Source organism: Mycolicibacter icosiumassiliensis, assembly GCF_900078685.2.
In the GTDB taxonomy this organism is placed as follows: Bacteria; Actinomycetota; Actinomycetes; order Mycobacteriales; family Mycobacteriaceae; genus Mycobacterium; species Mycobacterium icosiumassiliensis.
The window spans coordinates 1,078,910-1,134,842 of sequence record NZ_LT546166.1; the positions used below are offsets into that span (position 1 = coordinate 1,078,910).

The 55,933-nt window shown below is 67.7% G+C and carries 56 protein-coding genes, 4 pseudogenes and 1 other annotated feature (2 of these 61 cut by a window edge); of the genes and pseudogenes, 30 read left to right on the forward strand and 30 right to left on the reverse strand.

Features of this window, described 5'->3' with window-relative positions:
• The 6 genes and pseudogenes from modA to BN4346_RS28835 all read left to right on the forward strand — a co-directional run.
• Positions 1-660, forward strand: the 3' portion of a protein-coding gene (modA, locus tag BN4346_RS28810) for a molybdate ABC transporter substrate-binding protein (protein WP_067969328.1). 96 nt of this gene lie to the left of the window's left edge; 660 of the gene's 756 nt are visible here — the last part of the coding sequence; the start codon falls outside the window, past its left edge; the stop codon is at positions 658-660.
• Between the two features lie 6 nt (positions 661-666).
• A complete protein-coding gene (locus tag BN4346_RS28815) occupies positions 667-1,458 on the forward strand; it encodes an ABC transporter permease (RefSeq protein WP_067969331.1) in 792 nt (263 codons plus the stop codon).
• A pseudogene (locus BN4346_RS28820) lies at positions 1,455-2,551 on the forward strand (sulfate/molybdate ABC transporter ATP-binding protein). Before BN4346_RS28815 ends, BN4346_RS28820 begins: the two are co-directional and overlap by 4 nt.
• 37 nt (positions 2,552-2,588) lie before the next feature.
• On the forward strand, positions 2,589-3,449 hold the full coding sequence (locus BN4346_RS28825) for an APA family fibronectin-binding glycoprotein (protein ID WP_067969334.1): 861 nt from the start codon (positions 2,589-2,591) through the stop codon (positions 3,447-3,449).
• 9 nt (positions 3,450-3,458) lie between these two features.
• Positions 3,459-3,752 (forward strand): GlsB/YeaQ/YmgE family stress response membrane protein, encoded by a 294-nt coding sequence (locus BN4346_RS28830; protein WP_067969336.1) that lies wholly within the window; start codon positions 3,459-3,461, stop codon positions 3,750-3,752.
• A 33-nt stretch (positions 3,753-3,785) separates the two neighbouring features.
• Positions 3,786-4,811, forward strand: a complete 1,026-nt coding sequence (locus BN4346_RS28835) for a zinc-binding alcohol dehydrogenase family protein (RefSeq protein ID WP_067969340.1) — start codon at positions 3,786-3,788, stop codon at positions 4,809-4,811.
• A gap of 69 nt (positions 4,812-4,880) precedes the next feature.
• Here BN4346_RS28835 and BN4346_RS28840 read toward each other — a convergent pair whose 3' ends face one another.
• From BN4346_RS28840 to BN4346_RS28850, 3 genes are read right to left on the reverse strand one after another with little or no spacing between them, the layout of a single operon-like run.
• Complete coding sequence (locus BN4346_RS28840; RefSeq protein ID WP_067969343.1) at positions 4,881-5,648, reverse strand: CPBP family intramembrane glutamic endopeptidase; 768 nt, start codon at positions 5,646-5,648, stop codon at positions 4,881-4,883.
• A gap of 56 nt (positions 5,649-5,704) precedes the next feature.
• Positions 5,705-6,115: an MmpS family transport accessory protein gene (locus BN4346_RS28845; protein WP_235653552.1), complete on the reverse strand. Its 411-nt coding sequence runs from the start codon at positions 6,113-6,115 to the stop codon at positions 5,705-5,707.
• A 5-nt stretch (positions 6,116-6,120) separates the two neighbouring features.
• Positions 6,121-8,526: a phosphoketolase family protein gene (locus tag BN4346_RS28850; RefSeq protein ID WP_067969942.1), complete on the reverse strand. Its 2,406-nt coding sequence runs from the start codon at positions 8,524-8,526 to the stop codon at positions 6,121-6,123.
• Between the two features lie 39 nt (positions 8,527-8,565).
• On the opposite strand from BN4346_RS28850, the gene BN4346_RS28855 reads away from it, so the two are divergent.
• Entirely contained in the window at positions 8,566-10,944 is a 2,379-nt protein-coding gene (locus BN4346_RS28855; protein ID WP_067969350.1) for a CoA transferase, read from the forward strand.
• A gap of 23 nt (positions 10,945-10,967) precedes the next feature.
• Positions 10,968-12,443 (forward strand): acetyl-CoA acetyltransferase, encoded by a 1,476-nt coding sequence (locus tag BN4346_RS28860; RefSeq protein WP_067969353.1) that lies wholly within the window; start codon positions 10,968-10,970, stop codon positions 12,441-12,443.
• On the opposite strand, the gene BN4346_RS28865 is transcribed toward BN4346_RS28860, so the two are convergent.
• Genes BN4346_RS28865 through BN4346_RS28875 form a run of 3 tightly spaced genes read right to left on the reverse strand, consistent with a single transcriptional unit; the run spans position 12,440 to position 15,577 of the window.
• Complete coding sequence (locus BN4346_RS28865) at positions 12,440-13,642, reverse strand: NAD(P)/FAD-dependent oxidoreductase (protein WP_067969356.1); 1,203 nt, start codon at positions 13,640-13,642, stop codon at positions 12,440-12,442. The genes BN4346_RS28860 and BN4346_RS28865 overlap by 4 nt on opposite strands.
• A gap of 17 nt (positions 13,643-13,659) precedes the next feature.
• Positions 13,660-14,295 (reverse strand): HhH-GDP family DNA glycosylase, encoded by a 636-nt coding sequence (locus BN4346_RS28870; protein ID WP_067969360.1) that lies wholly within the window; start codon positions 14,293-14,295, stop codon positions 13,660-13,662.
• A gap of 43 nt (positions 14,296-14,338) precedes the next feature.
• A complete protein-coding gene (locus tag BN4346_RS28875) occupies positions 14,339-15,577 on the reverse strand; it encodes an alpha-hydroxy acid oxidase (protein ID WP_067969367.1) in 1,239 nt (412 codons plus the stop codon).
• Between the two features lie 47 nt (positions 15,578-15,624).
• On the opposite strand from BN4346_RS28875, the gene BN4346_RS28880 reads away from it, so the two are divergent.
• Positions 15,625-16,095 carry a DUF1810 domain-containing protein gene (locus tag BN4346_RS28880; protein ID WP_067969370.1) on the forward strand — a complete coding sequence of 157 codons (471 nt, stop codon included), beginning with the start codon at positions 15,625-15,627 and terminating at the stop codon, positions 16,093-16,095.
• 3 nt (positions 16,096-16,098) lie between these two features.
• On the opposite strand, the gene BN4346_RS28885 is transcribed toward BN4346_RS28880, so the two are convergent.
• The 3 genes from BN4346_RS28885 to BN4346_RS28895 form a co-directional block, all read right to left on the reverse strand.
• A complete protein-coding gene (locus BN4346_RS28885) occupies positions 16,099-16,551 on the reverse strand; it encodes a deaminase (RefSeq protein WP_067969373.1) in 453 nt (150 codons plus the stop codon).
• A gap of 84 nt (positions 16,552-16,635) precedes the next feature.
• The gene (locus tag BN4346_RS28890; protein ID WP_067969375.1) at positions 16,636-17,172 is read right to left on the reverse strand and encodes a carboxymuconolactone decarboxylase family protein; all 537 of its coding nucleotides are present in this window, start codon (positions 17,170-17,172) and stop codon (positions 16,636-16,638) included.
• A gap of 10 nt (positions 17,173-17,182) precedes the next feature.
• Positions 17,183-17,770: a peroxiredoxin gene (locus tag BN4346_RS28895; RefSeq protein ID WP_067969377.1), complete on the reverse strand. Its 588-nt coding sequence runs from the start codon at positions 17,768-17,770 to the stop codon at positions 17,183-17,185.
• A gap of 116 nt (positions 17,771-17,886) precedes the next feature.
• Here BN4346_RS28895 and BN4346_RS28900 point away from each other — a divergent pair, with 116 nt between their 5' ends.
• Both BN4346_RS28900 and BN4346_RS28905 read left to right on the forward strand, forming a co-directional pair.
• Positions 17,887-18,834 carry a hydrogen peroxide-inducible genes activator gene (locus BN4346_RS28900; protein WP_067969380.1) on the forward strand — a complete coding sequence of 316 codons (948 nt, stop codon included), beginning with the start codon at positions 17,887-17,889 and terminating at the stop codon, positions 18,832-18,834.
• 9 nt (positions 18,835-18,843) lie between these two features.
• Positions 18,844-19,611, forward strand: coding sequence for an enoyl-CoA hydratase/isomerase family protein (locus tag BN4346_RS28905; RefSeq protein WP_067969383.1), 768 nt, complete (start codon positions 18,844-18,846; stop codon positions 19,609-19,611).
• On the opposite strand, the gene BN4346_RS28910 is transcribed toward BN4346_RS28905, so the two are convergent.
• Positions 19,603-19,839 (reverse strand): (2Fe-2S)-binding protein, encoded by a 237-nt coding sequence (locus BN4346_RS28910; RefSeq protein ID WP_067969385.1) that lies wholly within the window; start codon positions 19,837-19,839, stop codon positions 19,603-19,605. The genes BN4346_RS28905 and BN4346_RS28910 overlap by 9 nt on opposite strands.
• Before the next feature lie 9 nt (positions 19,840-19,848).
• Positions 19,849-20,601 carry a fatty-acid--CoA ligase gene (locus tag BN4346_RS28915; RefSeq protein ID WP_078058476.1) on the reverse strand — a complete coding sequence of 251 codons (753 nt, stop codon included), beginning with the start codon at positions 20,599-20,601 and terminating at the stop codon, positions 19,849-19,851.
• A 237-nt stretch (positions 20,602-20,838) separates the two neighbouring features.
• On the opposite strand from BN4346_RS28915, the gene bfr reads away from it, so the two are divergent.
• The 3 genes from bfr to BN4346_RS28930 are packed head-to-tail and all read left to right on the forward strand — an operon-like array spanning position 20,839 to position 23,904.
• On the forward strand, positions 20,839-21,318 hold the full coding sequence (bfr, locus tag BN4346_RS28920; protein WP_046285450.1) for a bacterioferritin: 480 nt from the start codon (positions 20,839-20,841) through the stop codon (positions 21,316-21,318).
• A 16-nt stretch (positions 21,319-21,334) separates the two neighbouring features.
• Entirely contained in the window at positions 21,335-23,383 is a 2,049-nt protein-coding gene (locus tag BN4346_RS28925) for an MDR family MFS transporter (protein WP_067969387.1), read from the forward strand.
• Between the two features lie 26 nt (positions 23,384-23,409).
• Positions 23,410-23,904, forward strand: coding sequence for a carboxymuconolactone decarboxylase family protein (locus tag BN4346_RS28930; protein ID WP_067969390.1), 495 nt, complete (start codon positions 23,410-23,412; stop codon positions 23,902-23,904).
• A 49-nt stretch (positions 23,905-23,953) separates the two neighbouring features.
• On the opposite strand, the pseudogene BN4346_RS47200 reads toward BN4346_RS28930, so the two are convergent.
• Positions 23,954-24,040 (reverse strand): annotated as a pseudogene (locus tag BN4346_RS47200) (nuclear transport factor 2 family protein); the annotation flags it as partial.
• 270 nt (positions 24,041-24,310) lie between these two features.
• On the opposite strand from BN4346_RS47200, the gene BN4346_RS28935 reads away from it, so the two are divergent.
• Entirely contained in the window at positions 24,311-26,104 is a 1,794-nt protein-coding gene (locus BN4346_RS28935; RefSeq protein ID WP_067969946.1) for a CocE/NonD family hydrolase, read from the forward strand.
• On the opposite strand, the gene BN4346_RS28940 is transcribed toward BN4346_RS28935, so the two are convergent.
• Entirely contained in the window at positions 26,101-26,577 is a 477-nt protein-coding gene (locus tag BN4346_RS28940; RefSeq protein ID WP_078058477.1) for an SRPBCC family protein, read from the reverse strand. The genes BN4346_RS28935 and BN4346_RS28940 overlap by 4 nt on opposite strands.
• 105 nt (positions 26,578-26,682) lie before the next feature.
• On the reverse strand, positions 26,683-27,666 hold the full coding sequence (locus BN4346_RS28945) for an esterase family protein (protein ID WP_067969397.1): 984 nt from the start codon (positions 27,664-27,666) through the stop codon (positions 26,683-26,685).
• A gap of 334 nt (positions 27,667-28,000) precedes the next feature.
• Here BN4346_RS28945 and BN4346_RS28950 point away from each other — a divergent pair, with 334 nt between their 5' ends.
• The gene (locus tag BN4346_RS28950; protein WP_067969400.1) at positions 28,001-29,128 is read left to right on the forward strand and encodes a hypothetical protein; all 1,128 of its coding nucleotides are present in this window, start codon (positions 28,001-28,003) and stop codon (positions 29,126-29,128) included.
• A gap of 1 nt (position 29,129) precedes the next feature.
• Here BN4346_RS28950 and BN4346_RS28955 read toward each other — a convergent pair whose 3' ends face one another.
• Entirely contained in the window at positions 29,130-29,687 is a 558-nt protein-coding gene (locus BN4346_RS28955) for a YceI family protein (protein ID WP_067969950.1), read from the reverse strand.
• A gap of 83 nt (positions 29,688-29,770) precedes the next feature.
• Here BN4346_RS28955 and BN4346_RS28960 point away from each other — a divergent pair, with 83 nt between their 5' ends.
• The 6 genes and pseudogenes from BN4346_RS28960 to BN4346_RS28985 all read left to right on the forward strand — a co-directional run.
• Positions 29,771-30,193 carry a hypothetical protein gene (locus BN4346_RS28960; RefSeq protein WP_067969402.1) on the forward strand — a complete coding sequence of 141 codons (423 nt, stop codon included), beginning with the start codon at positions 29,771-29,773 and terminating at the stop codon, positions 30,191-30,193.
• 66 nt (positions 30,194-30,259) lie between these two features.
• Positions 30,260-31,306, forward strand: a pseudogene (gene gnd / locus BN4346_RS28965) (phosphogluconate dehydrogenase (NAD(+)-dependent, decarboxylating)); the annotation flags it as partial.
• A gap of 117 nt (positions 31,307-31,423) precedes the next feature.
• Complete coding sequence (locus BN4346_RS28970) at positions 31,424-32,368, forward strand: DUF4129 domain-containing protein (protein ID WP_235653553.1); 945 nt, start codon at positions 31,424-31,426, stop codon at positions 32,366-32,368.
• The gene (locus tag BN4346_RS28975; RefSeq protein WP_067969411.1) at positions 32,365-32,841 is read left to right on the forward strand and encodes a hypothetical protein; all 477 of its coding nucleotides are present in this window, start codon (positions 32,365-32,367) and stop codon (positions 32,839-32,841) included. Before BN4346_RS28970 ends, BN4346_RS28975 begins: the two co-directional genes overlap by 4 nt.
• Positions 32,838-33,821, forward strand: a complete 984-nt coding sequence (locus BN4346_RS28980; RefSeq protein WP_096867470.1) for an AAA family ATPase — start codon at positions 32,838-32,840, stop codon at positions 33,819-33,821. Before BN4346_RS28975 ends, BN4346_RS28980 begins: the two co-directional genes overlap by 4 nt.
• Positions 33,822-33,844: 23 nt before the next feature.
• Positions 33,845-34,996 (forward strand): annotated as a pseudogene (locus BN4346_RS28985) (DUF58 domain-containing protein); the annotation flags it as partial.
• Between the two features lie 521 nt (positions 34,997-35,517).
• Here BN4346_RS28985 and BN4346_RS28995 read toward each other — a convergent pair.
• Together BN4346_RS28995 and BN4346_RS29000 are read right to left on the reverse strand one after the other, a co-directional pair.
• The gene (locus tag BN4346_RS28995; protein WP_067969955.1) at positions 35,518-36,648 is read right to left on the reverse strand and encodes a nitronate monooxygenase; all 1,131 of its coding nucleotides are present in this window, start codon (positions 36,646-36,648) and stop codon (positions 35,518-35,520) included.
• Between the two features lie 143 nt (positions 36,649-36,791).
• A complete protein-coding gene (locus BN4346_RS29000; protein WP_067969420.1) occupies positions 36,792-37,583 on the reverse strand; it encodes an HAD family hydrolase in 792 nt (263 codons plus the stop codon).
• Between the two features lie 117 nt (positions 37,584-37,700).
• Here BN4346_RS29000 and BN4346_RS29005 point away from each other — a divergent pair, with 117 nt between their 5' ends.
• The 4 genes from BN4346_RS29005 (at position 37,701) to BN4346_RS29020 (ending at position 41,352) form a co-directional block, all read left to right on the forward strand.
• Positions 37,701-37,937: a hypothetical protein gene (locus BN4346_RS29005; protein WP_067969422.1), complete on the forward strand. Its 237-nt coding sequence runs from the start codon at positions 37,701-37,703 to the stop codon at positions 37,935-37,937.
• Between the two features lie 127 nt (positions 37,938-38,064).
• Complete coding sequence (locus tag BN4346_RS29010) at positions 38,065-38,565, forward strand: hypothetical protein (RefSeq protein ID WP_067969430.1); 501 nt, start codon at positions 38,065-38,067, stop codon at positions 38,563-38,565.
• A 24-nt stretch (positions 38,566-38,589) separates the two neighbouring features.
• On the forward strand, positions 38,590-39,864 hold the full coding sequence (locus tag BN4346_RS29015) for a competence/damage-inducible protein A (protein WP_067969433.1): 1,275 nt from the start codon (positions 38,590-38,592) through the stop codon (positions 39,862-39,864).
• Positions 39,865-39,912: 48 nt separating this feature from the next.
• On the forward strand, positions 39,913-41,352 hold the full coding sequence (locus BN4346_RS29020) for a lipase maturation factor family protein (RefSeq protein ID WP_067969436.1): 1,440 nt from the start codon (positions 39,913-39,915) through the stop codon (positions 41,350-41,352).
• Between the two features lie 35 nt (positions 41,353-41,387).
• Here the strand turns inward: BN4346_RS29020 and BN4346_RS29025 are convergent, their stop codons facing one another.
• The 7 genes from BN4346_RS29025 to dtd all read right to left on the reverse strand — a co-directional run bounded on the left by BN4346_RS29025 (position 41,388) and on the right by dtd (position 47,750).
• The gene (locus tag BN4346_RS29025) at positions 41,388-42,872 is read right to left on the reverse strand and encodes an HNH endonuclease signature motif containing protein (protein ID WP_067969439.1); all 1,485 of its coding nucleotides are present in this window, start codon (positions 42,870-42,872) and stop codon (positions 41,388-41,390) included.
• Positions 42,873-43,112: 240 nt separating this feature from the next.
• The gene (locus tag BN4346_RS29030; RefSeq protein ID WP_067969448.1) at positions 43,113-43,871 is read right to left on the reverse strand and encodes a hypothetical protein; all 759 of its coding nucleotides are present in this window, start codon (positions 43,869-43,871) and stop codon (positions 43,113-43,115) included.
• Positions 43,871-44,326, reverse strand: coding sequence for a phage gene 29 protein family protein (locus BN4346_RS29035; RefSeq protein ID WP_067969450.1), 456 nt, complete (start codon positions 44,324-44,326; stop codon positions 43,871-43,873). The genes BN4346_RS29030 and BN4346_RS29035 overlap by 1 nt, the downstream gene beginning before the upstream one ends.
• 145 nt (positions 44,327-44,471) lie before the next feature.
• A protein-coding gene (locus BN4346_RS29040; protein ID WP_096867471.1) for an IS3 family transposase occupies positions 44,472-45,733 on the reverse strand; the annotation gives its coding sequence in 2 pieces (ribosomal slippage) (positions 44,472-45,430 and positions 45,430-45,733; 1,263 coding nt in all).
• Positions 45,303-45,434: a sequence feature (AL1L pseudoknot), on the reverse strand. Its footprint overlaps the gene before it by 132 nt.
• A gap of 666 nt (positions 45,734-46,399) precedes the next feature.
• On the reverse strand, positions 46,400-46,759 hold the full coding sequence (locus BN4346_RS29045; protein ID WP_067969456.1) for a Gp37-like protein: 360 nt from the start codon (positions 46,757-46,759) through the stop codon (positions 46,400-46,402).
• Positions 46,760-46,846: 87 nt separating this feature from the next.
• The gene (locus BN4346_RS29050; protein WP_067969458.1) at positions 46,847-47,272 is read right to left on the reverse strand and encodes a DUF2834 domain-containing protein; all 426 of its coding nucleotides are present in this window, start codon (positions 47,270-47,272) and stop codon (positions 46,847-46,849) included.
• A gap of 46 nt (positions 47,273-47,318) precedes the next feature.
• Positions 47,319-47,750, reverse strand: coding sequence for a D-aminoacyl-tRNA deacylase (dtd, locus tag BN4346_RS29055; protein ID WP_067969459.1), 432 nt, complete (start codon positions 47,748-47,750; stop codon positions 47,319-47,321).
• A gap of 53 nt (positions 47,751-47,803) precedes the next feature.
• Here dtd and BN4346_RS29060 point away from each other — a divergent pair, with 53 nt between their 5' ends.
• Positions 47,804-48,121 carry an MTH1187 family thiamine-binding protein gene (locus BN4346_RS29060; RefSeq protein WP_067969461.1) on the forward strand — a complete coding sequence of 106 codons (318 nt, stop codon included), beginning with the start codon at positions 47,804-47,806 and terminating at the stop codon, positions 48,119-48,121.
• Here the strand turns inward: BN4346_RS29060 and BN4346_RS29065 are convergent.
• The 5 genes from BN4346_RS29065 to BN4346_RS29085 form a co-directional block, all read right to left on the reverse strand.
• Positions 48,114-48,773 (reverse strand): M15 family metallopeptidase, encoded by a 660-nt coding sequence (locus tag BN4346_RS29065; RefSeq protein ID WP_067969464.1) that lies wholly within the window; start codon positions 48,771-48,773, stop codon positions 48,114-48,116. The two genes, BN4346_RS29060 and BN4346_RS29065, sit on opposite strands and share 8 nt — an antisense overlap.
• Positions 48,774-48,790: 17 nt before the next feature.
• Positions 48,791-49,537 carry a peroxide stress protein YaaA gene (gene yaaA / locus BN4346_RS29070; protein ID WP_067969466.1) on the reverse strand — a complete coding sequence of 249 codons (747 nt, stop codon included), beginning with the start codon at positions 49,535-49,537 and terminating at the stop codon, positions 48,791-48,793.
• Positions 49,534-50,043: a phosphatase PAP2 family protein gene (locus BN4346_RS29075; protein ID WP_067969468.1), complete on the reverse strand. Its 510-nt coding sequence runs from the start codon at positions 50,041-50,043 to the stop codon at positions 49,534-49,536. Before BN4346_RS29075 ends, yaaA begins: the two co-directional genes overlap by 4 nt.
• A 49-nt stretch (positions 50,044-50,092) precedes the next feature.
• Entirely contained in the window at positions 50,093-50,539 is a 447-nt protein-coding gene (locus tag BN4346_RS29080; RefSeq protein WP_067969470.1) for an STAS domain-containing protein, read from the reverse strand.
• 98 nt (positions 50,540-50,637) lie between these two features.
• The gene (locus BN4346_RS29085) at positions 50,638-52,590 is read right to left on the reverse strand and encodes a neutral/alkaline non-lysosomal ceramidase N-terminal domain-containing protein (RefSeq protein WP_067969472.1); all 1,953 of its coding nucleotides are present in this window, start codon (positions 52,588-52,590) and stop codon (positions 50,638-50,640) included.
• Between the two features lie 137 nt (positions 52,591-52,727).
• On the opposite strand from BN4346_RS29085, the gene BN4346_RS29090 reads away from it, so the two are divergent.
• Genes BN4346_RS29090 through BN4346_RS29100 form a run of 3 tightly spaced genes read left to right on the forward strand, consistent with a single transcriptional unit; the run spans position 52,728 to position 55,831 of the window.
• On the forward strand, positions 52,728-54,065 hold the full coding sequence (locus BN4346_RS29090) for an acyltransferase family protein (protein ID WP_067969475.1): 1,338 nt from the start codon (positions 52,728-52,730) through the stop codon (positions 54,063-54,065).
• A gap of 33 nt (positions 54,066-54,098) precedes the next feature.
• Positions 54,099-54,800, forward strand: coding sequence for an Rv0518 family GDSL lipase (locus BN4346_RS29095; protein WP_096867472.1), 702 nt, complete (start codon positions 54,099-54,101; stop codon positions 54,798-54,800).
• Between the two features lie 53 nt (positions 54,801-54,853).
• Positions 54,854-55,831, forward strand: coding sequence for an NAD-dependent epimerase/dehydratase family protein (locus BN4346_RS29100; RefSeq protein ID WP_067969962.1), 978 nt, complete (start codon positions 54,854-54,856; stop codon positions 55,829-55,831).
• Positions 55,832-55,859: 28 nt separating this feature from the next.
• Here the strand turns inward: BN4346_RS29100 and aceA are convergent, their stop codons facing one another.
• Positions 55,860-55,933, reverse strand: partial view of an isocitrate lyase ICL2 gene (gene aceA, locus BN4346_RS29105; protein ID WP_067969480.1) — the 3' portion only. Its footprint extends 2,227 nt past the window's final position; 74 of the gene's 2,301 nt are visible here — the last part of the coding sequence; the start codon falls outside the window, past its right edge; it ends in the stop codon at positions 55,860-55,862.

The following is a 55,933-nucleotide window of genomic DNA, read 5'->3' on the forward strand; positions in this document are numbered from 1 at the left end:
GTGTTCGCGGCGGCATCGCTGCAGCCGGCGTTCACCGAGATCGCCGAGCAGTTCAAGACCGACAACCCCGGCGTGGCGGTGACCTTCAACTTCGCCGGATCGTCGGACCTGGCCACCCAACTGACACAGGGGGCCCGCGCCGACGTCTTCGCGTCGGCCAACACCGCCCAGATGGACAAGGTCGCGCAGGCCGGCCTGCTCGATGGCGCGGCGGTGCCGTTCGCCACCAACACGCTGGTGATCGTGACCGCACCCGGCAACCCGCACCGGGTGCGATCCTTCGCCGATCTGGCCGCACCCGGGCTCGCCGTGGTGGTGTGTCAAACGCCGGTCCCGTGCGGCGCGGCGACCCACAAAGTCGAAGAGGCCACCGGGGCCGCGGTCACACCGGTCAGCGAGGAGCCTGACGTCACCGACGTCCTCAACAAGGTCATCACCGGCCAGGCCGATGCTGGTGTGGTTTACCGCACCGATGCGCAACACGCCGGAGACAAAGTGGCCACCATCGAGTTTCCCGAGGCTGCTGACGCGGTCAACATCTACCCGATTGTGCTGCTACGGGAAGCGCCTTCGCCCGGGCCGGCCCGGGCGTTCGTCGATCTGGTCACCGGCGAGGCAGGGCAGAAGGTGCTGCACGCGGCCGGTTTCGGTAAGCCCTGACCGGCCGTGGTCGGCCGGCCTGATGACCTGCCGGGCTGGGTCTATGTGCCCGCCGCGATCGGCGCGGCGTTCGTGGTGCTGCCGCTGGTGGGGATCGCGGCCAAAGTCGATTGGCCACATTTCTGGTCGCTGATCAGCAGTCCCTCGGCCACCACCGCGCTGCAACTGAGCGTGCGAACCGCCGCGGCCAGCACGGTGCTGTGCGTGCTGCTCGGCGTGCCGATGGCGCTGGTCTTGGCGCGCAGCCAGGCGCGGGTGGTGCGCCTGCTCCGGCCGCTGGTGCTGTTGCCGCTGGTGCTGCCACCGGTAGTGGGCGGAATAGCGCTGCTGTATGCGTTTGGCCGACTCGGATTGCTGGGACGTTATCTGGAGGCGGCCGGAATCCATATCGCGTTCACCACCACTGCGGTGGTGCTGGCGCAGACGTTCGTGTCGTTGCCGTTTCTGGTGATCGCCCTGGAGGGCGCGGCGCGGACCGCCGGTGCCGATTACGAGAGGGTGGCGGCCACGCTGGGTGCCCGGCCCAGCACGGTGTGGTGGCGGGTCACGCTGCCGCTGTTGACGCCGGGCCTGATCTCCGGCGCGGTGCTGGCATTCGCGCGCTCTCTCGGGGAATTCGGCGCCACCTTGACCTTTGCCGGCTCCCTGGAGGGCGTCACCCGGACGTTGCCGCTGGCGATCTATCTGCAGCGAGTGTCGGATGCCGACGCCGCGGCGGCGATGTCGCTGTTGCTGGTGGCTGTTGCCGCAGTGGTGGTACTCGTCGTGGGCGCCCGACGACTGGGCAGCATCGGGTGAGCGTCGAGGCCGGTGGGCTCACCTTGCAGGCGGTGGTCGCTGAGCGTGGCCTGGACGTGCGTCTGAACGTCGCGCCGGGCGAGGTGCTGGCGGTCTTGGGGCCCAACGGCGCCGGAAAGTCGACCCTGCTGCACGTGATCGCGGGGCTGCTGCGGCCCGATCAGGGCGTGGTCCGCGCCGGTGATCGGGTGCTGACCGATACCCGGGCCGGGGTGCAGGTGGCCACCTGCGATCGCCGGGTGGGCCTGCTGCTGCAGGATCCGCTGCTGTTTCCGCATCTGAGTGTGGCGGCCAACGTCGCGTTCGGGTCGCGTCGCCGGCGTCGCTTCGACCTGCGCCGGGTGCATGCTCGAGCCCTCGCGGCGCCGTGGCTGCGTGCGGTCGATGCCGAAGGGTTGGCCGAGCCGGCGGGCAGGCGCGGCGGGTCGCGATCGCGCGTGCGCTGGCCGCCGAACCGGAGGTGCTGTTGCTCGACGAGCCGTTGGCCGGGCTCGACGTGGGCGCGGCGTCTGTCGTGCGCACGGTGCTGCGTGACGTGCTCAGCGCGGCCGGGCGTACCACCGTGCTGGTTACCCACGACCTGCTCGACGTGTTTGCGTTGGCTGACCGGGTGATGGTCCTGGAATCCGGTCGGATCGTCGAGATCGGCCGCACCGCAGAGGTATTGGCCGCACCACGCAGTCGGTTCGGGGCGCAGATCGCCGGGTTCAACCTGGTCGCCGGGGTGCTCGACTCCGCCGGCGTATTGCGCACGGCGTGGGGAGACCAGTGGCACGGCACCAGCTACGACGGCGTGGAATCGGACCGGCCGGCGGTGGCGGTCAGCACACCGGCGGCGGTGGCGGTCTATCGGGAGCCGCCGCACCACGGCAGTCCCCGCAACCTGATCGAGGTGACCGTGGCCGAGCTCGAGGTACGCGGCAGCACGGTTTCGGTGCGCGGTGTGGACCAGCCGGACGGCGCGCCCGGACTGGCCGCCGACATCACCGCGGACGCGGCGGCGGACCTGCGCCTGGCGCCGGGGGAGACGGTCTGGTTCGGCGTCAAAGCCCAGGAAGTGACGCTGCGTGCGACACACCCCAGCACGGCGTAACTTGCGTACCGATGGCAACGCGGTAGGTTTTTCTGCCATGAAGCAGGTGGACCTGACCTCCAGGGGAATTCGGGCGATGGCCGCGACCGCGGTCGCCGGTGCGTTGGCATTCGCCATTGCGGCGCCGGTGTACGCGGACCCGGTGCCGCCTCCTCCTCCCGCGCCGCCGGCCACCGCGGATGCCCCGCCGGCCGACCCGAACGCTCCGGCTCCGGCTCCGGCCCCGGTCGCAGAGCCCGCCGCTCCCGAGGTGGGCCGCGTCGACGACGTCGCGGGCGGGTTCAGCTACGTGCTGCCGGGCGGCTGGGTGCAGTCCGACACCAGTCATCTTGAGTACGGTTCGTCGCTGCTGAGCAAAAAGACCGGTGAGCCGATGCTGCCGGGGCAGCCGGCGCCGGTAGCCAACGACACCAGGATTGTGCTCGGCAAGCTCGACCAGCGGCTCTATGCCAGCGCTGAGGCCGACAACGCCAAGGCCGCCGCTCGCCTCGGATCGGACATGGGTGAGTTCTTCATGCCCTACCCCGGCACCCGCGCCAACCAGGTGAATGCTCCGCTCAACGGGGGCGGTCTGACCGGTAGCGCGTCGTACTACGAGGTCAAGTTCACCGACCCGGCCAAGCCTGTCGGCCAGATCTGGAGCGGCGTGATCGGTGTGCCGCCGGCCAGCGGCACCGGTCCGCAGAGCGAGCGGTGGTTCGTGGTGTGGCTGGGCACGGCCAACAACCCGGTGGACACCAACGCGGCCATCGCGCTGGCCGAGTCCATCCGGCCGCTGGGCGCACCCCCCGCCGAAGCGGCGCCTGCCCCGGTGCCGGGCATTCCGGGAATCCCGGCTCCTGCGCCGGCACCTGCACCTGCACCCGCGCCTGCCCCGGCCCCGGCACCCGCCGCGTAGTTCCCGCTGATGGCCGGAAGTTATCTCGCTGCTGCACTGTCCACGCCGACGTCGGTCAGCTGGCTGGCCTATGTCCTGATCGGCGGTATCGCCGGCTGGTTGGCGAACCGCATCATGAAGCGCGGTGGTTCGGGCATCCTGCTCAACGTCCTGATCGGTGTGATCGGCGGATTCATCGGCGGCATGCTGCTCGGCTGGCTGGGCGTCGACGTTGAGCATGGCCGCAGGTGGTTCACCTTCTTCGTCTCGCTGGGCGGAGCCATCATCTTGCTGTGGGTCGTGGGGTTGGCTCGCCGCAGGTAGCCGTCCCGCCTGTCGAACGCGCACCATAGGTCTATGGCGTCGCAGTTGGGTGCATCAATGTCGGGGTGGCGCGTCCAACGGCCCGGCCCGATAGCCAGCCGACCACTTGAGCGGGTCCGCACCGCGGCGCCGCGACCGCAGCCGTCGGAGCTGCTGGTGGCCGTGCGGGCCTGCGGCGTGTGCCGGACCGACCTGCACGTCGCCGAGGGTGATCTTCCGGTGCACCGGCCCGGGGTGATTACCGGTCACGAGGTGGTCGGGGAAGTCGTCGAGGTCGGCGCCGACGCCGGTGACGACTTCGCGGTGGGGGACCGGGTCGGAATCGCCTGGCTACGGCAGACCTGCGGCACGTGTCGCTACTGCCGTCGAGGTGACGAGAACCTATGCCCGCAGTCGCGCTACACCGGCTGGGATGACGACGGCGGCTATGCCGAATTCGCCACCGTGCCAGCAGCTTTCGCGCTGCGCCTGCCTGGCGGCTACAGTGACACCGAGTTGGCGCCGCTGCTGTGCGCGGGCATCATCGGCTACCGGTCCTTGCTTCGCGCGGAGCTGCCGCCGGGCGGGCGGCTGGGGATCTACGGGTTCGGGGGCAGTGCGCACATCACCGCGCAGGTCGCACTCGCCAGTGGTGCCGAGGTACACGTGATGACCCGCGGTGAACGAGCACGGGAACTGGCACGGGAGCTGGGCGCCGCTTCGGCCCAGGGCGCCGCCGATCCGCCACCGGTGCCGCTGGACTCCGCGATCCTGTTCGCCCCGGTCGGTGAGCTGGTGCTGCCCGCTTGCCAGGCATTGGACGCCGGCGGCACCCTGGCCATCGCCGGAATCCATCTCAGCGACATCCCAGCGCTGAACTACCAGCGCCATCTGTTCCGTGAGCGCCAGATCCGGTCGGTCACGTCCAACACACGCGCGGATGCCCACGCCTTTCTCGACTTCGCGGCAGCGCACCACATCGACGTGACAACCCCGGTGTACTCGCTGGGTGAGGCCGACCGGGCCTTGGCCGACCTGGCTGCGGGCCGGATCGCAGGTGCGGCGGTGTTGGTGGTCTGAGCGCGGGGTTCATGCGGCGGTCCCAGCTTCGCCTCTCCTGCGTCGAGCCTCGCTGAACCGCCGGGCGGCTCAGGAGGACACGTGCCACACCAGCGCGGCGGCCAGCGCACCGACCCCGTTGAGCGACCAGTGCAGGGCGATGGGCGCGATCAGGCTGCCGCTGCGCCGCCGCAACCAGCTGAACACGAAGCCGGCGGCGCCGGTGGCCAGCACCGCGAGCGTTACGCCGGCCAGCATGCCGAAGAACCCACCCCCGAGCACGCGGGTGAAACCGACGTTACTGCTGGTCAGACCGAGGGATGTTGCGACATGCCAGAGTCCGAACAACAGCGAGCCGGCCGCGGCCACCCCGCGAAAACCCCACGCCCGGTGCAGGGCACCGTGCAGTGCGCCACGGAACGCCAACTCCTCGGGAATCACAGTCTGCAGCGGGATGACGACCATCGACGCCACCAGCGCACCGGAAATCGTGGCGTAGTGGTTGTTCAAGAACATCGGCCGGGTCGCGGGCAACATCACGCCGATCGCGATGACCGACACCACCACCAGTACCGCGGCCAGCGCATAGCCGAACCCGGATTTCCAATGTGCGCGGCCCAGGCCGAGCTCGCTCCAGCTCAGGCCGTTATAGCGGACCAGGGCGATCAAGCCGAGGGCGGTGGCCGGAACGGTGGCGACCGCGGCCCAGGGGGTGGTGAAGTGTGCGATCAAATTGGCGAGCGCCAGCACCACCACGACGACGGCAACGTCGACGAAGGCGCGGAAGTGGTTCAGCGCCGAGAGTTGCGACACCAAGGGGTGCCGCCCCCAGGGCACCGCGAACTCGTGGCCAGACATTGGAGAGAAGTCTACGCGCGACGGCGCTCAGGAGGCCGCGCGTCGGTACCGTCGGCCTACTTGGGGCCGTGGGTCTCGCAGAGCACTCGCGCCGGGGCGCCGGTGGCGGTGTTCTGACTGACCACCTTGCCGTTGATGGTGACCGTGCAGGTCAGGGTGCCGGGACCGGCGCTCTGGGCGCTCAGTGAGTACGAGGCCGGACTGGCCGCGTTCGTCATCGAGCCGGTCAGCTGAATGGACCACGGCAGCGGGGCATTGGTGGCATGCGACTGACCGTTTTGGCCTTGGTAGGTGATGTAACTGGCGACCCCGGTACCGGTGAGGTCGTAGCGGACCGGCACTTTGGTGTGGTCCGGCGTAGCGCCGGCCGACCCGGCGCCGGCGATGGTGGCCGACGCGACGAGGGCGCCGAGCAGCAACGACATCGCCCTGCGGGGCATCCGGACCGGCAAGGGGTGAGCAGTCATGGCCGTCACCTTATCTCGCCGCCGTTGGCGTCTGCGCCGGATCGCCAGGTCCAGTTGGTGATCCGCGGATCGTCCTCCCCGTTCTCCCGGGTATAGAGCCGCGCGGCCAGCCGCGCATCGACCATCTGCTGGCGCAGCACCGCGTGGCTGGCACCCAAGCCCGGTACCCGGTCGAGCACGTCCATCACCAGGTGGAAACGATCCAGATCGTTGAGCATCACCATGTCGAACGGTGTTGTCGTGGTGCCCCGTTCGCGGTAACCGCGCACATGCATCTGGTCGTGGTTCGCGCGCGAGTAGGTGAGTCGGTGGATTAGCCAGGGGTAGCCGTGATAGGCGAAGATCACCGGCTTGTCGCGGGTGAACAGCGCATCGAATTCGTTGTCCGGCAATCCGTGCGGATGTTCAGTGGCCGGCTGCAGGCGCATGATGTCCACGACGTTCACCACCCGCACGGCGAGGTCGGGCAGTGCGTCGCGCAGGATGTCGGCGGCAGCCAGGGTTTCCAACGTCGGAACATCCCCGGCGCAGGCCAGCACTACGTCCGGCTCACCGGTGCTGGTGCCGGCCCACTCCCAGATTCCCAGTCCGCGAGTGCAGTGCGCCACCGCCGTCGGCATATCCAGGTAGGCCAGAGCCGGCTGCTTCCCGGCGACGATCACGTTGACGTAATTGCGGCTGCGCAAGCAGTGATCGGCCACCGACAGCAACGTGTTGCCGTCCGGCGGCAGGTAGACCCGGACCACTTCAGGCCGTTTGTTGGCCACCAGATCGATGAACCCAGGGTCCTGGTGTGACGCCCCGTTGTGGTCCTGACGCCAGACGTGCGAGGTCAGCAGATAGTTCAGCGAGGCGATCGGCGCTCGCCACGGGAGTTCGCGGCTCACAGCCAGCCATTTGGCGTGCTGGTTGAACATCGAGTCGACGATGTGTACGAACGCCTCGTAGCAGTTGAACAGCCCGTGCCGGCCGGTCAGCAGATAGCCCTCCAGCCAGCCCTGGCACAGGTGCTCCGAGAGCACCTCCAAGACCCGCCCGTCCGGGGCCAGGTGATCGTCACCGGGGACGGTCTGCGACAGCCAGACCCGATCGGTCGTGTCGAACACCGCCGAGAGCCGATTGGAGGCCGTCTCGTCGGGACCCATCAACCGGAACCGGTCGCGGTTGCGGTCGATGACGTCGCGCAGGAACGTGCCAAGCACCCGAGTGGCCTCATGCAGCTCGGTCGCGGGGTGGGGCACCGGTACCGCGTAGTCGCGGAAATCGGGCAGGTCCAAATCGCGCAGCAGCAGCCCTCCGTTGGCATGCGGATTGGCGCTCATCCGGCGATCACCGCGCGGCGCCAGCGCCGACAGTTCCGGCAGCAGGCGTCCGGAGGAGTCGAACAGTTCCGCCGGGCGATAACTGCGTAACCATTCCTCCAGTTGGCGGCGGTGTTCGGGGTCGGTACGGGTCTGTGCGAGCGGCACCTGATGTGCCCGCCAGGTCCCCTCCACCTGTTGTCCGTCGACCACCTTCGGCCCGGTCCAGCCCTTCGGAGTGCGCAGCACGATCATCGGCCACACCGGCCGCATCGACGAGCCGTCGGCGCGTGCGGCTCGCCGGATCGCCGCGATGTCGTCGAACGCATCATCAAGGGCGGCCGCGAGCAACTGGTGAACGATGGCGGGATCGTCGCCGGCGACGGTGATCGGGCGGTACCCGTAACCGCGTAGCAGCGACTCCAATTCCGCCTGCGGAATACGCGCCAACACAGTGGGATTGGCGATCTTGTAGCCGTTGAGATGCAGGATCGGCAGCACCGCGCCGTCCACGGCGGGGTTGAGAAACTTGTTCGAGTGCCAGCTGGCCGCCAGCGGTCCGGTCTCGGCCTCGCCGTCGCCGATCACGCAGGCGACCACGAGTTCCGGGTTGTCGAAGGCCGCACCGAAGGCATGCACCAGTGCGTAGCCGAGCTCACCGCCCTCATGGATGGAGCCCGGTGTTTGGGCTGCCACGTGACTGGGGATGCCGCCGGGAAAAGAGAACTGCCGGAACAACTTCCGCATTCCGTCGGTATTTTCGCCGATGCCCGTGTACACCTCGCTGTAGGTGCCCTCGAGATAGGCGTTGGCGACCAGCGCCGGGCCGCCGTGGCCGGGGCCGGTGACGAAGATGACGTCGGCGTCGCGGTCGCGGATTATCCGATTGAGGTGAAGGTAGAGCAGGTTGAGCCCTGGCGTGGTGCCCCAGTGTCCGAGCAGGCGGGGTTTGACGTGCTCGGCCTGCAGCGGTTCGGCCAGCAGGGGATTGTCCAGCAGATAGATCTGGCCTACCGAAAGGTAATTGGCGGCCCGCCAGTAGGCATGGAGGCGGGCCAGTTCATCGTCGGAGAGGGTGGGCGTTGACGGAGTCGCGTTGGCTGCACTCACCTTTTCGATTGTTGCGCCCAACCCCGCCCGCGGCAACCGATTCATTACCCTGACTGCGTGCTGCTGAAATCGGTTCGTGTGCTCGATCTGGCCGGCGGCGACGCCGACGCGGTCACCCGGTTGCTTGCCGACCTGGGAGCCGACGTGCTCAAGGTGGAACCCCCCGGGGGCAGTCCGGCGCGCGCCGCGGCTCCGCTGCTGGGCGGTGTGAGCATCTCGTTCGCGCTGCACAACGCGAACAAGCGCAGCATCACCCTGGATCCCGCCGATGAGCGGGATCGCCGCCGCTTCGACGAGCTGGCCGGTACCGCCGACATCGTGGTGGACAGCGGCCTGCCGGGATGCGCTGCGGACTTCGGGACCTCCTGCGGTGAGCTGGCCGACCGGTTCGCTCACCTGGTGACGATGTCGGTCACCGATTTTGGGACGAGCGGTCCGCGCTCGGCGTGGCAGGCCACCGACGCGGTGCTCTACGCGCTCTCCGGCGCCCTGTCCCGGTCGGGCCCCACCACCGGGACCCCGGTACTGCCGCCGGACGGGATTGGCTCGGCGACCGCGGCGGTACAGGCCGCCTGGGCGGTGCTGGTCGCCTACTACAACCGGTTGCGCTGCGGATCCGGGGATTACATCGACTTCTCCCGGTTCGATGCGGTAGTCACTGTGCTCGACCCAATATTCGGCGCGCATGGCCAGGTCGCCGCGGCCCAACGTGCATCGAGCCGGTGGCGCGGGCGGCCCCGCAACCAGGACGCCTACCCGATCTACGCGTGCCGTGACGGTTACGTCCGGCTGTGTGTCATGTCGCCGCGCCAATGGCGCGCACTGTGGAGCTGGCTGGGGGAGCCGGCCGAATACGCCGACCCCAAGTTCGGCGTGATCGGCGAGCGGTTCGCGGTCTGGCCGCAGATCAGTGCGCTGATCCGTGCACTGTTCGCCGGCCAGGACATGGCCGATCTGGTGACGGCCGGTCAGTCCCGCGGTGTCCCCATCGCCGCGGTCGGCGATCCGGCGCAGGTGCTGGCCGAGGAGCATTTCGCGGTCGCGGAGGCGGTCACCCGGACCGACCTGGCCCCGGGGCTGCCCGCCGTGATCCCGACCGGCTATTACGTGGTCGACGACCAGCGAGCCGGCTTTCGGACACCTGCCCCGGCCGTCGGCGAGGTGGAAGCCGGATGGCTGGCCGAACCGTTGACGGAGCAGACCTTCGGTGGCGCGGTTGGCGCCCGGCCGTTCGAGGGCATCCGGATCGTCGACCTGGGCGTGATCGTTGCCGGCGGGGAGGCCAGCCGGCTCTTCGGCGATCTGGGCGCCGAGATTATCAAAGTGGAGAGCGCGGCCTACCCGGATGGGCTGCGGCAGGCCCGTCCCGGGGCGGCGATGAGCGAGTCGTTCGCCTGGACGCACCGCAATAACTCCGGACTCGGCCTGGATCTGCGCAGCCCGGCCGGCAAAGAGATCTTCACGCGCCTGGTCGGCGCGGCGGACGCCGTGTTTGCCAACTTCAAGCCGGGAACGCTTGCTGCCCTAGGATTTTCCTATGATGCTCTGCGGGAGATCAACCCGCGGATCGTGCTGGCCGAGAGCAGCGCCTTCGGCGAGTCCGGGCCGTGGAGCGACCGGATGGGCTATGGCCCACTGGTGCGTGCCACCACCGGGGTGACCGCGCTGTGGACGGCCCCCCAGGGGCCCAGCGACACCGAACGCCACCCGTTCTACGACGCGACGACGGTCTTTCCTGATCATGTGGTTGCGCGGGTCGCCGCGATCGGGGCGCTGGCCGCGCTGATCGGGAGCCGGCGCACCGCCGCCGGAAGTCACGTCCACGTGTCGCAGGCCGAGACCGCCGTCAACCAACTCGACACCAGCTATGTGGCCCGCGCCGCGGGCTCATCGGTACAGCAGGACACTGCGGTGGATCTGGTCTGTCCCTGCGCCGGCGACGACGAATGGTGTGTGATCTCGATCCGGACCGACGCCGATATGCGTGCTGTCGCTGCGGCTTTCGGCGATGACGGATTGGCGGCCGATCCGCGCTTGCGCACCGGACCCGGTCGCGCCGCTCACCGTGCGGAGCTGGCCGCGGCGTTGGGCCGCCACACCATGGCGCATGGCCCAGCCGGGGTGGCCGAACTGCTGCAGGGGCGCGGTGTGGCCGCCGCGCCGATGAACCGGCCACCCGACGTCGCCGACGACCCCCAGCTGGCCCATCGAGCGGTGTTCGCGGCTATGACCCACCCGCTGATCGAGCATCCGTTGCCGGCTGAAACCGGCCCCGCCCCCTTCCGCAACATCCCGGTGGCGCCCCAGCGGCCCGCACCGCTGCCCGGTCAGGACACTCGAGAGATCTGCCGGGCACTGCTCGGACTCGACGACGGCGAGATCGACAGGTTGATCGCCGACGGCGTGCTGTTTGGGTGAACCCGCGGATTAGTCTTACGGCCATGCCTGTCGACCCCCGGACACCGGTGCTGATCGGCTATGGCCAGGTCAACCACCGCGACGACACCGACCCCGTCGAACCCGTCGATCTGATGGTGGCGGCGGCCCGCCACGCCGCTCACGACCGGGTGCTGCGCGCGGTCGACTCGATTCGGGTGGTGAACCTGCTGTCGGCGCGCTACCGCGATCCGGGAGCGCTGCTTGGACAGCGGATCGGTGCGCAGCGCCCCGCCACCCGGTACAGCCCGGTGGGCGGCAACGTGCCGCAGTCCCTGGTGAATCAAGCCTGCCTGGATATCCGCGATGGCCGAGCCGGCCTGGTGCTGGTGGCCGGCGGCGAGACGTGGCGCACCCGGACCAGGCTGCGGCGTGCCGGCGGCAAACTGGTCTGGACACAGCAGGACGAGTCGGTCCCGATGGCCGAGTGCGAGGGCGAAGATGTGCCGATGGTCGGCCCGGCCGAAGAGCGCATCGGATTGGACCGACCCGCCTACGTCTACCCGCTGTTCGAACAGGCACTGCGGATCGCCGCGGGGGAGGAGGTCGAAGACCACCGCCGGCGTATCGGTGAACTGTGGTCCCGGTTCAATGCGGTCGCCGTCGACAATCCGCACGCGTGGATCCGGAACCCCGTTTCCGCCGAGGAGATCTGGCAGCCGGGCCCGAAGAACCGGATGATCAGCTGGCCCTACACCAAGTTGATGAACTCCAACAACATGGTCGATCAGGCAGCGGCGCTGGTGCTGACCTCGGTTCAGACCGCCACCGAGTTGCGGATCCCCACCGAGAACTGGGTTTTTCCGCAGGCCGGTGCCGACGCCCACGACACCTACGCCATTGCCAACCGCGCCGAACTGCACCGATCGCCGGCGATCCGGATCGCCGGGGCCCGGGCCTTGGAGTTGGCCGGCGCCGGGATCGGCGAGATCGATCACGTCGATCTGTACTCGTGCTTCCCGTCTGCGGTGCAGGTTGCGGCCGCTGAACTCGGGCTTGCCATCGATGACCCCGGCCGGCCGCTGACCGTGACCGGTGGGCTCACCTTCGCCGGCGGCCCGTGGAACAACTACGTCATGCATTCGATCGCCACCCTGGCTGAACTGCTGGTGGCCAATCCCGGGCGGCTCGGCCTGATCACCGCCAACGGCGGCTACCTGACCAAACACAGTTTCGGCGTGTACGGAACACAGCCGCCACCGGCCGGATTCCGTTGGGAGGACGTGCAACCCGAGGTTGATGCGCAGGCCATCCGGCCGTCGGCGGTGCAATGGCAGGGGACCGGTGAGGTGGAGTCCTGGACCACTCCGTTCGACCGTGACGGACGCCCGCTACAAGCGTTCTTGGCGGTCCGCACGCCCGAGGGGTCACGGACGCTGGCGGTGATACGGAACCCGGATGCCGCCGAAGCGACCGTGCGCGAGGACATCGCCGGTGCCGCGGTCGACGTGCACGAAGACGGCACCGCGACGCTGCGCTAAGTGGTCAGCCGATCCGGACTTACGGGCGCCTGGGCGTTGATGAGCGCCTTGATGTCGTCGAGGCCCTCCCAGATGTTGACGTTCATCCCGGCCAGCACCCGGTTGTCGTCATCGAGCCAGAAGCTGGTGTATTGGCGGCCGGCGGGTTCACCGCGAAACACCACGCGGGCGTAGTGCGGCGCGTAGCCGACATACTCCATCCCGAGGTCGTACTGGTCGGTGAAAAAATAGGGCAGCTCGGCGTATTCGGCGGCGTCGCCGAGCATGCCGGCCGCGGCGAACGCCGGTTGCTTGAGGGCATTGGCCCAGTGTTCGGTGCGGATCCGGGTGCGCAGCAACCGATGCTGCGCGGCCGCGATGTCGCCGACGGCGTAGATGTCTGGGTCGCTGCTGCGCAACCCGGCGTCCACGAGCACGCCGCCGTCACCGGTGGCAAGACCGGCCTGTTGAGCCAATTCGATGTTGGGCTGGGCGCCGATCGCGACGAGCACCGCGTCCGCACGGATCTGCGAGCCGTCGCCCAACCGCAGGCCGGTGGCGGCGCCGCCGGCGGTGGTGACCTCGGCGACCGTCGACCCGGTACGCAGGTCGACACCATGCTCGCGGTGCAGGTCGGCGAAGACCGCGGCGTTCTCCGCGCCGAGGCTGGCCAGCAGCGGCAGTGCGGCGCTTTCCACCACGGTGACGTCGACGCCGCGCTGGCGTGCGGCGGCGGCCACCTCCATGCCGATCCAGCCCGCACCCACCACCGCCAGCGAATCACCGCTCGCCAGCGCCGAATCCAGCGCCGACGCGTCTTCGACGGTCCGCAGATAGTGCACACCGGGCGCGTCGGCACCGGGGATCGGTATCCGTCGCGACCGCGAGCCCGTCGCAAGCAGTAGTTTGTCGTAGCCCAGGCTGGTGCCGTCGGCCAGCGTGACGCTATGGCCGGACGGATCCATGTCCGCGACGCGGGTACCCAGCCTTAGGTCGATGTCGTGTTCGCGGTACCAGGCCCGGGGTTTCACCGTGAAGTCGTCGAGGGACTTCTTGCCCGCGAGGAACTCTTTCGAGAGCGGGGGCCGCTCGTAGGGCAGCTGTTGCTCCTCACCGACCAGCACAATCGTTCCGTCGAAGCTCTTGTCGCGCAAGGCCTCGGCGGCCTTGGCCCCGGCCAGGCCGGCGCCGACGATCACGAAGGTGGCCGATGTAGACACGTGTTGTCCTCTGCTCGTCATTCCGTCAGTCGTTCGCGGACACCGGCGTCGGCCGAGTAGCGCACCAGAGCCGCCGCGAGCTCGGCATTGCGCCCCCGCGACAGTGCACCGAGTTGGTCTGCGTCACTGGGCAACCCGAGATCGCGCGCAGCATCCAACGCGCGGTCGTCGAACGTGGAGCGCGCCCAGGGCCAGACATCTTGGACCTCGCGCAAAAAGATGCTCGCGCCGACCTCGCCGATTCCCGTGAAGGACTTCAGTGCCTCGGCGGCCGCCGCGACATCGCGGCCGCTGCGTTCGGCCAGCAGCCGCAGGTCACCGCCGTAGTCCGTCTGCACCGCCTCGGCCAGTTCGACCAGCATGGTGGCTGAGCTCTCGTCGTAGCGCCGGTAGTGGGCCCGACCCATGGCATCGATCAGCGTCTGTCGATCCGCTTCGAGGACCTTGTGCGGTGTGCGCAACCCGCACTTGAACAGCTCGCGGGCCGCGCGGGCCGCCACGCTGGCGTCGATGGGCTTGCTGGCCAGCATGCACAGCATCAGCAGTTGGAACAGCGGCATAGGTTGGTTGCGCAACCGAATGCCGGCCTCCTGGGCATAGGTGGTGCCGGCACGCCGCAGTAGCCGGCGTACCAGTTCCTTGTGGGCAGTCACAGCAGCGCCTATACCCGGATTCGCCGCAGCGAAAACGCATAGGCTAGCGGCGCGGCACCAGTCGCTGTAGCTGGGTGACGTGCTGCGGCGTCAGTTCGGCCAGTTCGCTGACCCCGAGCAACCGCATGGTGCGCCGGATCTGTTCGGCGAGGATGTCGATCACGCGGTGCACGCCGGCCTGCCCGCCGGCCATCAGGCCATACAGGTAGGCCCGCCCGATCAGGGTGCAACGGGCGCCCAACGCGACCGCCGCGACAATGTCGGCACCGGACATGATGCCGGTGTCCAGCAGGATCTCGGTGTCGGCCCCGAGCTCGCGAGCCACCTCCGGCAGCAGCCGGAACGGCACCGGAGCCCGGTCGAGCTGGCGGCCGCCGTGGTTGGACAGCACGATGCCGTCCACCCCGCGATCGACCACGGCGCGGGCGTCGGCGAGGCTCTGGATGCCTTTGACGACGAATCGGCCCGGCCATTGGGACTTGACCCAGGCCAGGTCGTCGAAGGTCAGGCTCGGGTCGAACATGGTGTCCATGTACTGCGCGACCGTCCCCGACCAGCGGTCCAGCGAGGCAAAGGACAACGGTTCGGTGGTGAGCAGGTCGAACCACCAGGCCGGATGCACCGCGGCATCGGCGACCGTGCGCAGGGTCAGCGCCGGTGGGATGGACATGCCGTTGCGGGAGTCGCGCCGACGCGACCCGGCGACCGGACAGTCGACGGTCGCCAACAGGGTGTCGTAGCCGGCTTCGGCGGCGCGGCGCAGCAGCGCCATCGACCGGTCGCGGTCATGCCACATGTACAGCTGAAACCAGCGGCGGCCCCCGGGGGCGGCCGCCGCGACGTCTTCGATCGAGGCGGTGCCCAAGGTCGACAGCGAGAACGGGATGCCGGCGGCTTGCGCGGCGCGGGCGCCGGCCAACTCGCCCGCGGTGTGCATCAGCCGGGTGAAACCGGTCGGTGCGATCGCGAACGGCAACGCCACCGGCGCGCCGAGCACGTCGCGGCTGGTATCGACCGATGAGACGTCGCGCAGGATAGCGGGATGAAACTCGATGTCCCGGAAGGCCTGGCGGGCTCGTTCCAACGAGATCTCGTCCTCGGCGGCACCATCGGTGTAGTCGAACGCGGCTCGGGGGGTGCGTCGTTTGGCGAGCAGGCGTAGGTCTTCGACGGTCAGCGCGGCGTCCAGACGCTGCGCGGTGCGGTTCAACCGGGGCTTGCGGAAGCCGATCAGTGGCGCAAGATCACCGATCCTGGGAAACCGCCTCTTGATCACCGACATCGCTGACTCCTTCACTGCCGCACGTCGACTGTGCCACGGTTGAGGGCATGGCCGGAACCTCCGACCCGTTCGGGCTCCAGCGTTTCGTCGACGCACAGCAAGGTGTGTACGACACGGTGGTCGCCGAACTGCGCGCCGGCCGCAAGCGCAGCCACTGGATGTGGTTCGTGTTTCCGCAGCTCTCTGGCTTGGGTGCCAGCGTGATGGCCCAGCGTTATGGCATCGCGTCGCCCGCCGAGGCACGTGCCTACCTGGCTCACGTGGTGCTGGGGCCGCGACTGCAGGAGTGCGTGGGCTTGATCAATGCGGTGCGCGGCCGGTCCATCGAGGAGATCTTGGGCTGGCCCGACGAGATGAAGCTGCGCTCCTCGATGACGTTGTTCGGGCGGGCTTGCGAGGGTGGCGGCCACGCCGGCCGGTGCTGCTGCGGCGACTTTCGTGCGGTGCTGGACCGCTATTACGACGGGCAGGAGGATCCGGTGACCCTGGACCGACTGGCGTGGCTCTCCCGTGGGTGAGCGTTAGCGGTCTTGGTATCGCGTCCGGAACAGCGCCTTCAGGTCTCCTTCGAATTCCGGCGCCGGCCCGTCGACCACCGTGTGCGGAGCGACCGCGGTGATCGGCAGCGGGGCCACCGGGGACGGCGGCACCTGCAGCTCGCGCAACCATTCGGTCAGTTGCGTCGCCGACGACGCGTAGACGATCCGGCCCAATCCGACCCAGGCGTGGGCCGCCGCGCACATCGCGCAGTGTTCGCCGGAGGTGTAGACGGTGGCCTGGACACGTTGGGCCGGGCTGAGATTGGCTACCGCCCACTGGGCGATGGCCAACTCGGGGTGGCGGGTCGCATCGCCGTGGCCGGTCCGGTTGCGGTCCTCGAAGAGCACCGTGCCGTCGGCGTCGACCAGCAGCGAACCGAACGGATCGTCGCCGTGCGTCAAGGCTTCGCCGGCCAATTCGACGCAGCGGGCCAGATAACCACGGTCGGATCAAAGTCTACGGCGCGCGCCGGGCAGCACCCGGCGCGCGCCGATAGGGACTTGACGGCCTTGGAACGCCTAAGTAGCGGTTGGGTCGGCGCCGGCGGTGAAGACCGCCTGCGCTGCCCCAGCCACGATCGAGGCGACCTTGAGCGCTTCCAACACCGCTTCGCGCCCGACGCCCGCCTCCCGGACGACCTGCTCGTGGGAGGCAACGCACGCTTGGCAGCCGTTGATCGCCGAGACTGCGAAGCTCCACAGCTCGAAGTTGGCCTTGTCGACCCCCGGGTTGCCGATGATGTTCATCCGCAACCCGGGCCGCAGGTCGTCGTAGCTGCCGTCCAGGAAGTGCCGACCACGGTAGAACACGTTGTTCATGCCCATGATCGACGCGGCGCCCAGGGCGGCCTGATAGGCCTCCGCCGACAGGTTGTCGGCGGCCTCGGCCCCGATCTCGGCCAGCACCGTGGCATTGCGAGTGGCCGCGGCGCTGGCCAGCAGGGCGCCCCAGAGCTGCTCCTCGTTCAGGACGGTGGTGCGGGCGATCGAACCCAGGTTGAGCTTGAGGTCCTTGGCGTACTCCGGGATGGCGTTCTTGAGGTTCTCGATACTCATATGCCTCCGATCAGAGCGATTCTTTGAGCAACTCGCCGGCGTTCAGGGTCGCCTCGCCCTTCTTCCAGTTGCAGGCGCACAGCTCGTCGGACTGCAGTGCGTCGAGCACCCGCAGCACCTCGTCGACGTTGCGGCCCACCGAGCCCGCCGTCACCGAGACGAACTGAATCTCGTTGTTGGGGTCGATGATGAAGGTGGCCCGGTCGGCGACGCCGTCAGAGTTGAGTACACCGGTCGCGGTCACCAGTTCGCGGTTGAGATCCGACAGCATGGGGAACGGCAGCGTCTTGAGGTCCTCGTGCTGGGCGCGCCAGTTGTAGTGCACGAACTCGTTGTCGGTCGAGGCGCCGAGAATCTGCGCGTCGCGGTCGGCGAACTCGTCGTTCAACTTGCCGAACGCCGCGATCTCGGTGGGGCAGATGAAGGTGAAGTCCTTGGGCCAGAAGAACACTACGCGCCACTTGCCGGCGTAGTCATCGCTGGTGATGGTGGTGAAGAAGTCGTCCGGACCCTTCGCGTCGACCTTCGACAGGTCGCCCGGGATCAACGCAGTGAGCCGGTAGGACGGGAACTGCTCGCCGATAGTCAACAGTGCCATGACACTCCTTGTGGTGTGAGATTTCTGCATTCGGGGCGCGTTCGACGCCCACACGCTCCATCGTGCCTTATCGCAATTAAAAATAAAAGGTGATACCACGCACTATAATTATCGGCATGACCGATGAAAGCTATCAGCCGACACTCGCCGGCCTGCGGGCATTCACCGCCGTGGCCGAGAAGCACCACTTCAGCCTGGCGGCGGCCGGGCTGGGCCTGAGCCAGTCGACGTTGTCGCAGGCCCTGTCGTCGTTGGAATCCGGCCTGGGCGTCCAACTGATCGAGCGCTCCACCCGGCGGGTCTTCCTGACCGCCGAGGGGCAGCAGTTGCTGCCCTACGCCCACGCGGTATTGGATGCGGCGGCACAGTTCTCGGCCGCCGCCGCCGGGGTGGCCGACCCGCTGCAGGGTGCCATGCGGCTCGGCCTGATCCCGACGGTGGCGCCGTATGTGCTGCCCGCCGTGCTGGCCGGATTGTCCGAACAACTGCCGGACCTGCGCCTGCGAGTGATCGAAGACCAGACCGAACGGCTGCTCACTGGTCTGCGTGAGGGCGCGGTCGACGCGGCCGTGCTGGCGCTGCCGGTTGAGGTGGCCGGACTGACCGAAATACCCATCTACGACGAGGATTTCGTGTTGGCGCTGCCTCCCGGCCACGTGCTGGCCGGCAAGCGCCGGGTGCCGCCGACCGCGCTGGCGGACCTGCCGCTACTGCTGCTCGACGAGGGTCACTGCCTGCGGGACCAGACCCTGGAGATCTGCCGCAACGCGGGCGTGCGGGCCGAGCTGGCCACCACCCGCGCCGCATCGCTGGCCACCGCGGTCCAGTGCGTCAACGGTGGGTTGGGGGTGACGTTGATCCCGCAGACCGCGGTGGCGGTCGAGGCCGAGCGCAACGGCCTGGCACTGGCTTCCTTTGCGCCGCCGGCGCCCGGCCGGCGAATCGGGCTGGTGTTTCGCAGCTCCAGTGGACGCGATGAGTCCTATCGGCGGTTGGCGGGCATCATCGGCCACGTCGTCGCGGCGGGTCACCGGGTCGAGCTGGTCTGTGGGGACGCCGTTTAGGCTGCACTGGTGATCTTGACGATCGAAGACGAGAACCGGGTTCGGACGTGCACGCTGAATCGCCCCGAGGCGCTCAACGCGTTCAACGAGGCGCTTTACGACGCCACCGCCGAGGCGTTGCTTGCCGCGGCCGACGACCCCGAGGTCGCGGTGGTGCTGATCACCGGGGCGGGTCGGGCGTTCAGCGCCGGCACCGACCTGGCCGAGATGCAGGCCATGGTGACCGACCCGGACTTCGTGCCCGGTAAGCACGGCTTCCGCGGTCTCATCTCCGCGCTCGGAAGCTTCCCCAAGCCGCTGATCTGCGCGGTCAACGGACTGGGCCTGGGGATCGGAACGACGATCCTGGGCTTCGCCGACCTGGCGTTCATGTCATCGACGGCCAGGTTGAAGTGCCCGTTCACCAGCCTGGGGGTGGCCCCGGAGGCGGCCTCGTCCTACCTGCTTCCGCAGTTGATGGGACGGCAGAACGCGGCCTGGCTATTGATGTCCTCGGAGTGGATTACCGCCGACGAGGCGCTGCGGATGGGCTTGGTCTTCGCGGTCTGCGAGCCCGACGGACTCCTGGCCGAGGCCCGTCGGCATGCGGAAGTGCTTGCTTCCCGACCGATTTCAAGTCTGATGGCAGTCAAGAGCGCGATGGTCGAGCCGACTCGGGCGCAGACGCTGGCTGCGGTTGAGCGGGAGAACGCGTTCTTCGCCGAACTCTTGGGTGGTCAGGCCAACGCCGATGCGCTGGCCGAATTCACCGGTCGGCGCAGCGGCGAATCAGTGTGATCCGACGGGGCTGATGTCCAGCGCGAGGCGCCGCAGCGCCCCGTCGTCGGCCGCGGTGGGCGTCGCGGCCAGGGTGGCTTCGATAATGCCGCGAACGGTGCAGCGGCACCGGCCGCAGTCGCCACCCGCGCCGCACATTGCCGCAACCTCTTTCGATGTCGAGGCCCCGGCGGCGACGGCATCGGACACCATCTGATTGGTGGCTCCGACACACAGGCATACGTACATGCGATACCCCTACCGACCGTCGCCCACGGGTGCCATCAGATCGATCGAGGTGGCGAATTTCCCGACGAACGGCCGGGGGTAGCCACCGGTTCCGATGCCGGACATCCATTCCGCGGCGCTGTCCGGGTGGTCGATCCATCGCTGTGCACTTGCTGCACTGTCGATTTCCAGCAGCGTCATCACCTCATGCCTGTCGTCGACTGCCTGATACACCCACACTTTGCGCACTCCCGCGCCGGCGAACCGGTCCAACCCGGCATGCACCTTGGCCATCAGGTCGGCGGGGTCGGCGATGGTGGCAACCGCGCCGACGATCACCTCCGAACCGTCGCGCCCATGCGGCGGTCCCAGCTTCCGCTCTCGTCCGTCGAGCCTCGCTGAACCGTCCGGCTTGTCACCTGGGGGGATCAGGTTGATCTTCTCGGTGACCTCGCCGGCGAAGATCGCGGGCAGATCGTTGACCCCGGAGCGGTCGAACCAGGCGAATACGGCGGGGGACCGCAACAACTCCTTGACCGAGACTCGGTGTCGCAGGCCGATCGTGACCAGCACGCGGTCCGGTTCGAACTCCGAGGTGTAGAGCACCGCATGGCGGGCGCCCAGGTCGAGCAGCGGGGAATGGTCCTGCTGGATCAGCGACCAGGTCCGGTCCACGTCGTCGACCCGATAGTCCAGCGCCAGCACCAACGAATGCGGATCGTTGTGCTGCGAGAGGTCGCTGCCCGAAATACCGACACGATTGCCGGGCGAAACGAGTCTCATATTAGTAGAGTCTAACCTAAGTAAGGCGCACCTTGCGCGGGTCCGGAGATGTACGGCGATCTCACACTCGCCCGAAGACCCCATAGCGGTGCGGCGATTCGACGCGCCGAGACGCGGGTAAACACCCTCCGGCGGGCCCTGGCCTGCACTAGATTTGAATCTGGCGCGTTACGGCGATGATTCAAGCTCCGTCCGTCGCGGCCGGCATGCGAGGTTCTTCACATCAGAGGAGAGATCATGCAAGGCGACCCCGAGGTTCTCAAACTTCTCAACGAGCAGCTGACCAGCGAGCTGACCGCGATCAACCAGTACTTCTTGCACGCGAAGATGCAGGACAACTGGGGTTTCACCGAGCTGGCCGGCCACACCCGCGAAGAGTCGATGGAGGAGATGCGCCACGCCGAGACGGTCACCGACCGGATTCTGGTGCTCGGCGGCCTGCCGAACTATCAGCGCATCGGGTCCCTGCGCATCGGGCAGACCCTGCGCGAACAATTCGAGAGCGACCTGGCGCTGGAGATCGATGTGCTCAACCGGTTGCGGCCCGGGATCGTGATGTGCCGTGAGAAGCAAGACAGCACCACCGCTCAGATTCTTGAAACCATCCTGGCCGACGAGGAATCCCACATCGACCACCTGGAAACCCAACTGGAGCTGATGGACAAGCTCGGCGAGGCGCTGTACTCGGCGCAGTGCGTCTCCCGCCCGCCGTCGTGATCGACGCAGCCGGAGTATGACCGTATCGACGCCGGTCGCCGACGATGCGCGACCAGCGCCGGTCAGCCCGCACCGTCGTAACCTGATCTTCTGCGCGATCGTTTTCGGCCTGCTGATGGCCGCGCTCGACCAGACCATCGTGGCAACCGCCTTGCCGACGATCGTCTCGGATCTGGGCAACGCAGGGCATCAGTCGTGGGTCGTCACCAGCTACCTGCTGACGTCCACGATCGCGACCATTCTGGCGGGCAAGCTCGGCGACCTGTTCGGCCGCAAGCGGGTGTTCCAAGCCGCGGTGGTCTGCTTCGTGACCGGGTCGGTGCTGTGCGGGTTGTCCGCGTCGATGGAAATGCTGGTCGGCGCCCGGGCGCTGCAGGGTATCGGCGGGGGCGCGATCACCGTGACCGCCGCTGCACTGATCGGCGAAGTGATTCCACTGCGCGACCGGGGCCGCTACCAGGGCATGCTGGGCGCGGTTTTCGGGGTCACCACCGTGATCGGTCCACTGTTGGGCGGGTATGTCACCGACTACCTGACCTGGCGCTGGGCGTTCTGGATCAACGTTCCGATCTCAGTGGTCGTGCTGGCCGTGGCCGGCGTCGCGATCCCGGCTTTGGCGGGCCGAACCAAGCCTGTCATCGACTACGCCGGGATCGTGCTGGTCGGGTTGGGCGCCACCGGATTGACGCTGGCCACCAGCTGGGGCGGCAATCGCTACGCCTGGGGATCGCCGGTGATCATCGGATTGTTCGCCGGGTCGGTGGTGGCGCTGGCGCTGTTCGCCCTCGTGGAGAGCCGTGCCGCCGCGCCCATCCTGCCGGCTCGGCTCTTCGCCGACCCGGTCTTCGCGGTGTGCTGCGTGCTGGCATTTGTGGTGGGCTTCGCGATGCTGGGCGCGCTCACCTTCCTGCCCACCTTCATGCAGTACGTCGACGGTGTCTCGGCGACCACCTCGGGCCTGCGCACCCTGCCGATGGTGGTGGGCATGCTGCTGACCTCCACCGGCAGCGGCGCCCTTGTGGGACGTACCGGCCGCTACAAGATCTTTCCGGTGGTCGGCACCGCGCTGATGACGATCGCATTCGCGCTGATGTCGCAGATGGACGCCAGCACCCCGGCGCTGCTGCAGTCGCTCTACCTGGTCATTCTCGGTGCGGGCATCGGGTTGTCGATGCAGGTCCTGGTGCTCGTCGTGCAGAACACGTCGAGCTTCGCCGACCTCGGGGTCGCCACCTCCGGGGTGACATTCTTCCGAACCATCGGCAGTTCGTTCGGCGCCGCCGTGTTCGGGTCGCTGTTCGTGAACTTCTTGGGCCGCCGGCTGGGTTCTGCCCTGAGCGCCGCCGGAGTGGCGGCCGACGCGGCCGCCTCGCCCGAGGCGCTGCACCGGCTCGCACCGCAGCAGGCGGAGCCGATCGTGCAGGCCTACGCGGACTCACTCGGCCAAGTTTTCCTGTGGGCGGCGCCGGTGGCGCTGCTCGGGTTCGTGCTGGCACTGTTCCTGCGCGAGGTGCCGCTCAAGGAGCTGCGCGACAGCGCGGTCGACCTCGGGGACGGGTTCGGCATGCCCACCACCGCCTCGTCGGACGATCTGCTGGAGAACGCGATCGGGCGACTGTTGCGCAAAAACGAACCTGGGATGCGGCTGCGCTCCATCGCGCTGCGGCCGGACTGCCAGCTCGACGTCGCCGGTTTGTGGACGGTGCTGCGGATCTACCGGTACACGCAGGTGTTTCGGACGGCGCGGCTCAGTGACATCGGCAAGCGCCTGAGGGTGCCCTACGAGATCCTCGAACCCACCGTCGATCAGCTGGTGGCGCAGGGTTATGTGCTGCGCGACGGCGATCACCTCGGTCTCACCCGGGCCGGTCTGCGCCAGGTCGGGTTCGTATCCTCACTGGTGCAGAGTTGGGTGGTCGACAAGCTGGCTCGTTCGCCGGGATTCGAGGGCCGCCCGGATCGTGCCGAGGTTTCAGCCGCGCTGGAGCGGATCGCGCGCCGGGCCGTCATCGATCCCGATGATGCGGGGGAGTCCGCGGAGTTCACCAGCACTGGCCACGCCTGAGGACAAAGCCCACTAGATTGACCGCTATGAGCCGAATCGGGGATTTCGCCGCAGATGACGTAATGGGCTGGATGGTCAAATCGCCCGACCTGGCAGCGGGAATCGGCGGATTCAGTTCAGCGGTGTACAACAACGGCCGGCTGCCGATGCGCACCCGCGAGCTGGCCCGGATGGTGATCGCCTTCGACAACGAGTGCACGGTGTGCGTCAAGACCCGTGACGCCGACGGCCCGGCGGCCGGGGTTGACGAGGACCTCTACGAGCACGTGTCGCAGTGGCGCACCTGGCCGGGCTACAGCCCCCAGGAGCGGCTCGCCGCCGAGTTCGCCCACCGCTTCGCCACCGACCACACCGGCCTGCGCGACGACGAGGACTTCTGGTCGCGGTGCGCCGAGCACCTCAGTGACGAACTGCTGGCCGACCTCGCGCTGTCGTGTGCACTCTGGCTGGGCATGGGGCGGCTGCTGCGCACCCTGGACATCGGGCAGGCCTGCGCGCTGACCCTGCCCAGCAGGGCCTGATCGCGGCTCAGACCAGGCCGGTAGCGTCGAATATCCACGACATGTCGGCCTAGGCAAGGTCTTCCAGCCAGGTCGGCGGCAGCGCGGTCTCCCCGGTGGCCCAGTTCCACGTCTCTGAGTGCTCGTAGAGCACGTCGGGGCACTCGGGCGCAGCACATCACCGGCCGGAATATACGCCCGCGCGGACAGCTGCCGGGAGCCCAACGGGTGGGGAGTTTTAGAGTCTGGTGCGGAGGTGGGCATGGCGGATCTTCGGATGACGCGAAAAGTCGGATTGGTGTTGACGGCAGCCGCTGCGGCAGGGGCCGCCGGCGTCGCGGTGCGGAAGTTCGGCGGCCGGCGCGCCCGCCAGAGCAACCCGTCGCCGTTGAATCCCGAGTGGACCGCGCCGCCCGCACGTTTCGGCGTGGGGATACGGCGCAATGTCGCTGTGCAGATGAGCGACGGCGTCGTGCTGCGCGCCAACATCCACTATCCGACCGTCCCGGAGACCGGCGCCCCCGCCGACGGCCCGTTCCCGGTGCTGTTGTCGGTGACCCCCTACGGCAAGTTGGCGCCGCCGCCGGCGGCACAGCTGGGCGGCGGTCCGTCACCGCATCTGATTCGGCGGGGCTACATCGAGGTCATGGTCGACGTCCGTGGCACCGGGGCGTCCGGTGGCTCGTTCGAGATGTTCGGCCCAGACCAGACGCGCGACGGTGTCGAGCTGGTCACGTGGGCAGCCACGCTGCCCAACTCCAATGGCCGAGTCGGCATGTTCGGTATCTCCTACCTGGCGATCAACCAGTTGTTCACCGCGGCGGCGGTCGGCCCGGACTCGCCACTCAAGGCGATCTTCCCGGTGATGGCCGCCAACGACTTCTACCGAGATGCCGCCGCCATGGGTGGGGTGTCGCACCTGCGGACGATAAGCGCCTACGGCTCGGTGTACACGCTGCTCAACGTGATCAACCCGGCGATGGAATTCTTCACTCCCGGCAGTCACTCGCGGCCCCGCGCCGGCGGCCTGGCCGCGGTGCGCCAGCGCGGCAAAGACCAGCGCGGCTATTTCGGGCCGTTGATCGCCGAGGCGCGCAACGGCGGTGACGCCGCCTACGACGGCCCATTCTGGGACACCATGCGGCCCGATTTGGTGCTGCCCGAAATCGCCGCCAACAACGTGGCGGTCTTCCTCACCGGCGGCTGGCACGACGCCTTCCAGCGTGGCGCACCGCTGAACTACGCGGCGCTGCAAAACGCATACACCGGCCGTCCCGCGAATGCGCCGATGCAGCCCGGACAACCCGTGACCGACCGAATCAAACTGATGATGGGGCCCTGGTACCACGTCTCGGACTACGACGGTCTGCACCTGCTGGATCTGCAGCTGCGCTGGTTCGACTACTGGCTGAAAGATGATGCTGCGGCGGAGATTTCGGGTCCACCGTTCACCTTTCAAGCGATCGGCGACCGCCGCTGGTATCACACCCGCGAGTACCCGATTCCCGAGGCGACACCGACCCGGCTGTACCTGTCGCAGGCCGGTCGGTTGACCGCCGAGGCTGCCGCCGAGCAGTCCCTCGCCGCGTTGCCGTACCGCTCGCACGGTCCGGTGTCCGGGCGCAGTCTCGAACAGTGGTCGTTGGGGCTGAACAGTTTCGCCACCGCTGCCGCCGGCGGCCGTACCCGACACGACCAGGACAACCGCCGGGTGCAACGGGGAGCCCTGACCTACACGACCGAGGCGTTCGACTCGCCGACACTGATCGCCGGACCGATCACGCTGCGCGTGCAGGCGAGCGCCGACACCACCGAGACACTCTGGGTCGCCCACCTCGACGATGTTGCACCCGAGGGGGGCAGTCGCCCGCTGACCCTGGGCGCCCTACTCGGCTCGCACCGCGACTTGGACCCGGACCGTACCTGGTACCTGCCGGATGGCACCGTGCTGCGCCCGCACCACATCAGCACCCGGTCGGCGGTGCGGCCGGTGGAACCGGGGGAGCTGACCGCCTACGACATCGAGATCTTCCCGACCGCGGCGCTGCTCGCGCCGGGGCACCGGTTGCGACTGACGTTGACCACCTACGATTTCCCGCACCTGGTACCGACGGCGTCCACCCGCCGGGCGCTGGCGGGCGGTCTCTACCAGGTGTATCAGGGCGGTCCCACCCCGTCGTTCCTGCTGCTGCCGCTGGCCGACCCGGACCAGATCGACTAGGACTCTGCTGGGCCTTCTACGACGTCGCGGATTCGCTCCAGAGTGCGTCGCATATCGCGAATGTTGTTGCGCTGGCGTAGGAAACCGCCGAATACGTAGTAGTACACGGTGGTGAGGAAGGAATTGGCCAGCCTGAACGACTCGGTGACGTTGGTGCCATCCGCAGCGGGGGTGAGCTCGTAGCGCCATCGGTTCACCGCACGGTCGCCGGCGAGCACCGCGAAGCCGAATACCCGGTTCGGTTCGCACTCGGTGACTCGACAGGTGGTCCAATACACCGGCCCGATCCCGTTGCGCCGCACATGCCCACGGAATCGCGCACCCACCGCGGGCCCGTCGGCGCCGTCGAGCCATTGCGCCTCAAAGGTCTCCGGAGAAAACTTCCCGATGTTACGAACGTCGGCCACCAGATCCCAGATCCGCTCGGCCGGGGCCGCCATATGAACTGTCGCCGAACCCTGCATGGTCGCCATCCAATCACGTCGGCGATGCCACGGTAACCCTATCTGGACAAAGCACTGGGCCCCACCCGGAAGCGGATGGGGCCCAGTGATAAGACCGCTGCGGTCGGTGCAGACCTAGCTGCCGCCGCCGCTGGCGCCCAGGTGGCTCTGCAGGTCCGGCTTCATGGCCTGCAGCTGCTGGCCCCAGTACTCCCAGCTGTGGGTGCCGTAGTCCGGGAAGTTGAAGACCGCGTTGTTGCCACCGGCGGCGATGTAGAGGTCCTGGAACTTCTTGTTCTGGCCGATCATGAAGTTGCCCTCGAGGAACGTCGCGGGGAGGTTGTCGCCGCCCAACTCGTTCGGACGACCGTTACCGCAGTAGACCCACAGGCGGGTGTTGTTGGCGACCAGCTTGGCGACGTTGACCGTCGGGTCGTTACGCAACCAGGCCGGGTCGTCGTCCGGGCCCCACATGTCTTCCTTCTTGTAGCCACCGGCGTCACCCATGGCCAGACCGATCCAGCTCTTGCCATCCGAGGGGTTGATGTAACCCGACAGCGAGCCGGCGTAGGTGAACTGGTTGGGGTGGTAGATCGCCAGCGTCAGCGCCGACGCACCGGCCATCGACAGGCCGACCGCGGCGTTGCGGCTCTGGCTCACGCCGTACTCCGAAGCCAGGTAGGCCGGCAGCTCGCTGGTGAGGAAGGTCTCCCACTTGTAGGTGGAGCAGCCCGCCTTGCCGCACGCCGGCTTGTACCAGTCGCTGTAGAAGCTGGACTGGCCACCGACCGGCATGATCACCGAGATGCCCGACTGGTAGTACCACTCGAAGGCCGGGGTGTTGATGTCCCAGCCGTTGAAGTCGTCCTGGGCCCGCATGCCATCGAGCAGGTACAGGCCCGGGGAACCCGAACCACCGCTCTGGAACTGGACCTTGATGTCACGCCCCATACCTGCCGAAGGCACCTGCAGGTACTCGACCGGCAGACCCGGCCGGGAGAACGCCGATGCGGTCGCCTCGCCACCTGTCAGGCCGATCAGGCCCGGCAGCGCTGCGGCAGCTACCGCGCCGACTAAAAGTCGGCGTGCCCAGCGCAATCCCTTGCTCACGTCTGTCATTCCTGCCCCTTGTCGTCGTGCTGTGGACCGTTCAATCTTCCGATCGCGACGCCACGCGCGCCACCACTTCGGCATCGGCCCTTACAAGCAGCAACGGCCGCAATTTGCAAATCAAGCGGCCGTCTAAAGGATCCGACTCGCACATAGCATACCCGATTTCCGGCCGGTACCCGGTTAGGACAAGCGTGACGACACGCGTAGGCTCCCCTCCGGTAAGCCGACAAGACCACACGGTCCTGAGCTGTCCCCGGTCCGTTCCTCCAGCCCCGCCGATCCCGTTCACGGGCCCGGTGAAGGCCGTGAGCAGGCGTGGTGACATTGCAGATCAGGACGATTGGGGCACGCGATTTTGGACACCGTACTGGGGCTGGCGATCACGCCGTCGACCATCGGCTGGGTCATGGCCGATGCCGGGGGCTTGAGCTGCCCGACGGTTATCGGTGAAGAGGTGGGTGTCGCTGCCGGCGACGCCGGACCCGACGCGGTAGATCTGGCGGCACAAGCGGCGGCGGTGGCTGGCCGGGTACGCACCATGCTGGCCTCCCGCGGCGAACGACTGCACGGCGTGGCAGTGACCTGGAGCGATGAAGCGGCCGTCGGCGCCGCGCTGCTGCTCGAGTCGCTGGCGGCCGCCGACTTCGAACACGTGGTTCCGGTGCGCTACAGCCAGGCCGCCATGTCGCTGACCACCGGAATCGGCCCCCAACACGCACCGGTCGCGGTCTGTGTCGTCGAAGCCAATGTGGCCACCTTGGTCCTGTCTGACCGGACGGATTCGCCCGAATCGATCGTCACCGCCTGCCCGATCAGCTGCCTCGACGATGTGACCGGCTGGCTGGGCGACACCGTGGCTTCGGTCGGTCAGCGCCCGGAAATGCTCATGGTGGCTGGATCGGTGCGGGGCATGGACCGGCTCGGGCGCCGTTTGGAGTCCGCGCTTTCGATACCGGTCTTCGTCCTGGGCGGGGTGTTTCAGGCATTGGCAGCAGGGGCGGCCCAGGCCCTGGCTCCACATGCCGAGTTGGCCTGGGCGACGCATGAGGCGCCCGCGGCCGGCGTGGAGGTCGGCAACTTCGGCCGGCGCCGGGTGCGGTCACTGTCCTATGCCGGAGCCCTGCTGATGCTGACGGCGGGATCGGTGACGTTCGTGGCCTCGGTCGCGGCCGCGCTGAGCTTGCAGCTCGGCCCGAGCAGGACAGGGCCGGATCCGGCTCCGCCTCAGCGCGTGACGGTGGCGCGCGTCGCGGTGCCCGCCGCACCAGCACAGGCGGCCGCCCCGGCCCTGCCGCCGCCTGCCGCACCCGCGCCCCCGAGCGAGACCTCGGAGGAGGCGCCCACCGAATTGGGTTCGCTGTGGGACGCACCGCCGGCCGGCCCGGACCTGCAGGAATCGGCGCCAGCTGGCGCCCCCTCGCTGCTGCAACGCGTTCGCGACCGCATCCACGGCCTACCCGGCCGCTGAATCAGGCTCCGTCGGCCGAGACGGCGCCCGAGAAGGACACCGTCACCTCGTCGGCGACTTGCATGGCTCCCATGAGCATCGAGTAGCGCCGCACACCGAAGTCGCTGTGCAGCACCCGGCTGTCGCCGGCGACCTGCCAGGACCCGTCTGGTTGACCGGTCACCCGAGTCTCGATGACGTGCGGCTTGCGCCGGCCACAGATCTCCAGCTCTCCGGTCAGCCGATAGCCGTCATCGGTCGGTTCGACGTCGCTGGATCCGAACCGGATCAGTCGATGCTTGTTGCTGTCCAGGCATTTGAGTGCATTGCTGCGGATCAGCGCCTTCTCCGGTGCGGTCAGCGGCGTCATTCCGCCGTCGCCGCGCAATACGCGCAGCGAGTCCACCTCGACGGTCAGCTCCACGGCCGTAGGCCGACCGCCGGACGACGACACGGTTGCGTCCCAGCGTTCCATCTCGATGGTGAGCCGATGGCCCATCTTTGCCGCCCGCCCCGCCACACCGGTGCGGACCAGTAGCTGGCCGTGTGATGCGTCGAGCTGCCACTGCGTTCCGGTCACCCGCGGCACTCTAGCGGGCCAGGCCCGCGGGCTTTCGCCGGATTCGCGCTGGCGTGCGACGAACACCCGTTAGTCTCTGACGAATGATTCGCGAACTAGCCGCAGCTGTTGTCCTCGCTGGCGCCGCGGGCGCAGCCGCAGTTACCGGCGCGCCGGCCGCCGGCGCCTACCCGGGTGACGTGCCGGGTATGGTCGACGGCCAGCGCCAGCACGATGCCTGCTACAGCTGGGAGCGCTTCATCTACGGCCACGGCCCCAACGGCCAAGCGCTGGCATGCCACTTCATCGCCAACCAGTGGCCGCCCCAGGAGACCGGGTTCTGGGTGATCTCCTACCCGCTCTACGGGGTGCAGGACATCGGTTCGCCGTGCCCGAACCCGCAGTCGGCCGCGCAATCACCCGACGGGCTGCCGTTGTTGTGCCTGGGCGCGCGGGGCTGGCAGCCCGGTATCTACACCGGAGGCATCGGCCCCTACTTCCCACCGGGGATCGCCCAGGTCGGGTAACCGCGCCCGACGCATCCGCCGGTCAGGCTCTGCCCAGACTGGTGCGCTAGCTTCGAGCGGGCGACGGCCGCTCACGGTAAGGAGCAGCGCAGCATGCAACTGGGGATGATCGGTCTGGGCCGAATGGGCGCCAATCTCGTTCGGCGGATGGTCGACGGCGGTCATGAATGCGTCGTCTACGACCACAACGCCGACGCGGTCAGCGCATTGGCCACCGAGGCCAACACCACGGGGGTGTCGTCGTTGGCCGAGCTCGCGGCGCAGCTGTCCGCTCCGCGGGTGGTGTGGGTGATGGTGCCCGCCGGTGCCATCACCACGGGAGTCATCGAAGAACTAGCCGGCACCCTGTCGGCGGGCGACATCGTCATCGACGGCGGAAACTCCTATTACCGCGACGACATCGCGCACGCAAAGATATTGGCCGACAAGGGTATTCATCTGCTCGATTGCGGTACCAGTGGCGGCGTGTGGGGTCGCGAACGGGGTTACTGCCTCATGGTCGGCGGGGATCGGGCGGCGTTCGACCATGTCGAGCCGATCTTCGCCACCGTGGCTCCGGGGGTGAACGCGGCCCCGCGCACCCCGGGGCGCGAGGGCGAGATCTCGCAGGCCGAGAACGGTTACCTGTACTGCGGCCCGTCGGGGGCCGGGCACTTCGTGAAGATGGTGCACAACGGTATCGAGTACGGGATGATGGCCTCGATTGCCGAGGGGCTCAACATCTTGCACCACGCCAACATCGGCAAGCAGGATCAGCAGGGTGATGCCGAAACCGCGCCGTTGAGCAATCCCGAGTTCTATCAGTACGACATCGACATCGAGCAGGTCACCGAGGTCTGGCGGCGGGGCAGCGTGATCGGTTCCTGGCTGCTGGATCTGACCGCCAGCGCGTTGCAGCAGTCGCCGGCGTTGGAGGAATTCGCCGGCCGGGTCTCCGATTCCGGCGAGGGCCGGTGGACCGTTATCGCCGCCATCGACGAGGGCGTCCCCGCTCCGGTGCTCACCACCGCGCTGTATGCGCGGTTCGCCTCCCGCCAGTTGTTCGAGTTCGGCGCGAAGGTGCTCTCGGCCATGCGCAAGCAGTTCGGCGGGCACGACGAGAAGTCGGAGTGACCGGCCCGGCCTGAACGCCGCAGAGCGGTCCCACCGATCCTGGCCGCTCTGCGCCCTGACGTGCCAGTATGGGGAATGCCGCGGCGACGGCGGGAAACCCAGATAACTGGTGCTCCGGTGCTGGCCGGTAGCGACAGGGCGACCGTGCGGGTGATCGCCCTGATCGTGCTGTTGTTCGCGGCCGGCGCCACGACTCGCGGGTATCTTCCCGGCACCGCGCCCGAGCCGCGCCGCACCAGCGCCGCAGGCACGGTGGAACCGATTGTGTTGGCGGCGCTGTTGGCGGTCTCCGGTGCCATCATCGCGGTCGCTGTCGTGCACCGGACCCGCCATCAACGCGCGAGGGCCGGCAGCATCGGCCAGCTGTCCCTGACCGCTGGAGCGGGCGGAGGACCGGTCTGGCGCGCGGTGCTGATCGGGGTGGCGGCGCTGGCGTTGTGGCTGCTGACGATTCTGCTGCTGGCCAAGCTCGGCGGCGGGCACCGTGTCGAGATCCCGACGGAGGTGCCCGGGACGGGTCAGACATCGCCGGGCACACCCGGCGCACCGTCGCCGCCGCCGTCGGCGGCGCCCGGCGGATTGACCGGTGGCGCATCGGCCTATCTGCTGGCCGTCGCAACCCTGCTGCTGGCTCTGTTCGCCACCGCGGTCGTCGCCGCACGCGCCCGGCGCCCGCATCCCACACCGCCCGAGGCGATCGTGATACCTACGACGGCGAGCGAGCCGAGTGCCGGCGAAAATCTCGTCCGGGCAGCGGAACTCGGCCTGTCCCGGATCGTCGATCGCAGTCGTGAGCCACGGGCGGCGATCATCGCCTGCTACGCGGTGATGGAACACCACCTCGGAGCCGTTTCCGATGTCGCACCGCGTGCCTTCGACACCCCCACCGAAGTGCTGGCGCGAGCTGTCGAACACCATGCGCTGCCCGCGGACAACGCGACCCGGCTGGTGGAGCTGTTCAGCGAGGCGCGCTTCAGCGCCCACCTGATGACCGAGTCCGATCGCGCCGATGCGATCGCCGCGCTGCGGCGGGTTCTCGACGAATTGCGGAATCCACGATGAAAACGCTTGCTCTGCAGGGTGTTCTGCTGATCGCCGGCGCTGAACTGGTGGCGCTGAGCAGCCACCAGCGTCAGCTGCTACTCGGGGCGGCGGCCCTGCCGGTATTCGGGATCCGGCGTCTGCTGACCACCGGAGGTTCGAGGCCACCCGCCGAGCCGGTGGTTACCGATGAGCCCGGGGAGGCCCTGCGCCGGTGGCGGACTGGAACCGAAGCCAGAATTCGCTGGTCGGAATCGAGCCGAGCAGATTGGGATCGGCGGTGGCGGCCGATCCTGGCTCGACGGTACGAGGTCTCGACCGGCCAGGGCAGGGCCAAGGACCCCGCTGCGTTCGGTGCCACCGGGGCGTTGTTGTTCGGCGACGAGCTGTGGCCGTGGGTCGATCCGGGCAATGTGGCGCCCACCGGAGACAGGGGGCCCGGCCCCGGACGCGCTGTGCTGGAGGAGATCCTGTGCCGCATGGAGGAGCGATGAGCACCGGGCTGTCCGGCGCGGCGGCCACCACCGGGGAACGCTGCACCGCGGTGCTCGACGAGATCGAACGAGCCGTGGTGGGCAAGCGGTCCGCGCTCACCCTCATTCTGACCACAGTGCTCGCCGGCGGGCATGTGCTCATCGAGGACTTGCCGGGCCTGGGCAAGACCTTGATCGCACGGTCGTTCGCGGCCGCGCTCGGACTGGACTTCATCCGGGTGCAGTTCACCCCGGACCTGCTGCCCGCCGACCTGCTCGGCACGACCGTCTACGACATGTCCTCGGGCCGTTTCGAGTTCCGTCGCGGGCCGATCTTCACCCACCTGGTGCTGGCCGACGAGATCAACCGGACACCGCCCAAGACTCAGGCGGCCCTACTGGAGGCGATGGCCGAAGGCCAGGTCAGCATCGATGGCAACACGCATCGCTTGCCGTCGCCGTTCATCGTGCTGGCCACCGACAACCCGATCGAGTACGAGGGCACCTACCCGCTGCCGGAGGCGCAACTGGATCGGTTCGCGATCAGGCTGCGCCTGGGCTATCTCTCGGAGCAGGGCGAGGCGGCCATGTTGCGCCGGCGTCTGGACCGCGGCGCCTCCTTAACGACGGTGCACAAGGTGATCGACGCCGAGGACCTGGTGGCGATGCGCGAATCGGTGGAACAGGTCAGTGTGCATGACGATGTGCTGCGCTACGTGGTGTCGCTGGCCACCGGAACCCGGCGCCACCCGCAGGTGGCGGTGGGGGCCAGCCCGCGGTCGGAACTCGATCTGGTCCAGCTCGCTCGTGCCCGCGCCCTGCTGCTCGGCCGCGACTACGTGATCCCCGAGGACGTCAAAGCCTTGGCCACGTCGGCGATCGCACACCGGATCACGCTACGACCGGAGATGTGGGTGCGCCGAGTCCAGGGCGCCGATGTGGTGGAGGAGCTGCTGCGGCGGCTGCCGGTGCCGCGCACCCCGGAGGCGACGCCGACGTGACCCAAGACCCCGACCTGTTCGAGATGGACGTCGTCATGCATTGGCAGGCATCAGCATTCGCCAAGGCGGTGGCCAGCGGTGCCGCGCTGGCACTAGTGGTGGCCGTGGGCGCATCGCGCTGGCAGCTGATCGCCTTCGCCGCGCCATTGCTGGCAGTGCTGTGCTCGCTGGACAGTCAGCGACCCGTTGCCGCGTTGCGGATATACGCCACACCGGCGGTGCAACGCTGCTTCGAAGCCGAGTCCGTCGAATTGGCTGTCGGCGCAACGGCATCGGATTCCGATGTGGCTGAAGTGGGACTGGTGGTGTCGGCGCATCCGGCACTTGCTCTCGAGATCGCTGAGTCCACCGTCGCGTCCGAGTGCCGAAAAGCGGTAACTGCCATCGCCGGACGCTGGGGCCGGTATCCCATTCGTGTCACCGTGGGTGCCGTGGGCCGAGGTGGTCTGCTGGTCGGGACGGGAACCGTCGACGTCGCCGAGGTCACCGTGTTCCCGCTGGCGCCGCCGCAGTCCACGCCGGTCCCGCACAGTGACCTGCTCGACCGGGTCGGAACCCACCTGACCCGGCATACCGGCCGCGGGGTGGAGTACGCCGACATCCGCGCCTATGTGGCCGGCGATCCGCTGCGTTCGGTGAATTGGCCGGTCAGCGCACGACGCGGGAGCCTGCATGTGACCCAGCGGTTGACCGATCGCGGCGCCGACGTGGTGGTGCTGATCGACGCCTACCCGCAGCCTGCCGGCCCGGCGACCGCGGCAACCGAGCGGTCGGTCCTGGGCGCGGCGCAGGTGGTGCAGACCGCCTTGCGCAATGGCGATCGTGCCGGGGTGGTCATTCTTGGTGGCCGCCACCCGCGGTGGACCGGCGCGGAGATCGGGCAGCGCCAGTTCTATCGCATCGTCGACGCTGTTCTGGGTGCCGGCGACAAAGTCGAGTCGACCACCGGCACGCTGGCACCCCGGGCCGCGGTCCCGGCGGGCGCGGTGATCATCGCGTTCTCCACGCTGCTGGACACCGAATTCGCGCTGGCACTGACCGATCTGCGTAAGCGGGGCCACGTGGTGCTCGCGGTCGACGTACTGGGCGGCTCGCCGTTCGAGAACGACCTGGATCCGTTGGTGGCCCGGATCTGGACGTTGCAGCGCAGTGCCATGTATCGCGACATGGCCAGCCACTCGAACAGGCGATGCGCTTGGGGACGCAGCGGCGCAGACCCGCGACGGTGCGTTGATGGCACGGTCGTCCGGAGTCGACTCGCCGCTGTCGCTGGCGCTGTCGGGTCTGTGCGGTCTGGCGATGGCAGCGGTCGCCGGTGCGGGCGCCTCGGGCCTGGCGACGATTGCGGCGCTGCTGGCCGCCGGCACGGTGCTACTCGGGCTCCGGTGGCGAGTCGCGGCGACGATGGCGGTGCTGTTTGCGGTCGTCGCGATCGGCCTGTCCGATCCGCCCACCGTCGCGGCGGCGGTGGCCGGTCTGGCCGCGGTCGGCTACCTTACGCTGCGGCACGTCGGTGTGATGCCGCTTCCGACGTTGATCTTCGCGGTCGGGTTCACCGTCGCGGGGTTAGTCGCGACGGCGTTCCCGTGGCAGCTTCCTTGGCTACCGCTGCTGGCGCCGTTCGCGGTATTCGGCCTTTACGCCGTTGCCGCACAACCGTTTCTGCGCACGTCTGGAGGCGCCGAGCGGTAGCCGATCAGACGCCCGATGCCTCGTTGAGGGCTTCCAGGGTGCCGGTGGCCTCGAGGTACTCCTGAATCCACCGCTCGATGACGGTCGCGGTCTTCTCCACCTTGGTGAACTGGCCGACAACCTGACCGACCGGGTTGAACGCGACGTCGACGCTCTCGTTCGGGTACTTGTTCGTCGCACGCACGGCCATACCGGAGACCATGTACTGCAGCGGCATTCCCAGCGGCTTCGGGTTCTCCGGAGCTTCCCAGGCCTCGGTCCAGTCGTTGCGCAGCATCCGGGCCGGCTTGCCGGTGAAGGAGCGGCTGCGCACGGTGTCGCGGCTGCCCGCCTTGATGTACGCCGCGTGCTGGGCCTCCGTGTTCGAGGACTCTTCGACCATCAGCCACTGCGAACCGGTCCACGCGCCCTGCGCGCCCAATGCCACGGCCGCCGCGATCTGCTGGCCGCTCCCGATGCCGCCCGCCGCCAGCACCGGTACCGGTGCGACTGCCTTGACGACCTCGGGCCACAGCACGATCGAGCCCACCTCGCCGCAGTGGCCGCCCGCCTCGCCGCCCTGAGCGATGATGATGTCCACACCGGCCGCGGCGTGCTTCTGTGCCTGTCGGGCAGAGCCGCACAGCGCGGCGACCTTGCGGCCCGCCTCGTGGATGTGCTTGATCATGTCCGCCGGGGGAGTCCCGAGCGCGTTGGCGATCATCGTCACCTTCGGGTGCTGCAGCGCGACCTCGACCTGCGGAGTGGCGGTCGCCTCGGTCCAGCCGAGCAACTGCAGGCTGTCCGCGTCGGCGCCCTCGACCGGCACACCGTGGTCGGCGAGCAGCTTCTTGCCGAAGTCCAGGTGCTGCTGGGGCACCAGCTTGCGCAGCGAGTCGGCCAGATCCTCGGCGGACTGCCCGGAGTCCATACCCTCGTACTTGTTCGGAATGACGATGTCGACACCGTACGGGTGGTCGCCGATGTTCTCGTCGATCCACTTCAGCTCGATCTCGAGCTGCTCCGGGGTAAAGCCCACCGCGCCCAACACCCCGAAACCACCGGCCTTACTCACCGCGACGACAACGTCGCGACAGTGGGTAAAGGCGAAGATCGGGAACTCGATGCCGAGTTCGTCGCAGAGGGGAGTGTGCATGACGGACTCCTTCACGGGGCGTGGAATCGAAGTGAAACGTGTTCTAATTAAGTACCAGACGCGGCATCACGAGGCCAGTCGGGCCTAGGTGTGCTGGTGAAACCTAACACTACCGGCAATCGTGTCTTAGGGCAGCGGGTAGCTCAGCGAGTAGAAAATGCGCGCAGCACCGCCACCCCGAAACCGGCGGCGCGTCGCAACGATCGCCCGCCGGTGCGACCCGGGCCGGTGATGCGCAGCACCGGCCACCCGTGCTGGGCAGCCAGTGCTGCCAGTCGGGGCCGGGGATTGACCGGCCGGGGTCGGCCGACCAGCGCCATCAGGGCCGCGTCCTCGTCGCCGTCAGCGTAGAAGAAGCTCTGGGCGAGGTCGATCCCGTTAGCGGCGCAGAAATCCTGCACGGTGGCCGCCTTCTGCGCGCCCCACACCACAGGTTTGACGATGTCACCGGTGAGCACGCCCCGTTCGTCCAGCTCGAAGCGATTGCAGAGCACCTGCGGGATGCCCAAGAACCGGGCCACCGGTTCGGCGTGGATGGTCAGTGCCGAGGAGCTCAGCACTACGGTGTGGCCACGCTGCTGATGTGCCCGCACGATCTGATGCATGTGCGGGTAGATCCGGCTCGTGATGTGGTCGACGAACAGTCGTGCGCCGACCTCGTTGAGTTCGCTGATGGACTCGCCGCGCAGATAACCCGCTGCCCGCACCAGCAATCGTTCGAATTGCATACGACCCAGGCGATACCGCACGGCGGCCTCGACGACGCCGAACACCTCACCGGCACGGGCTTGGCGTCGACGGATCCGGTCGCCGGCATGCGCGGTGGCGGTGAACCCGGAGACCAACGTGCCGTCCAGGTCGAAGAACGCCCCGATCCGCGCGCCCGATTCGACCCTGGCGACGTCGGCGATCGGATCGCTCGGTACTGCGGTCATCGCCGTCGATATTACGTCGGCGCCGCGCGGCCCGGGGTGGTCACGCACCGCGCCACAAGAGAACGTATCTGGGCAGCTGATAGCGTGTTCGGCCTATGCGAAAAGAGGGTCGGCTTCATGACCAGTGAGACCACCGCGACCGACGCGCGGGAAGCCTTGTCGGAAAAGGCAGAGCAGCAAGGCTGGCGGCGTACCCAGCGCGAGCGTGTCGATGTCTACAGCCGCGGCATCTACCACGTTCACGCCATTTGGCGCGACAACAACATCCTCAACGGCGGAGCTCACTACGAGGACTCCGTTCTGCTGACTTACACCACCGAACTTGCGAAGGTTCAGAGCTGGTTGGCCCGCTGACTCCGGCTCGGTAACTGCCGCGGCTCCGGTTCGCAACGGTTGCATAACCGCCCCTCGTGTCACACGGGCAACAGTTTTCACACGGCTAACTTCGGTTCCGACCTTGTTGTTGGGATTGGGAGAAGCCATGTCACGCATTCGTAAGTACCTGACCGTTGCGGCCGGAGCCGCTGCAGGTCTGTTCCTGGGGGCGCTGGCGTCCAGCGCCACCGCTAACGCCGACACCCTGCCGATCAACCCCGGGCTGCCCGGCGTGGTCGAGCAGATGGTCGCGTCCTCGACGAGCATTCCGCAGCAGTTGCTGCAGACCACCACGTCGGCGCTGAGCGGCACCACCTTCGCTCCGCCCGCGGCACCCGCTCAGTCGCCGCTGGCCACCGCGACCTTCAATGTGCCGCCCTCGCCGAGCGCGATGCCGCAGCAGCAGGCCTCAGCCACCGGCCTGCCCGGATTGGGGAACCTTCCGGCCAGCCTGAGCTCGGTGCTGCCGTTCCCGATGCCGAACTTCGGTGGTCCGGCACCGGTGGCTGCGGCGCCGACGGCGTTCGCGCCCAGCGGCTACCTGCCGACCGTTCCGGTTGCTCCGGCGTCGCCGATGGAGGTCATGCTGATTCCGGGCTTGCCCTGACGCCGACTGCGTAATCTCGGACCGGTGAGCGCACGCGCAGGAATCGTCGTCACCGGTACCGAGGTACTCACCGGACGTGTGACCGACCGGAACGGACCGTGGTTGGCTGACCGGCTCCTAGAACTGGGAGTCGAGTTGGCGCACATCACGATCTGTGGCGACCGGCCCAGGGATATCGAGAGTCAGCTGCGGTTCCTGGCCGCCGAGGGTGTGAACTTGATCATCACCAGCGGCGGCCTGGGACCGACGGCCGACGACCTGACGGTCGAGACCGTCGCCCGGTTCTGCGGCCGCGACATCGTGCTCGACGACGCACTGGAAGCCCGGATCGCCGACATCATCAAGCCGATGATGGCGCGCTACACCGGTCCGGGCGCACCGGATTTCGCGACGGTCCGAGCAGCCAACCGCAAACAGGCGATGGTTCCGGCCGGCGCGACGATCCTGGACCCGGTCGGCACCGCGCCCGGCCTGGTGGTGCCCGGCACGCCGACGGTCGTGGTGCTGCCGGGGCCGCCTCGTGAGCTGCAACCGATGTGGCACAAGGCAATCGAGACGGCCGCGGTCCAGGAGGCATTGGCCGGGCGGACGCATTACGAGCAGCAGATGATCCGGATGTTCGGCTTGCCCGAATCCGGTCTGGCCGACACGCTGCGGCACGCGCAAGATGCCATCGGCGACTTTCACCGGCTGGAGATCACCACCTGCCTGCGCCGCGGCGAACTGGAGATCGTCACCCGCTACGAGCCGGACGCCGCCGGCGCCTACAAGCAATTGCTGGCACTGCTTCGCGAACGGCATTCCCGGGCCATCTTTTCCGAGGACGGTTGGCAGATCGACGATCTGGTGGCGGCGTCGTTGGCCGGCCGGCGGATTGCGACCGCTGAATCCTGCACCGCCGGCCTGCTGGCGGGCCGGCTGGCCGACCCGCCGGGCGCCTCGAACTACTTGGCCGGCGGGGTGGTGTCCTACTCCAACGAGGCCAAGATCGAACTGCTCGGCGTCGACGCGGCATTGATCGCCGAACACGGAGCGGTGTCCGAGCCGGTGGCCGAGGCCATGGCCGCGGGCGCACTGCGCCGCTTCGGCGCCGACACCGCGGTGGCGATCACCGGCATTGCCGGGCCTGGCGGCGGAACGCCGGACAAGCCGGTGGGCACGGTGTGTTTCTGTGTGGCGCTGGGGGACGGCCGGATGACCACCCGGACCACCCGGTTGCCGGGGGAGCGGGCCGACGTCCGGGAACGCTCGACGACGGTGGCGATGCATCTGCTGTACCGCGCACTCTCAACCGGCTGATTCCTGCCCCGGCCGGTGGTATGAACATCACACCGAGGAGTTGCAGGTGTGAGCACACAGTGGGCGTGGTTGAGCGGTTCGGGGTACTGGCTGGGGAGACTGGTCCTCGAACGCGGGATCGCGGCCGTCTACGTCGTCGCTTTTGTCGCGGCCGCACGGCAGTTCCGCGCCCTGATCGGCGAGCACGGCATGATGCCGGTGCCGCAGTACGTGCGGCGTCGCCCGTTTCGACTGACGCCCAGCATCTTTCATCTGTACTACTCGGATCGCTTCTTCGCCTCCGTCTGCTGGCTGGGTGCGGGACTGGCCGCGGCTCTGGTGCTGGGCGCCGGAGAGTTGGTACCGCTGTGGACGGTGATGGCGATCTGGCTGCTGCTGTGGGGGCTGTATCTGTCGATCGTCAACGTCGGTCAGACGTGGTATGCGTTCGGCTGGGAATCGATTCTCCTGGAAACCGGGCTGCTGGCGGTCTTCTTGGGCAACGACCGCGTTGCGCCGCCGGTGCTGGTCATGTGGCTGGCCCGCTGGCTACTGTTCCGCATCGAGTTCGGCGCGGGGCTGATCAAGTTGCGCGGCGATTCCTGCTGGCGTGACTTGACCTGCCTGTACTACCACCACGAGACCCAGCCGATGCCGGGGCCATTGAGCTGGTTCTTCCACCAGCTGCCCAAACCGCTGCACCGAATAGAGGCAGCGGGCAACCATGTCGCCCAACTGGTAGTTCCGTTCGGCTTGTTCGCTCCGCAGCCCATCGCCGGGGTGGCCGCCGGGATCATCATCATCACCCAGTTGTGGCTGGTCGCCTCCGGCAACTTCGCCTGGCTGAACTGGATCACGATCGTCTTGGCAGCCGGAGCTCTCAACGAATCCTGGTTGACCGGAATGATTTCGGGCCTGCAACCACCGGCCATGCCGCAGGCCCCGATCTGGTTCGCCGCGCTGGTGATGGTGTACGCGGCCGCGGTCGTGGTACTGAGCTACTGGCCGGTGCGCAACATGGCGTCGCGTAATCAGCGCATGAATGCCAGCTTCAATCCGCTTCATCTGGTCAACAGCTACGGTGCGTTCGGGACCGTCGGGCGCTCCCGTAGGGAGCTGGTGATCGAGGGAACAGCGGAGGCTGAGCTCACCGCGCGAACGCCTTGGTGCGAATACCAGTTCAAGGGTAAACCCGGTGCGGTGGACCGACGTCCGCGTCAATGGGCGCCCTACCATCTGCGGCTGGACTGGCTCATGTGGTTCGCCGCGCTCTCGCCGCGGTACGGGCTGGCATGGCGCGACGCGCTGCTGCAACGGTTACTGCGTAACGACCGCGACACGTTACGTCTGTTGCGCCACAACCCGTTTCCGGACAGTCCGCCGCGCTTCGTGCGAATACTGCTCTACGAGTATCGCTTTACCACGTGGGCCGAACGACGACGCGACGGAGCGTGGTGGCATCGCAGCCTGGTAGGCGTCTATCTGTCGCCGGTCTCGGCGAGCGGGTAGCCCGCGCCGCCGAGCCCTCGTTAGTGCCGCGGCGGTCATCCTGCTTCGGGCCAATCGTCGATGGGCGGTGGTTGTTCCTCGGGCAGATCGCCGGCCTTGTCGGGTGTCGGGTTGGGCCGGGTGTGGTAGTCGATGACGGCTTCGATGAAGTGAAACGGGTTCACTCGGGGTTGGCCGCGTTCAAGTTTCGGTGGGGGAATCCATGCGACGCGGCCGTCGTCTCCGAGGGTGGTGGTCCAGCCTTGTTCGGTGGCCATCCGGTTATCGGGTGCACACGCCAGCGCGAGGGCGTCAACGTCGGTTTGTCCGTTGTGGGCCCAGTCCTGTTCGAGATGATGCGCCTGGGACAAATACCCCGATACGGTGCAGCCGGGTCGCGTGCAGCCGCGATCTCGGGCATGCAGCACGATGCGCTGATCCGCTGACGCGAGCCGCTTGCTACGTCCTAGCCAGAGCGCGCGCCCTCGGCCGTCGAACACGCTCAAGTAGTGGTATGCGTGCTCGGCCATCCGCAGTAGGTCGGACATGGGGAGGAGCGATCCGCCGGCGGTGTGGGCTTTGCCGGTGATGCGGGTGTCGGTCACCGGTGCGTGGCCGGCTGCGGCGTGCAGTTCGGCCAGGGTGGTGGTGACGATGACGGTCACTGGTAGGCCGTTGAGTTGGCCGAGTTCGCCGCAGGCCAGTAGGGCGCGGGAAGCAGCCAATAGCGCGTCGTGGGTGCGTTGGTCGGGGCGGCGATTATCGCGCTGGATCTGCTCTTGGCTCGGTGTCCCGCTGATGCAGGGGTGCTCGTCGGCGGCATTGCACATCCCGGGGGCGGCGAGTTTGGCCAGGATCGGCTCGAGGGTGGCGCGCAGTTCTGGGCTGATCTTGCCCGACAGGGTGCTCATCCCGTCGACGTCTTGGCGGCCCAGGCGCAGTCCGCGCTGCGCGAGGCGTTCTCGGTCGGTGAAATCCCCATCCGGGTCCAGGACGGCCACCAGGTGATCGGCTAGGCGTTGGAAGGTTTCCGGCCCGAATTGGGTTGCCAGTACAGCGAGGTCATGCTCGGCCCGCTGACGGGAGGCAGCACTGACCGCGGCCGGTATTTTCGTCAAGGCCTTGCGGGCGATCGCCATATGCTCCGGCCCGATCCGACCCACGGCCTGTGCGGCGGCCAGTTCCGGCAAGGCCGGCTCCAAGGGTTCCCCGGTCACCGCGGCGCGCGGACCGAGCTCGGCGGCTTCGGCCAATCGGCGCCGCGCGCTGGCGCTGCTGATCCGCAACCGCTCGGCCAATGCCTTGGTCAGCGAGCATGTCCCCAAAGCGCCGGGATCGCCCTCGGTGACCAACCGGGCCAGGATCCGGTGATCGACCACCGGCGCCCGCCACGCCAACGCTTCCCGGCGGGCCAGCACCGCCACCAAGTCCTCGGCACTCAAGGCATCCAGTGAGCACTGTTCGAGCTGGTCATAGGCGGCCTCGATCGCGTCCAGGCACCCCAGAATGGTGCCCCGATCCGCGATCGCATTCCTACCCATACTTCGAACAATAGTGCGACTGACCGACGGAATGGCCGGCTGACCCAAACCTGTTGACAGAATCGTCAACTGTGGATAACTGCGGCCACGGCTGGTTCTGGAGATGGCTCGTCCGCGACGGCGGGCGGGTCGGTAGACGCCGACCGAGAATCGAATGTTCTAGTTGCGCTGAGCTATTGCCTCGAACACCTTTGATTCGTCCGGTGGGCTAGGGAACCCAGGGGAAGGGTTGTGCGGCGATTAGGCAGGAACCGACGCTGAAGTAGGTGGGGGGATCCCGATGAAGTTCGGCGTCGAGGTGAATTCGCCCTGAGGGATGGTGTACAGCCGGCACTGCTTGAGGGTCATCTGCGACGGCCCCCACTGACCGTCATTGAGCACCGTCAGCACATCGCCGACGTGTTTGACCTTCGTCTGGTCGTAGCCGTCCGAATTCTCAATCGCCGCGGAGGGACCGGGAGGCCCCTGCGGCGACAGTGCCCGGATGGTGAAGTGCGGGTTGCGGACGTCGCCGGAGACCTCAACGGTGTCAGTCGTGACACCCTCGACACGCTCATTCAACGGAATGGTCTCATACGACAGCGAGATGTTCGGGGTCGCGCCGACGGGCCCGGACGGACCCGGCAGCACCTTGTGCCATTTGGTGCCGTCCCAGATGTAGACCAGGGACTTGGTGGGATTATCCTTGTCGTCGACCAGCCACACCCCGTGGTTGATCATCGACGCATCCCAGTTGGGCAGCAGCGTGGTGGCGTCCTCGAAGGTCTCGAGGCCGTCGATGAATTCCAGCTCGACGATCGGTGCGTTCTTGCCGGGTTCGCCTTGGCGGCCGACCAGGACCGGGGTGGTCAGGACCGCGTCGCCCTGGACGGCTTCGAGGGTGGCCGACATCATCTGCGGGGTGTCTTCATCGCAGACGACCCCGTACCACGCTGCCGAGAGCAGGGTGTTGAACAGGTGAACGACGTCGCCGGTCTTGGCGGGCACGGGTGCAGTCATCAGTGATGGTCCTCTGCGAGTTTGATGGACGGTCGGATACGCCACCCGGCGGGTGGCGGCGGTGGTGCGAAGTCAGTGCCGCCGAAGCGTTCGGCGAGCAAGGCCCGGACCCGTGGGTCATCGGGGTCCAGGTCAGCCAGAGGCGTGTTGTCCAGGTCGACCGGGGCGGGATCGGGGGCATCGATGTCGATCCATTGCCGGTAGCCGCCCGGGGCGTCACAGGCCCGGATGACGGCTTGACCAGCAACGGGACCGATTCCGGCGCGGGCCAGGTGTCGTGCGATCACCGGAATGCTGACAAACCGCAGGTCATAAATGGTGCCCTCGGGCGATACTGGACAGTTCAGGGCATCGGCAATGGCCCACATGGCCTTATCGATCGGGTGCGCATCCGGGCCCGGCTCGGGAATATCAGGAAGGACCAACCGACCGTGGACGTCGATATGCGGTTGCATCAACCCCCCTCACTAGTAGATATGACGGAAGGAACGCAATGAGGCGCATCGCGCAAGTAGGCAGTAGCGAGCGACAGAAACGAATCACGTGGAACAAAGCTCTACTCGCCGTAGTGAATCGCCCTGGTTCTCCCGGAGGCTCGATCTATTGGATTTCGACCAGGTTCTGGTCGTTCCGTGATGCATCGTAGAACGCCGCTTCGAACTCGGTCGGCGGAACGTCGCTGAGGTAGCCGTGCAGGCGGCTGGTGTTGTGCCAGTGCACCCAGCTCAGGGTGGCCAACTCGACGTCCTCGACGGTCTTCCACGGCCCGGTACGTGCTGGCCCGTAGATCAGTTCGGCCTTGTAGTAGCCGTTCACGGTTTCGGCCAGGGCGTTGTCGAAGCTGTCCCCGACGGTGCCGATCGAGGGAGTCGCGCCGATCTCGGCGAGCCGTTCACCGTAGCGGATAGAAGTGAACTGCGACCCGGCGTCGGAATGACATACCAAGTACGGCAACAGGATTCCGCGTGACCAGCGGGCCATCTCGATCGCATCCAGCACCATCGTGGTGCGCATATGGGAGGCGACCCGCCACCCGACGATCATCCGGCTGAACGCGTCGATGAGGAAACAGACATAGGCAACAAGGGCCAAGGTCGGCACGAACGTCAGGTCGGTCACCCAGAGCTGGTTGGGAGCGGTAGCGGTGAACTGCCGTTTGACCAGATCGGGATGCCGCGTCGCCGCCGGATCTGCTTTGGTGGTCCGCACGCGCTTGCCGCGCCGCGCCCCACAGATCCCGGCTGCCCGCATCAGGCGGGCGACCTGATCGCGGCCCACGTCGTGGCCGGCCCTGCGTGCGGTTTTCCAGAGCTTGCGTGCCCCGTAGACGCGGTAGTTGTCCTCCCAGAGCGCTCGCAGTACCGGACCCAGCACCGCGTCGCGGCAGGCCCGCGCCGACGGCTTGCGGGTTTTGGTGTCGTAGTAGGTGCTCGGGGCCACCGACACGCCTGCTTCACGCAGGACGGTGCAGATGGGCTCGACCCCGAACTCCTCGCGATTCGCGTCGATGAACGCGACTATTTGCGGTGTTGGCGGTCGAGCTCCGCCCCGAAGAAACTCGCTGCTCGTTTCAGAATCTCGTTGGCACGCTTCAGTTCTCGATTCTCCTGTTCGAGTTCCTTGATCCGCGCAATCTCAGCGGTGGACACCCCCGGTACATGCCCGTCGTCGATATCGGCCTGGCGCACCCAGGACCGGACCGACTCGACCCCGTAACCGAGCTGACGCGCCACCCGCGCCACCGTGCCCTGCTCGGTGCCCAGCTCAGTCCGCAACGTCCGGACCATCCGCACCGCGGCGGCCTTCTCCTCCGGGCCGTAACGGCGTGTCGTGGGCCTACCTGGCGACTGTTCCTTCGGCATACCTGCATCCTCGTTTCCAAGGTCAGGAGCCTCCGGGATTTCCAGGGCGATTCAGTAGCGCCGGCCGCATTGTTTATCGCAGCACCGCCGCCGGTTCACGCCGACGGTGCGTGCACCGCTTTGGCGCCAGACGCTGATGCATATGGCGATTGCATGTTCAAGATGAACGTGCATTGCAAGGCCACCGGCAACGCTTGGCTGAACCCGACCTCCACCTGCACATACCCCGACGGCGGCCGGGATGAATGCATCTTTCACTTTGTGCCGTTCTCCGGCGGACAGGTTGCTGACTCTGCCTGCACGTATGTCCCGCCTGGTCCCGAGCCAGCACCGGCACCCGGCGCGGAGCCGAGCTAGAGAGACGAATCATGTGGAACAAAGCCCTACTCGCCGTGGCGCCGGCCGCGTTGTTTATCGCAGCACCGGCACCGGCTCACCAGACGGTGCATGCACCGCATTAGGGAACGACTTTGATGCGTATTGAGCGTGCACGCAGAAAATGGGCCTGTTCTACGCGGATCGTCCCGCAGATCTTGTGGTGTTCCACATCGGCTGCACCTACCCCGACGGCGGTCGAGATGAATGCAAACTACATTTTGTACCGATCCCGTTCAGCGGCGCACGGATGAACCAATCCACCTGCACGTACGTCCCGCCGGGTGCGCCTTAGAAGAGGTCGTTGCTGCCGAATAGGGTGCCGATGGCGTTCCACATGGTTTGGATGGTGCGGACGACTTGCCCCAGGGGGTCTTCCATATCGCCCGCGGTGCCAATGGTGATGTCGAACGTTTTAGGTGTGGACTCGTCGTAGTACATGCGTACCGCGCTGACTTGGTCGGTGTAAAGAAGGCCGTCGATCTCGAACAAGCAGCGGGTACCGAGGTCGAAGTCGTAGAAAATCGAGTACGGCCGCCGATTCCAAATACTGACTTTGAAGGCTTGATAGGGGCGGGTCTTCCAATGCCCCTGCCGCATGGCCAGGGCTGAGCTGACGGTGTAGGCGGTGCCGCCGCCGTCCTGGGTCAAGTACTCCAGGGCGTTTCACGGGAGGCAACGAATTCCCTACGCGCGCAACGCGACATGAGGCAACCGGCCGGCGCCGTCGGGGCGCGGCTACCGGGTATCGACCCACAGCGTGAAGCCGGCCAGCACCAGCGCGACCACGGCCAGCAGCGCGACATCGAGGCCGCCCAGTCGTGGCGCCTCGGCGCCTTCGGCGGCCAGTCGTCGTTCGCGGGCGATCAGAAACAACGGGAACGTGAAGCTGATCGCGGTGAGGAATCCGCCGAGGATGTAGGCCCAGACGAACCGCACGTTGTGCTTGCGGGCTTCGAGCACCATCAGAACCGCTGCCGACAGGAACAGCATCAGGATGTCGGCGGTGATCGAGCGCGACGCGGGTGTCACGGCGGTATCGGGCAGGAACCGGGAAAGAAAGTCGGATCCGTCGTAGGCCAGATTCTGGCTCCAGGTGGCGACTAACGCGGCGACGGCAATCACGGCGTAGACGCCGCAACGGACCTTGGCAGCTGTATTCATCCGGCCACGTTAGCGTCCACGATCCCGGGCGTAGCGCGGTTTCGGCTCAGAGCTCGAGCAGCACCGTCACCGGACCGTCATTGACCAATTCCACCTGCATATGCGCCCCGAACTGCCCGGTCGCCACCTGCGCGCCCAAGCCTCGCAGTGCCTCGGCGAACTCGGCGACCAGCGGTTCGGCGACCGGACCCGGCGCGGCAGCATTCCACGACGGCCGCCGGCCCTTGGCGGTGTCGGCGTAGAGCGTGAACTGGCTGACCACCAGAATCGGCGCACCCACCTCCGCGGCCGACTTCTGATCGTCGAGAATGCGTAACTGCCATAGCTTTTCGGCAAGACGCTGTGCCGTGGCGGCATCGTCGGTGTGAGTCACGCCGACCAGCGCGAGCAGGCCCTGGCCGTCCGGTTCGATCGCACCGACCGTCTGGCCGTCGACACGGACCCGGGCCGAGGAGACACGCTGGACCAGAACTCGCACGGCCTCGATGCTAGGTAGGCTCGCCGTAGTGCCTTCCGGGAGGGGTGAGTCACGTGTCGGTTCTGGTTGCGTTCTCGGTGACGCCGCTCGGTGTGGGGGAGGGAGTCGGCGAGATCGTCGCGGAAGCGGTGCGAGTCGTTCGGGAGTCCGGTCTGCCCAATCGCACCGATGCCATGTTCACCGTGATCGAAAGCGACACTTGGGCCGAAGCGATGGCCGTGGTGCAACGGGCGGTGGAAGCCGTAGCGGCCCGCTCACCTCGGGTCAGCACCGTGATCAAAGCCGACTGGCGAGACGGTGCGGTCGATGCGATGAACACCAAGGTCGAATCGGTGGAACGTCACCTGGCGGCGCCGCCCCCGCCTAATTGACCGGAACGTCGAGGATGGGGCGCCCCACCCCGGCGCCTGGTCCATCGAAGTGCCACCACTCCCCGGAGTAGGGTGCGAGTCCGCCGGCTTTCATGGCCTCGCGCAGGGCGGTGCGCTCATCGGCGGCTCGCGCACTGATTCCTTCTGCGAATGCCATTGCGGACGGCGAGAAGTCATCGAATCCGGTGCCCATCGCCGACAGTCGGCCTTGCGGGTCGGCGGTGGTCACGTCGACCGACCGCCCGGTCTCGTGGCTGCGGGCGAGCGAGCCCGGTCGGGCCACCCAGTTCGGGTTCGGCACCACTTCGAACATTCGCACTTGCACGTTGTGTGGCCGGTAGCAGTCCCAGAAAACCAGGGTCCGGCCGCGGCTGCGCAGCGCGGCGGCCGCCGTGGTCAAACCCGGTGCCAGCGACTCGTGCACCAGACACCGAGCATTGGACGGGTAGAGCTGTTCGCCCACGAAGTTGTTGGCGGTGGCGTATCGCAGGTCGATGATCGCGTCCGGTACCGCGCTGCGCACGTCGACGAAGCCGGCCGCGCGGGCCGGCTCCGACAGCGCCGGAACATCCGATCCTGGCGCCGCAGTCGCGAGGCCGCCGGCCCCGGCGAGCAGCAGTGCAACGACAATCACCATCCGCAGACTCGGCATCTGCCCATTGTGGCGTGTCAGGCGGCAACCACAATCGTCAGCCTGCGCTCGTCGCGTTCCACCCGCATCCCGGCTCGCCGAGCCGTGGCCGCCACCGCGGCGGCGTCGTCGAGTTCGGCCCTGGTGGTGGCCAGCGCTCGCGCCAGTCGGCCCTTGTGCGCTTTGTTGAAGTGGCTCACCGAGACTCGCCGGCCATCGGGGTGCTCGGCGATCACGTCGACGCGGACCGAGCCGGGGATAGCGGCCAGTGCCGCATAGGATCCGGACCGCAGGTCGACGACCAGTTCGGCTGCGGCGATCTCGGCCAGCACCGGTTCCAGCACTGGTCGCCAGCGCTTGGCCAATCCGGGTTGTCCGGGCAACTTCGAGGACGCCGAGAGGCGGTATGCGGGCACGGGATCGGTAGCCCGCAGCAATCCGAACAAGGCGGAGCCGACGGCCAAGCGGGCGGCGGCCCGCGCGGCCGCGGCGCCGCGCAGCGAGTCGATGTCCAGCGCCTCGTACAACACCCCGGTGTAGCGGTTGATGGCCGGCGCGGTGGGCGCCGTGCGCAGCGCGGCGTTGCGCTCGATCTCAGCGTCCTGGGACGCCGATAACCCCAGTGCGCTGCGGCTGGCCTCGCGATCAGCGGCCAACCCCACCAGCTCGTCGACCAGTTCTGTCCGCAGGCCGGTGAGTTGTGGGGATGCCAATGCTTCGAGGTGCAGCGGTGGTCCGTCGCCGCCGGCGCGCTTGGTCTCCGACGGGGGCAGCAGCACGATCACAGCGCAGACGTTAACCGAGCCGTTCCACACACCAGCGCGGTGGCGAGCATCGCCGCACCGACGGTGTCGGTCAGGTAGTGGTAGCCGCAGGCCACCAACCCGAGCATGCCCAGCAGGCTCACCAGCGCGGCGGCGGCCAGGGCCCAGACCCGAGATGCCGCCACCACGACCATCATGCCCAGCACCGCCACCAACAGCGCGGTATGGCCGCTGGGATATTCCAGGTAGGGCCCATTACGCCGGTCGAAGAGGTGTTTGAGGGCCATGGTGGCGGCGGTGACCGCGAACGGGCAGGCCAGCACCGCGGCCGCCAACGCCCATTGCCTCCGCGACAAGGCCACCACCAGGCACGCCACAGTCACGGCCAACACCAGCCAGCCGCTGGTGAAGACCAACAACCACCGGGGCTGCTCGCCGATCAGGGTGAAGGTGGCGCGACTGAACCAGCTATCGACGGGTGTCGAGCCGCGGCCCACCGCCCAGCCAAGGGCCAACGTCGCCAGCACTCCGACGATCGGCCACCAGCGCTGGGCGGTGGCGAGGCCGCGACCTATCTCAGGCCGATTTCTGGAACAACGGCAGCAGCAGCTGGCGGCGCTGGTCGTTGCCGTCGGCAAGAGCGTGCAGCGCCTGGTCCACCGAGCGGGACGTCGGGAACATGGCGTCCTCGTCGAAGTCGCCGAGCAGTTCGCTCACCGACGAGCTCTCGATGAGCGTCCACTCCACGCCCGCGGCACGGCAGTCGCCGTCCAGGACGCACAGCAGCCAGATGCCGGCGGCGGCGAACGAGGTGACCCCGCTCAAGTCGAGCACCAGTGGCTCCTTCGCCAGGACGAAGCGCCGGGCGTGTTCGCTGAGCTGGTCCACATTGGTGGCATCGATCCGGCCCCGGATCGTGATCACCGTCGCGAGGTGACGGTAGTGCGCCCGAATCTGCGCCCCGCCGCACTCGACGACCGGGTTGATCCGAGCAGTGCCCCGTGTGGTGATGTCGATTGCCATGCCAGCCCCCGCCTTCCAGTCGATCGCTGTCGGCAGCTGAGCCGACCTCGATGTTTCCCGACGTTATGCGGTGAAGTTAAGGCCTCTTGGGCGCCCGATTAACGCTTTGGTGAGATCTCGAACGACTCGGTCACCCCGGAGAACGCACTGATCCGCCCATTTCGATCCCGGGCGTCGCCGTCGTAGCGAAGCCGGTACTGCCCCGCGGCGGTGTCCTCGGGAATCGCCCAGCTCACGGTAATGGTGGACCCGCGCCGGCCAGCGCGCCGCCAGCGGAATGTTGTCGACCAGTCGCTGTCATCGGCCACGGTGCTCCACCCGCCACCGGTCTGGTGCTCCACCCGCACGTAGGTGCCACCTCGGTGCAGGTCATTGTTCGGGTACGCGCCGGCGAACACCGCCGACACCGTGGTGCCCGGCTGATACGCAGGCAGCGGGGCTTCCAAGACATCGCCGAACCGCTGGTCGCCGGCCAGCGCATCCGGCTTCGCCCGGCGGCGTGACCGCCGCCGACGGGGCGGCTCGGCGGGCCGCTGGCCCTGCGGCGCCGGGCGCCCGTCGCGCATTGCGGCGGCCAGCTCGGCCACCACCTGCTGCAGCGCCGGCAGCTCCCAACGCCCAAACAGGGCGCTGCCGCCCTCGTAGCGCTGCTCGTCGTACTCCTCCGGCGTCGTCACGTAATGCAGATAGCCGTTGCTGTAGCCCGCCACCAGCACGTCGCGCAGTTCGGCGCCCACGATCTGCGCCACCGTGCGGCGCAACCGCAGACCCGCGACGATGGTCACTTCGGCGGGAATGCCGATCAGGTAGAGCTGCCCGATGCGCAGCAGCTGGACCGGCCCACCCTCGGGCATCAGCGACAGCGCCTTGTTCAGCCGACTGCCCGGACCCAACGCCCCTTTAGGCGCCTGCGCGTCGCGCAGCCGCGGGGAGAGCCGGAATACCGTGTTGGCGACCAGAGTGTCGAAGATGCGGTTACGGCCCTGCTTGAACAGCGGGTACAGCGGGCCGGCGCCCTCGTCGGTACCGGCCACACACGACGCACCCGCGAGTGCGGGGCCGGTGCGATGGCTCCGGCCGTCGCCGGTGAATTCGGGCCGCACCTCGAAATCCGTCAGGTCGACGTAGGTGGTGCGGGCGTCCAGCCCCCCGGTGACCTCGGTGCCATGCCCCAGGGTCAGTTCGTTGGCGGCGGCGGCTTGGCGGGAGCCGATGATCCGGGTGTTCTCGAACTCGTCCTCGGTGGGACCGCTGCCGGGGCGATGGTTCAGATTCGGCGACATATCCCCGGAGTTGGTCTGGGCGAAGGCCGCGATGAACTCCGGGGGAGTCGCCGCCAGGTAGTCGACGCCGTGGTCCAGGCGCTCGCACTGGTAGGCGGCGTAGCCCTTGTTGTCCCCGCTGATCAAGGTGTTGCGGTTGGTCATGGACGTGCCGTGGGTGGCGAACCAGTTCACCGCACCGACCAACCGGCCGTCACGTTCGATGCGCAGCAAGGTGGTCTGCGGATCGATCTTGTCCGGGAAATGGGCGCGGTCGGCTTCGGGGTTGCGGGCGAACGACGATGGCGAGCGATTGCTGCTGGCGTCGTGCAGCCGGCCCACGGCAAGGCTCAAGCTGGCGGGCGCAACGTCGGCATGCGCTCGATCGATGGCCTCGCAGATCCCATCGACGATCGCGTTGAAAGTTTGGTGCCGGAATCCGTTCGTGTTCGAGTTGTAGAGCCGGTGGTCGGAGTAACCGCCAGGGCCGCAATGGGTGTGCGTCGCGGTCAACATCACGTTGTGGACTGTGTACAGCTCGCCGTAGGTCGCGGCCAGGCGACCGAGCACTTCGTGGTGCACGCTTTCCAGCAGCAGTGGTATCTCGCAGACCACCAGTAGCAGCCGGGTTCCGGCGGCCGCATCGGCGATGACGAATGCCCGCGCGCGCAGCCGGTTGTGCAGTCCGTCGGTCTGCTGTGAGGCCACGCCGTAGCCGAGCATTCCGCACTCGGCCGGCTCGCCGGTGACATCGGCGATTCCGCGGCCAACCTGATAGTTGTCTGGCATCGCTACAGTATTCACAACGGCCCCGTCGATATGGTCGCCGACGTGCCCGGCCGATTACTTCACCCGGGACAGTCCCGCTGCTAGTCTTCGCACCCGAGGCAATCAGGTCATGCGAAGCCCACCGGCGAAAGAGTGTTGTGCGCAGCGGAGAGATCAAGGCCCTGACCGGGCTTCGCATCATCGCCGCGGTCTGGGTGGTGCTGTTTCACTTTCGCCCCCTATTGCGACTGGCGTCGCCGGAACTCAGTGATGCGCTCGCCCCGGTGCTCGACCGAGGCGCCCAGGGCGTCGATCTGTTCTTCATCCTCAGTGGCTTCGTCCTGACCTGGAACTACCTGGAGCGGATGGGGGAGACGTTCTCCGTGCGCGCCACCGTGCACTTCCTGTGGTTGCGCCTGGCCCGGGTCTGGCCGATCTACCTGGTCACGATGCACCTGGCCCTGCTCTGGGTGATCTTCACCCTGCACGTCGGGCACGTCCCGACCGAAGACCTCAGCCGGATCACCGCGATCAGCTACGTGCGGCAGGTCCTGCTGGTGCAGTTGTGGTTCGAGCCGTTCTTCGACGGGTCGAGTTGGGACGGGCCGGCCTGGTCCATCAGCGCCGAATGGCTGGCCTACCTGCTGTTCGGCGTGCTGGTGCTGGCGGTCTACCGGATGATGCGGGTGACCTCTGCGCGCGGGCTGGCCGTCTTGGCGATCATCGCCTCGCTCCCACCGCTGCTGCTGTTGCTGGCGACCGGCGAGTTCTACAGCCCGTGGAGCTGGCTGCCGCGCATCGTCATGCAGTTCACCGCGGGCGCGCTGGCCTGCGCCGCGGTGCGCAAGATCGAGCTCGGCGGTTCAGCGAGGCTCGACGCAGGAGAGGCGAAGCTGGGACCGGCGCATGGACTGAGCGACTCGGCCCGCCGTGCCGCGGGCTATTGCTCCGCGCTGCTGATCGCCGCGATGGTCGGTGTCCTGTATTACTTCGACGGCCACCCGATCTCGGGGCTGTACGACAGCGGTGGCCTGGTCGATGTGCTGTTCGTGCCGTTGGTGATGGCCCTAGCGATCGGTATCGGAAGCCTTCCTGCGCTGCTGTCCACTCGCGTGCTGGTGTACGGCGGGCAGATCTCGTTCTGCCTGTACATGGTTCACGAGCTGGTGCACACATCGTGGAATTGGGCCGCAAAGCAATTCGAGATCGTGCTCGACGAGGGGGCGACCGCGGCCAAGTGGATGGTGTGCGGCTTGCTGGTGGCGGCGACGTTGTTGTCGATGCTGTTGTTCCACGCTGTTGAAGAACCCGGTCGGCACTGGATGCGCAAGATGATCGGCGCTCGGCCCGAGTCGGCACAGGTGACGCCGACCGAAGATCCCCTGGCGGTCGAACTTGTGGAGCCGGCCGCCTTGGACGATGTGACCGATTCGACCGACTCGGTCGACGGTGTCCTCAACGAACGGAAGGTCGCGGTTCCGGCTAGTCTTCGCTGAAGTTGATTGGGGGAGGTAGCCGTGAGTCGGGTGATGACGTTCGCCGTCGTAATGGTCGCCGGGGTCGTCGCGGTCGTCGCAGGAACCGGTTACTTGTCGCGTGATCACGAGTCGACGCGCCACTACGAGACGGTGCCGCTGAGTTCCTCCCCGAATCGGATTGCGGTGATCGGTGACTCCTACACCGCCGGATACGAGGACACCGGCCGCGGTGCGGCGAACTGGACCGAGCGGGCATGGCAGAACCTGGCCGGCCGCGGGGTGTACGTCAGCGCCGACGTGGCGGCCGAGGGCGGTGCGGGGTACGGCGTGCGGGGTAACCACGGCTCCCTGTTCGGCGACCTGACCCGCCGTGCGGTGCAACCCGACGACGCGCTGGTGGTGTTCTTCGGCTCGCGTAACGACCAGGACGTCGAGCCGGGCGAGTTGAGCCGACTGATCGCCGACACCCTGGGCTTGGCTCGCCGTACCGCGCCGGGGGCGCGAATGCTGGTGATCGGCCTGCCGTGGCCCAACGCCGACATCCCGGGCAACGTGTGGCGGATCCGCGATGTCCTCAGTACCGAGGCGCGGGTGGTCGGTGCTGAGTTCATCGATCCGCTCGCCGAGCGGTGGTTTGTCGGCATGCCCGACCTGATCGGCCCGGACGGCGTGCACCCCACCGATGCCGGTCACGCCTACATGGCCGACAAGATCGCGCCGGTGATCGCGGGACAGCTTCCGAAACGGACTTAGCGCAAAGACCGACGGAATCGGGCTGGCCTCAGCACTATTGGCGAATGGACACCATGCGCGTACTGATCACCGGTGGAACCGGATTCGTCGGCGGCTGGACCGCCAAGGCGATCGCCGATGCCGGGCACCGGCCGCGGTTCCTGGTCCGCAATCCGGCGGGCCTGCACAGCAGCGTGGCGCGGTTGGGTGTCGATGTGTCCGACTACGTCGTCGGTGACATCACCGACGCGGACTCGGTGCGCGAGGCGCTGCGCGGCTGCGACGCGGTCATCCACGCTGCCGCGGTGGTGGCCACCGACCCACGCCAGACGGCACAGATGCTGGCCACGAATTCGGCCGGCGCCCACAACGTGCTCGGCGGAGCGGTTGAGCTGGGACTGGACCCGATCATTCACGTCTCCAGCTTCACCGCGCTGTTTCACCCGGGACTGACGATGTTGCGGGCGGACCTGCCGGTGGCCGGGGGCGCTGACGGCTATGGACGGTCGAAAGCCCGGGAAGACCTGTATGCGCGCGGCCTGCAGGACGCCGGCGCCCCGGTCAACATCACCTATCCGGGCATGGTGCTGGGACCTCCGGTCGGCGACCGGCTGGGGGAGGCCGGCGAAGGAGTACGGGCGGCGCTGCAGATGCATGTCATCCCCGGGCGTGGCAGTGCCTGGATGGTGATCGACGTTCGTGACCTCGCGGCAATGCATCTGGCCCTGCTGGAGCCGGGTCGTGGCCCGCGCCGGTACATGGCCGGCGGCCAGCGAGTATCGCCGGGAGAGTTGGCGAGCCTGCTTCAAGAGCTGTCTGGTTCGCCGATGGTTGCCCTGCCGATACCGGATATCGCGCTGCGCTGGGCGGGCCGCGTCTTGGATCAAGTCGAGCGGGCGCTGCCGATCTCGACTCCGTTCACCGAGGCCGGGATGCAGTACTACACCCAGATGCCCGAATCCGATGACACCCCTGCCGAGCGAGACCTCGGCGTCGTGTTCCGAACCCCGCGGGAAACACTGGCCGACACCATCGCGGGAATCCGCGGTTAGCCGCCTTCTTGGGTGATCACCGGCGGCGTCAGCCCTCTTTGCTGATCAGCTTGCCCAGCGCCACCCGGTCGGGTGCCAGCAGCTCGTCGATGCGCGGCTGGT

Excerpts from the sequence above, each read along its gene's own strand:
- BN4346_RS28825 (WP_067969334.1), top strand. The coding sequence starts at position 2,589 with ATGAAGCAGGTGGACCTGACCTCCAGGGGAATTCGGGCGATGGCCGCG.
- BN4346_RS28830 (WP_067969336.1), top strand. The coding sequence starts at position 3,459 with ATGGCCGGAAGTTATCTCGCTGCTGCACTGTCCACGCCGACGTCGGTC.
- BN4346_RS28835 (WP_067969340.1), top strand. The coding sequence starts at position 3,786 with ATGGCGTCGCAGTTGGGTGCATCAATGTCGGGGTGGCGCGTCCAACGG.
- BN4346_RS28840 (WP_067969343.1), bottom strand. The coding sequence starts at position 5,648 with ATGTCTGGCCACGAGTTCGCGGTGCCCTGGGGGCGGCACCCCTTGGTG.
- BN4346_RS28845 (WP_235653552.1), bottom strand. The coding sequence starts at position 6,115 with ATGACTGCTCACCCCTTGCCGGTCCGGATGCCCCGCAGGGCGATGTCG.
- BN4346_RS28860 (WP_067969353.1), top strand. The coding sequence starts at position 10,968 with ATGCCTGTCGACCCCCGGACACCGGTGCTGATCGGCTATGGCCAGGTC.
- BN4346_RS28875 (WP_067969367.1), bottom strand. The coding sequence starts at position 15,577 with ATGTCGGTGATCAAGAGGCGGTTTCCCAGGATCGGTGATCTTGCGCCA.
- BN4346_RS28880 (WP_067969370.1), top strand. The coding sequence starts at position 15,625 with ATGGCCGGAACCTCCGACCCGTTCGGGCTCCAGCGTTTCGTCGACGCA.
- BN4346_RS28890 (WP_067969375.1), bottom strand. The coding sequence starts at position 17,172 with ATGAGTATCGAGAACCTCAAGAACGCCATCCCGGAGTACGCCAAGGAC.
- BN4346_RS28895 (WP_067969377.1), bottom strand. The coding sequence starts at position 17,770 with ATGGCACTGTTGACTATCGGCGAGCAGTTCCCGTCCTACCGGCTCACT.
- BN4346_RS28900 (WP_067969380.1), top strand. The coding sequence starts at position 17,887 with ATGACCGATGAAAGCTATCAGCCGACACTCGCCGGCCTGCGGGCATTC.
- BN4346_RS28910 (WP_067969385.1), bottom strand. The coding sequence starts at position 19,839 with ATGTACGTATGCCTGTGTGTCGGAGCCACCAATCAGATGGTGTCCGAT.
- BN4346_RS28915 (WP_078058476.1), bottom strand. The coding sequence starts at position 20,601 with ATGAGACTCGTTTCGCCCGGCAATCGTGTCGGTATTTCGGGCAGCGAC.
- bfr (WP_046285450.1), top strand. The coding sequence starts at position 20,839 with ATGCAAGGCGACCCCGAGGTTCTCAAACTTCTCAACGAGCAGCTGACC.
- BN4346_RS28925 (WP_067969387.1), top strand. The coding sequence starts at position 21,335 with ATGACCGTATCGACGCCGGTCGCCGACGATGCGCGACCAGCGCCGGTC.
- BN4346_RS28930 (WP_067969390.1), top strand. The coding sequence starts at position 23,410 with ATGAGCCGAATCGGGGATTTCGCCGCAGATGACGTAATGGGCTGGATG.
- BN4346_RS28940 (WP_078058477.1), bottom strand. The coding sequence starts at position 26,577 with ATGGCGACCATGCAGGGTTCGGCGACAGTTCATATGGCGGCCCCGGCC.
- BN4346_RS28945 (WP_067969397.1), bottom strand. The coding sequence starts at position 27,666 with ATGACAGACGTGAGCAAGGGATTGCGCTGGGCACGCCGACTTTTAGTC.
- BN4346_RS28960 (WP_067969402.1), top strand. The coding sequence starts at position 29,771 with ATGATTCGCGAACTAGCCGCAGCTGTTGTCCTCGCTGGCGCCGCGGGC.
- BN4346_RS28975 (WP_067969411.1), top strand. The coding sequence starts at position 32,365 with ATGAAAACGCTTGCTCTGCAGGGTGTTCTGCTGATCGCCGGCGCTGAA.
- BN4346_RS28980 (WP_096867470.1), top strand. The coding sequence starts at position 32,838 with ATGAGCACCGGGCTGTCCGGCGCGGCGGCCACCACCGGGGAACGCTGC.
- BN4346_RS28995 (WP_067969955.1), bottom strand. The coding sequence starts at position 36,648 with ATGCACACTCCCCTCTGCGACGAACTCGGCATCGAGTTCCCGATCTTC.
- BN4346_RS29000 (WP_067969420.1), bottom strand. The coding sequence starts at position 37,583 with ATGACCGCAGTACCGAGCGATCCGATCGCCGACGTCGCCAGGGTCGAA.
- BN4346_RS29005 (WP_067969422.1), top strand. The coding sequence starts at position 37,701 with ATGACCAGTGAGACCACCGCGACCGACGCGCGGGAAGCCTTGTCGGAA.
- BN4346_RS29010 (WP_067969430.1), top strand. The coding sequence starts at position 38,065 with ATGTCACGCATTCGTAAGTACCTGACCGTTGCGGCCGGAGCCGCTGCA.
- BN4346_RS29025 (WP_067969439.1), bottom strand. The coding sequence starts at position 42,872 with ATGGGTAGGAATGCGATCGCGGATCGGGGCACCATTCTGGGGTGCCTG.
- BN4346_RS29030 (WP_067969448.1), bottom strand. The coding sequence starts at position 43,871 with ATGACTGCACCCGTGCCCGCCAAGACCGGCGACGTCGTTCACCTGTTC.
- BN4346_RS29035 (WP_067969450.1), bottom strand. The coding sequence starts at position 44,326 with ATGCAACCGCATATCGACGTCCACGGTCGGTTGGTCCTTCCTGATATT.
- BN4346_RS29050 (WP_067969458.1), bottom strand. The coding sequence starts at position 47,272 with ATGAATACAGCTGCCAAGGTCCGTTGCGGCGTCTACGCCGTGATTGCC.
- BN4346_RS29065 (WP_067969464.1), bottom strand. The coding sequence starts at position 48,773 with ATGCCGAGTCTGCGGATGGTGATTGTCGTTGCACTGCTGCTCGCCGGG.
- BN4346_RS29080 (WP_067969470.1), bottom strand. The coding sequence starts at position 50,539 with ATGGCAATCGACATCACCACACGGGGCACTGCTCGGATCAACCCGGTC.
- BN4346_RS29085 (WP_067969472.1), bottom strand. The coding sequence starts at position 52,590 with ATGCCAGACAACTATCAGGTTGGCCGCGGAATCGCCGATGTCACCGGC.
- BN4346_RS29095 (WP_096867472.1), top strand. The coding sequence starts at position 54,099 with ATGACGTTCGCCGTCGTAATGGTCGCCGGGGTCGTCGCGGTCGTCGCA.
- BN4346_RS29100 (WP_067969962.1), top strand. The coding sequence starts at position 54,854 with ATGCGCGTACTGATCACCGGTGGAACCGGATTCGTCGGCGGCTGGACC.